General features: G+C 41.7%; 56 protein-coding genes and 2 tRNA genes (1 of these 58 running past the window's edge). 21 read left to right on the forward strand and 37 right to left on the reverse strand.

Annotated features, from left to right (window positions below):
* Positions 1–63: 63 nt before the first annotated feature.
* The 13 genes from ABWP91_RS07675 to gpt form a co-directional block, all read right to left on the reverse strand.
* Positions 64–156: transfer RNA gene (locus ABWP91_RS07675), tRNA-Ser, on the reverse strand.
* Between the two features lie 435 nt (positions 157–591).
* Entirely contained in the window at positions 592–777 is a 186-nt protein-coding gene (csrA, locus tag ABWP91_RS07680; protein ID WP_004264815.1) for a carbon storage regulator CsrA, read from the reverse strand.
* Between the two features lie 229 nt (positions 778–1,006).
* Positions 1,007–3,634 carry an alanine--tRNA ligase gene (gene alaS, locus ABWP91_RS07685; protein ID WP_353242773.1) on the reverse strand — a complete coding sequence of 876 codons (2,628 nt, stop codon included), beginning with the start codon at positions 3,632–3,634 and terminating at the stop codon, positions 1,007–1,009.
* Positions 3,635–3,960: 326 nt separating this feature from the next.
* Positions 3,961–5,028 (reverse strand): recombinase RecA, encoded by a 1,068-nt coding sequence (gene recA, locus ABWP91_RS07690; RefSeq protein ID WP_353242774.1) that lies wholly within the window; start codon positions 5,026–5,028, stop codon positions 3,961–3,963.
* Positions 5,029–5,132: 104 nt separating this feature from the next.
* Positions 5,133–5,636, reverse strand: a complete 504-nt coding sequence (pncC, locus tag ABWP91_RS07695) for a nicotinamide-nucleotide amidase (protein ID WP_353242775.1) — start codon at positions 5,634–5,636, stop codon at positions 5,133–5,135.
* A gap of 20 nt (positions 5,637–5,656) precedes the next feature.
* Positions 5,657–6,853 carry a lysophospholipid transporter LplT gene (lplT, locus tag ABWP91_RS07700; RefSeq protein WP_353242776.1) on the reverse strand — a complete coding sequence of 399 codons (1,197 nt, stop codon included), beginning with the start codon at positions 6,851–6,853 and terminating at the stop codon, positions 5,657–5,659.
* Between the two features lies 1 nt (position 6,854).
* Positions 6,855–9,002: a bifunctional acyl-ACP--phospholipid O-acyltransferase/long-chain-fatty-acid--ACP ligase gene (gene aas, locus ABWP91_RS07705; protein WP_353242777.1), complete on the reverse strand. Its 2,148-nt coding sequence runs from the start codon at positions 9,000–9,002 to the stop codon at positions 6,855–6,857.
* A 147-nt stretch (positions 9,003–9,149) separates the two neighbouring features.
* Positions 9,150–9,647 (reverse strand): shikimate kinase AroL, encoded by a 498-nt coding sequence (gene aroL / locus ABWP91_RS07710; protein WP_353242778.1) that lies wholly within the window; start codon positions 9,645–9,647, stop codon positions 9,150–9,152.
* A gap of 134 nt (positions 9,648–9,781) precedes the next feature.
* Complete coding sequence (gene proA, locus ABWP91_RS07715) at positions 9,782–11,035, reverse strand: glutamate-5-semialdehyde dehydrogenase (protein ID WP_353242779.1); 1,254 nt, start codon at positions 11,033–11,035, stop codon at positions 9,782–9,784.
* A gap of 2 nt (positions 11,036–11,037) precedes the next feature.
* A complete protein-coding gene (proB, locus tag ABWP91_RS07720; RefSeq protein WP_206084765.1) occupies positions 11,038–12,141 on the reverse strand; it encodes a glutamate 5-kinase in 1,104 nt (367 codons plus the stop codon).
* Positions 12,142–12,256: 115 nt separating this feature from the next.
* Positions 12,257–12,658 (reverse strand): sigma factor-binding protein Crl, encoded by a 402-nt coding sequence (gene crl / locus ABWP91_RS07725; RefSeq protein WP_353242780.1) that lies wholly within the window; start codon positions 12,656–12,658, stop codon positions 12,257–12,259.
* A 71-nt stretch (positions 12,659–12,729) separates the two neighbouring features.
* Positions 12,730–13,980, reverse strand: a complete 1,251-nt coding sequence (gene frsA, locus ABWP91_RS07730) for an esterase FrsA (RefSeq protein WP_353242781.1) — start codon at positions 13,978–13,980, stop codon at positions 12,730–12,732.
* A gap of 184 nt (positions 13,981–14,164) precedes the next feature.
* Positions 14,165–14,629: a xanthine phosphoribosyltransferase gene (gpt, locus tag ABWP91_RS07735; RefSeq protein WP_206084762.1), complete on the reverse strand. Its 465-nt coding sequence runs from the start codon at positions 14,627–14,629 to the stop codon at positions 14,165–14,167.
* A gap of 653 nt (positions 14,630–15,282) precedes the next feature.
* Between gpt and pepD the strand changes: the two genes are divergently transcribed.
* Positions 15,283–16,743, forward strand: a complete 1,461-nt coding sequence (gene pepD / locus ABWP91_RS07740) for a beta-Ala-His dipeptidase (protein WP_353242782.1) — start codon at positions 15,283–15,285, stop codon at positions 16,741–16,743.
* A gap of 45 nt (positions 16,744–16,788) precedes the next feature.
* On the opposite strand, the gene dinB is transcribed toward pepD, so the two are convergent.
* The gene (gene dinB / locus ABWP91_RS07745) at positions 16,789–17,844 is read right to left on the reverse strand and encodes a DNA polymerase IV (protein ID WP_353242783.1); all 1,056 of its coding nucleotides are present in this window, start codon (positions 17,842–17,844) and stop codon (positions 16,789–16,791) included.
* A 289-nt stretch (positions 17,845–18,133) separates the two neighbouring features.
* Here dinB and ABWP91_RS07750 point away from each other — a divergent pair, with 289 nt between their 5' ends.
* The gene (locus ABWP91_RS07750) at positions 18,134–19,078 is read left to right on the forward strand and encodes a glycerophosphodiester phosphodiesterase family protein (protein WP_353242784.1); all 945 of its coding nucleotides are present in this window, start codon (positions 18,134–18,136) and stop codon (positions 19,076–19,078) included.
* 165 nt (positions 19,079–19,243) lie between these two features.
* The gene (locus tag ABWP91_RS07755) at positions 19,244–19,558 is read left to right on the forward strand and encodes a hypothetical protein (RefSeq protein WP_353242785.1); all 315 of its coding nucleotides are present in this window, start codon (positions 19,244–19,246) and stop codon (positions 19,556–19,558) included.
* A gap of 156 nt (positions 19,559–19,714) precedes the next feature.
* Here the strand turns inward: ABWP91_RS07755 and nqrM are convergent, their stop codons facing one another.
* From nqrM to ABWP91_RS07795, 8 genes are all read right to left on the reverse strand, one after another.
* On the reverse strand, positions 19,715–19,942 hold the full coding sequence (nqrM, locus tag ABWP91_RS07760; RefSeq protein ID WP_353242786.1) for a (Na+)-NQR maturation NqrM: 228 nt from the start codon (positions 19,940–19,942) through the stop codon (positions 19,715–19,717).
* Between the two features lie 18 nt (positions 19,943–19,960).
* Positions 19,961–20,992, reverse strand: coding sequence for an FAD:protein FMN transferase (locus ABWP91_RS07765; protein ID WP_353242787.1), 1,032 nt, complete (start codon positions 20,990–20,992; stop codon positions 19,961–19,963).
* A gap of 242 nt (positions 20,993–21,234) precedes the next feature.
* The gene (gene nqrF / locus ABWP91_RS07770) at positions 21,235–22,461 is read right to left on the reverse strand and encodes an NADH:ubiquinone reductase (Na(+)-transporting) subunit F (protein ID WP_353242788.1); all 1,227 of its coding nucleotides are present in this window, start codon (positions 22,459–22,461) and stop codon (positions 21,235–21,237) included.
* Between the two features lie 15 nt (positions 22,462–22,476).
* Positions 22,477–23,073 carry an NADH:ubiquinone reductase (Na(+)-transporting) subunit E gene (gene nqrE / locus ABWP91_RS07775; RefSeq protein ID WP_353242789.1) on the reverse strand — a complete coding sequence of 199 codons (597 nt, stop codon included), beginning with the start codon at positions 23,071–23,073 and terminating at the stop codon, positions 22,477–22,479.
* 4 nt (positions 23,074–23,077) lie between these two features.
* Positions 23,078–23,707, reverse strand: coding sequence for an NADH:ubiquinone reductase (Na(+)-transporting) subunit D (locus ABWP91_RS07780; RefSeq protein WP_006657395.1), 630 nt, complete (start codon positions 23,705–23,707; stop codon positions 23,078–23,080).
* A complete protein-coding gene (locus tag ABWP91_RS07785) occupies positions 23,700–24,494 on the reverse strand; it encodes a Na(+)-translocating NADH-quinone reductase subunit C (protein WP_353242790.1) in 795 nt (264 codons plus the stop codon). Before ABWP91_RS07785 ends, ABWP91_RS07780 begins: the two co-directional genes overlap by 8 nt.
* The gene (locus ABWP91_RS07790) at positions 24,487–25,725 is read right to left on the reverse strand and encodes an NADH:ubiquinone reductase (Na(+)-transporting) subunit B (protein WP_353242791.1); all 1,239 of its coding nucleotides are present in this window, start codon (positions 25,723–25,725) and stop codon (positions 24,487–24,489) included. The genes ABWP91_RS07785 and ABWP91_RS07790 overlap by 8 nt, the downstream gene beginning before the upstream one ends.
* 4 nt (positions 25,726–25,729) lie before the next feature.
* Complete coding sequence (locus ABWP91_RS07795) at positions 25,730–27,073, reverse strand: Na(+)-translocating NADH-quinone reductase subunit A (RefSeq protein ID WP_353242792.1); 1,344 nt, start codon at positions 27,071–27,073, stop codon at positions 25,730–25,732.
* A gap of 415 nt (positions 27,074–27,488) precedes the next feature.
* Between ABWP91_RS07795 and ABWP91_RS07800 the strand changes: the two genes are divergently transcribed.
* Positions 27,489–28,226 carry a L,D-transpeptidase family protein gene (locus ABWP91_RS07800; protein ID WP_353242793.1) on the forward strand — a complete coding sequence of 246 codons (738 nt, stop codon included), beginning with the start codon at positions 27,489–27,491 and terminating at the stop codon, positions 28,224–28,226.
* Here ABWP91_RS07800 and ABWP91_RS07805 read toward each other — a convergent pair.
* Complete coding sequence (locus ABWP91_RS07805) at positions 28,197–28,964, reverse strand: class II glutamine amidotransferase (RefSeq protein ID WP_353242794.1); 768 nt, start codon at positions 28,962–28,964, stop codon at positions 28,197–28,199. The genes ABWP91_RS07800 and ABWP91_RS07805 overlap by 30 nt on opposite strands.
* 27 nt (positions 28,965–28,991) lie before the next feature.
* Positions 28,992–29,570: a D-sedoheptulose 7-phosphate isomerase gene (lpcA, locus tag ABWP91_RS07810; protein ID WP_273803273.1), complete on the reverse strand. Its 579-nt coding sequence runs from the start codon at positions 29,568–29,570 to the stop codon at positions 28,992–28,994.
* 392 nt (positions 29,571–29,962) lie between these two features.
* Here lpcA and fadE point away from each other — a divergent pair, with 392 nt between their 5' ends.
* Positions 29,963–32,428: an acyl-CoA dehydrogenase FadE gene (gene fadE / locus ABWP91_RS07815; protein ID WP_353242795.1), complete on the forward strand. Its 2,466-nt coding sequence runs from the start codon at positions 29,963–29,965 to the stop codon at positions 32,426–32,428.
* 110 nt (positions 32,429–32,538) lie between these two features.
* Here the strand turns inward: fadE and ABWP91_RS07820 are convergent, their stop codons facing one another.
* From ABWP91_RS07820 to lysA, 5 genes are all read right to left on the reverse strand, one after another.
* A complete protein-coding gene (locus ABWP91_RS07820) occupies positions 32,539–33,240 on the reverse strand; it encodes a hypothetical protein (RefSeq protein ID WP_353242796.1) in 702 nt (233 codons plus the stop codon).
* Positions 33,237–34,469 (reverse strand): SPM autocatalytic domain-containing protein, encoded by a 1,233-nt coding sequence (locus ABWP91_RS07825; RefSeq protein ID WP_353242797.1) that lies wholly within the window; start codon positions 34,467–34,469, stop codon positions 33,237–33,239. The genes ABWP91_RS07820 and ABWP91_RS07825 overlap by 4 nt, the downstream gene beginning before the upstream one ends.
* Positions 34,459–35,076: a hypothetical protein gene (locus ABWP91_RS07830; protein WP_353242798.1), complete on the reverse strand. Its 618-nt coding sequence runs from the start codon at positions 35,074–35,076 to the stop codon at positions 34,459–34,461. The genes ABWP91_RS07825 and ABWP91_RS07830 overlap by 11 nt, the downstream gene beginning before the upstream one ends.
* Before the next feature lie 272 nt (positions 35,077–35,348).
* On the reverse strand, positions 35,349–35,804 hold the full coding sequence (tnpA, locus tag ABWP91_RS07835) for an IS200/IS605 family transposase (protein WP_353242799.1): 456 nt from the start codon (positions 35,802–35,804) through the stop codon (positions 35,349–35,351).
* 206 nt (positions 35,805–36,010) lie between these two features.
* Positions 36,011–37,276: a diaminopimelate decarboxylase gene (lysA, locus tag ABWP91_RS07840; protein WP_353242800.1), complete on the reverse strand. Its 1,266-nt coding sequence runs from the start codon at positions 37,274–37,276 to the stop codon at positions 36,011–36,013.
* Between the two features lie 125 nt (positions 37,277–37,401).
* On the opposite strand from lysA, the gene ABWP91_RS07845 reads away from it, so the two are divergent.
* On the forward strand, positions 37,402–38,337 hold the full coding sequence (locus ABWP91_RS07845) for a LysR family transcriptional regulator (RefSeq protein WP_353242801.1): 936 nt from the start codon (positions 37,402–37,404) through the stop codon (positions 38,335–38,337).
* Here ABWP91_RS07845 and ABWP91_RS07850 read toward each other — a convergent pair.
* Positions 38,311–39,231 carry a LysR family transcriptional regulator gene (locus ABWP91_RS07850; RefSeq protein ID WP_353242802.1) on the reverse strand — a complete coding sequence of 307 codons (921 nt, stop codon included), beginning with the start codon at positions 39,229–39,231 and terminating at the stop codon, positions 38,311–38,313. The genes ABWP91_RS07845 and ABWP91_RS07850 overlap by 27 nt on opposite strands.
* A gap of 132 nt (positions 39,232–39,363) precedes the next feature.
* Here ABWP91_RS07850 and ABWP91_RS07855 point away from each other — a divergent pair, with 132 nt between their 5' ends.
* Together ABWP91_RS07855 and ABWP91_RS07860 are read left to right on the forward strand one after the other, a co-directional pair.
* Positions 39,364–40,236 carry an MBL fold metallo-hydrolase gene (locus ABWP91_RS07855; RefSeq protein WP_353242803.1) on the forward strand — a complete coding sequence of 291 codons (873 nt, stop codon included), beginning with the start codon at positions 39,364–39,366 and terminating at the stop codon, positions 40,234–40,236.
* Positions 40,237–40,375: 139 nt separating this feature from the next.
* On the forward strand, positions 40,376–41,020 hold the full coding sequence (locus ABWP91_RS07860) for a DsbA family protein (RefSeq protein WP_353242804.1): 645 nt from the start codon (positions 40,376–40,378) through the stop codon (positions 41,018–41,020).
* Positions 41,021–41,060: 40 nt separating this feature from the next.
* Here ABWP91_RS07860 and ABWP91_RS07865 read toward each other — a convergent pair whose 3' ends face one another.
* The gene (locus ABWP91_RS07865; protein ID WP_353242805.1) at positions 41,061–41,867 is read right to left on the reverse strand and encodes a prepilin peptidase; all 807 of its coding nucleotides are present in this window, start codon (positions 41,865–41,867) and stop codon (positions 41,061–41,063) included.
* 279 nt (positions 41,868–42,146) lie between these two features.
* Between ABWP91_RS07865 and rsmE the strand changes: the two genes are divergently transcribed.
* The 9 genes from rsmE to hemW all read left to right on the forward strand — a co-directional run bounded on the left by rsmE (position 42,147) and on the right by hemW (position 48,913).
* Positions 42,147–42,878 (forward strand): 16S rRNA (uracil(1498)-N(3))-methyltransferase, encoded by a 732-nt coding sequence (rsmE, locus tag ABWP91_RS07870; RefSeq protein ID WP_353242806.1) that lies wholly within the window; start codon positions 42,147–42,149, stop codon positions 42,876–42,878.
* 9 nt (positions 42,879–42,887) lie between these two features.
* On the forward strand, positions 42,888–43,835 hold the full coding sequence (gene gshB, locus ABWP91_RS07875) for a glutathione synthase (RefSeq protein WP_206084735.1): 948 nt from the start codon (positions 42,888–42,890) through the stop codon (positions 43,833–43,835).
* Between the two features lie 74 nt (positions 43,836–43,909).
* Positions 43,910–44,473, forward strand: coding sequence for a YqgE/AlgH family protein (locus tag ABWP91_RS07880; protein WP_219245916.1), 564 nt, complete (start codon positions 43,910–43,912; stop codon positions 44,471–44,473).
* Positions 44,473–44,892: a Holliday junction resolvase RuvX gene (ruvX, locus tag ABWP91_RS07885; RefSeq protein WP_353242807.1), complete on the forward strand. Its 420-nt coding sequence runs from the start codon at positions 44,473–44,475 to the stop codon at positions 44,890–44,892. The genes ABWP91_RS07880 and ruvX overlap by 1 nt, the downstream gene beginning before the upstream one ends.
* 147 nt (positions 44,893–45,039) lie before the next feature.
* Positions 45,040–45,732, forward strand: a complete 693-nt coding sequence (locus ABWP91_RS07890) for a YggS family pyridoxal phosphate-dependent enzyme (protein ID WP_353242808.1) — start codon at positions 45,040–45,042, stop codon at positions 45,730–45,732.
* Positions 45,733–45,746: 14 nt separating this feature from the next.
* Complete coding sequence (gene proC, locus ABWP91_RS07895; RefSeq protein ID WP_353242809.1) at positions 45,747–46,568, forward strand: pyrroline-5-carboxylate reductase; 822 nt, start codon at positions 45,747–45,749, stop codon at positions 46,566–46,568.
* An 18-nt stretch (positions 46,569–46,586) separates the two neighbouring features.
* Complete coding sequence (locus ABWP91_RS07900) at positions 46,587–47,171, forward strand: YggT family protein (RefSeq protein WP_219245913.1); 585 nt, start codon at positions 46,587–46,589, stop codon at positions 47,169–47,171.
* A gap of 16 nt (positions 47,172–47,187) precedes the next feature.
* Positions 47,188–47,781: an RdgB/HAM1 family non-canonical purine NTP pyrophosphatase gene (gene rdgB / locus ABWP91_RS07905; RefSeq protein ID WP_353242810.1), complete on the forward strand. Its 594-nt coding sequence runs from the start codon at positions 47,188–47,190 to the stop codon at positions 47,779–47,781.
* Entirely contained in the window at positions 47,774–48,913 is a 1,140-nt protein-coding gene (hemW, locus tag ABWP91_RS07910; RefSeq protein WP_353242811.1) for a radical SAM family heme chaperone HemW, read from the forward strand. The genes rdgB and hemW overlap by 8 nt, the downstream gene beginning before the upstream one ends.
* A 142-nt stretch (positions 48,914–49,055) precedes the next feature.
* On the opposite strand, the gene ABWP91_RS07915 is transcribed toward hemW, so the two are convergent.
* From ABWP91_RS07915 to trmB, 5 genes are all read right to left on the reverse strand, one after another.
* Positions 49,056–50,006 (reverse strand): ABC transporter substrate-binding protein, encoded by a 951-nt coding sequence (locus tag ABWP91_RS07915; RefSeq protein ID WP_353242812.1) that lies wholly within the window; start codon positions 50,004–50,006, stop codon positions 49,056–49,058.
* 205 nt (positions 50,007–50,211) lie between these two features.
* The gene (locus tag ABWP91_RS07920; RefSeq protein WP_353242813.1) at positions 50,212–50,943 is read right to left on the reverse strand and encodes a DUF2884 family protein; all 732 of its coding nucleotides are present in this window, start codon (positions 50,941–50,943) and stop codon (positions 50,212–50,214) included.
* A 27-nt stretch (positions 50,944–50,970) separates the two neighbouring features.
* Positions 50,971–51,897 carry a glutaminase B gene (gene glsB, locus ABWP91_RS07925; RefSeq protein WP_353242814.1) on the reverse strand — a complete coding sequence of 309 codons (927 nt, stop codon included), beginning with the start codon at positions 51,895–51,897 and terminating at the stop codon, positions 50,971–50,973.
* Positions 51,898–52,001: 104 nt separating this feature from the next.
* A complete protein-coding gene (locus tag ABWP91_RS07930; protein WP_219245907.1) occupies positions 52,002–52,331 on the reverse strand; it encodes a YggL family protein in 330 nt (109 codons plus the stop codon).
* A complete protein-coding gene (gene trmB, locus ABWP91_RS07935; protein ID WP_353242815.1) occupies positions 52,331–53,050 on the reverse strand; it encodes a tRNA (guanosine(46)-N7)-methyltransferase TrmB in 720 nt (239 codons plus the stop codon). Before trmB ends, ABWP91_RS07930 begins: the two co-directional genes overlap by 1 nt.
* A 294-nt stretch (positions 53,051–53,344) precedes the next feature.
* Between trmB and mutY the strand changes: the two genes are divergently transcribed.
* The 4 genes from mutY (at position 53,345) to ABWP91_RS07955 (ending at position 56,057) form a co-directional block, all read left to right on the forward strand.
* A complete protein-coding gene (mutY, locus tag ABWP91_RS07940) occupies positions 53,345–54,397 on the forward strand; it encodes an A/G-specific adenine glycosylase (RefSeq protein ID WP_353242816.1) in 1,053 nt (350 codons plus the stop codon).
* Positions 54,398–54,407: 10 nt separating this feature from the next.
* A complete protein-coding gene (locus ABWP91_RS07945) occupies positions 54,408–54,677 on the forward strand; it encodes an oxidative damage protection protein (RefSeq protein WP_006657365.1) in 270 nt (89 codons plus the stop codon).
* 54 nt (positions 54,678–54,731) lie between these two features.
* A complete protein-coding gene (mltC, locus tag ABWP91_RS07950; RefSeq protein WP_353242817.1) occupies positions 54,732–55,805 on the forward strand; it encodes a membrane-bound lytic murein transglycosylase MltC in 1,074 nt (357 codons plus the stop codon).
* Between the two features lie 176 nt (positions 55,806–55,981).
* Positions 55,982–56,057, forward strand: a tRNA-Phe gene (locus ABWP91_RS07955).
* A 108-nt stretch (positions 56,058–56,165) separates the two neighbouring features.
* Here ABWP91_RS07955 and ABWP91_RS07960 read toward each other — a convergent pair.
* On the reverse strand, positions 56,166–57,671 hold the 3' portion of the coding sequence (locus ABWP91_RS07960; RefSeq protein ID WP_353242818.1) for an extracellular solute-binding protein. Its footprint extends 705 nt past the window's final position; only the last 1,506 of its 2,211 coding nucleotides appear in the window; its start codon lies off the right edge, out of view; it ends in the stop codon at positions 56,166–56,168.

The raw sequence follows: 57,671 nt of genomic DNA on the forward strand, positions 1-57,671 counted from the left end.
TCCGACCGCTCGGTTCGTAGCCGAGTACTCTATCCAGCTGAGCTACGGATGCATAATCTAAAATGGCGGTGAGGGAGGGATTCGAACCCTCGATGCAGCTTTTGACCGCATACTCCCTTAGCAGGGGAGCGCCTTCAGCCTCTCGGCCACCTCACCATATTTTAGTTACACACGATTTGTTTTTTCAAACATCTCGTCTCTGTGTGGCGCACATATTACTTTCCTAGACTTAGAAGTCAAACAATTTTTCCAAACTTTTTGCATTCCGCAGTCTGTTTGCACATTTCACAAGCAAGATGATTAGTTTAACACCGAAAAAGAACTTTTTCAGCCCCTAAATAACTTACTTTATGAATAAAAAAGAGAGGGATAAAATTGGTTTTGAACCAAAAAATTATTAGCTCACTACCGTTATATGGCGTAATTATAGGCAAAATTTAAAGGAGGGTTGTAAACAAGGCGTCGTCTTACTCAACTAAATAAGTGAACGAAGCAAATAAAAAGTAGTTTATGGAACTAATAAATTTGAAATGATGGTAAGACAAGCGTCCATTCTTGCTGTGTGATCAATCATTGGACGCTTATTCATTATTATTGATTATCTGGTTGAGTCTTTTCGGCCTGGATCCGTTGATAAATTTCTTCACGGTGAACAGAAACTTCTTTTGGGGCGTTAACACCAATACGAACTTGGTTGCCTTTAACACCCAATACAGTAACTGTTACCTCATCGCCTATCATGAGTGTTTCACCAACTCGACGAGTCAGAATAAGCATTCTTTGCTCCTTGAAATATTAAAAGAGTCGGGTCTCTAGGTATCCCCGCTATTGTCCATCACACACCGTGAAAACGTAAAGCAATGACATTCACCTAAAGCATTGATGCCATCAAGGCAAGCATTCTAATTATTTACAAGCAAAATATAGCACTACAAGCAATACATTAACAATGCCGCAACAGATTTAAAGTTGCCTTATATTTCTACAAGGCAACTTTAGTAAGTACTTACAGTCGTGATTCAACCCACTCTTCAACACTGGCCATCGCTGCAGGTAATGCATTTACATCAGTACCACCTGCTTGTGCCATATCAGGGCGCCCACCACCTTTACCACCTACTTGCTGTGCAACATAAGAGATTAAGTCACCTGCTTTAATTTTAGCAGTCAAATCATTAGTCACACCAACGATCATACTGACTTTATCACCACTTGTTGTCGAAAGCACGATAATCGCTGATTTCAACTGGTTTTTCAGATCATCAACCATGGTTCTCAATAGCTTAGGATCAGTATCGCCCAATTGATTCACTAACAATTTGACGCCTTTCACATCTTTTGCTTTGCTGCTTAGTGAAGCACTTTCTTGAGAAGCTTGTTGATCTTTTAGTTGCAAAATCTCTTTTTCTAGCTGACGAGATTTATCCAATGCAGATTTCACTTTTTCAACAAGACTATTAATATCACCTTTTAATAGATGAGCGATTGCCGAAAGTTGTTCTGATTGATGATGAACACTTTCAATCGCCATTGCACCTGTCGTCGCTTCAATCCGGCGAACACCTGCCGCTGTTCCTGATTCACTCAAAATACGGAACAGACCGATATCACCAGTACGGCTCGCGTGAGTACCGCCACATAATTCAATTGAAAAATCGCCCATGCTCAGTACCCGAACACGTTCTTCATATTTTTCACCAAATAATGCCATAGCCCCTTTCGCTTTCGCCCCCTCTAAATCCATCAACTCAGTTTCAATTTCTGAGTTTTGACGAATTTGTGCATTGACGATGTCTTCAACTTGACGAAGTTGCTCTTGTGTCATGGCTTCAAAATGTGAGAAGTCAAAACGCAGGTACTTGTCATTAACAAGAGAGCCTTTCTGAGAAACGTGATCGCCCAGTACTTGGCGTAATGCCGCGTGTAATAAGTGCGTTGCTGAGTGATTCAAGCGAATAGCATTACGTCTTGCGCTATCAACCACGGCAGTAATACGGTGGTTAACTACTAATGAACCTGATTCGACTTTACCGATATGACCAATGGCTTGACCATACTTTTGTGTGTCTGTCACATTGAAACGCGCATTGTCATTATTTAAGAAACCAATGTCACCAACTTGACCACCTGATTCTGCGTAAAATGCAGTTTTATCAAGGATGACTAAACCTTCTTCGCCAACATTTAAGCTATCAACAGGTTGACCATCTTTATACAGTGCAGTGATAGTCGCTTGTTGTTCATCATATTGGTAACCAGAGAACTCACTACGCTTATCAACTTTGATTAATGAATTATAGTCAGCACCGAAACCGCTAGATTCTCTCGCACGACGACGCTGGTCTTCCATTGCGCGTTCAAAGCCTTCTTCATCAACTTTAATATTGCGCTCACGGCAAACGTCTGCGGTTAAGTCGATTGGGAAACCGTAAGTATCATAGAGACGGAATGCGGCCTCACCATCAAGGGTATCGTTTTTTAAAGATGCCAATTCTTCATCTAATAATTGTAAGCCACGCTCTAAAGTACGGGCAAACTGCTCTTCTTCTGTCTTAAGAACTTTTTCAACCATGGCTTGTTGACGTTGAAGTTCTTCCGCTGCTGAGCCCATTACGTTAATTAGTGGAGCCACTAATTTATAGAAGAATGTTTCTTTAGCACCAAGCATATAACCATGACGAACTGCACGACGAATAATACGACGCAGAACGTAACCACGGCCTTCGTTTGATGGAATAACGCCATCACTAACAAGGAAAGCACAAGAACGAATATGGTCAGCAATCACTCGTAGTGATTTATTTTCCAAATCAGTTGCACCTGTTGCTTTCGCTGCCGCTGCAATTAATTCACGGAAAATATCGATGTCATAGTTTGAATTGACGTGTTGCAATACCGCAGAGATACGCTCTAACCCCATTCCTGTATCTACAGAAGGTTTTGGCAGAGGTTCCATGGTGCCGTCTGATTGACGGTTAAACTGCATGAAGACGAGGTTCCAGATTTCAATGTAACGATCGCCATCTTCTTCAGGGCTGCCTGGAGGGCCACCCCAGATATGATCGCCATGATCATAGAAAATTTCAGTACAAGGACCACAAGGCCCTGTGTCACCCATCTGCCAGAAGTTATCTGATGCATAAGGTGCGCCTTTATTATCACCGATACGAATGATGCGCTCTGCTGGAACACCAATTTCTTTATTCCAGATATCATAAGCTTCATCGTCTGTTGCATAAACGGTGACCCACAATCTTTCTTTTGGTAGGTTAAACCATTCTTCGCTTGTCAGTAATTCCCACGCAAAGCGAATTGCATCGTGCTTAAAGTAGTCACCAAAGCTGAAATTACCTAACATTTCGAAAAATGTGTGGTGACGAGCCGTATAGCCTACGTTTTCTAAGTCGTTATGTTTACCACCTGCACGCACACAGCGCTGTGCAGTTGTCGCTCGGGAATATGCTCTCTTATCCAGACCAAGAAATACATCTTTGAACTGGTTCATCCCTGCGTTTGTGAACAATAGTGTCGGGTCATTGTTAGGCACTAGCGAACTGCTGGTGACCACCTGATGACCTTTTGTATGAAAAAAGTCGAGAAACGCTTGGCGGATCTCAGCGGTGCTTTTACTCATATTTATCCCGATATCAAGCTGGAAACAGAATTATGAATTGTTGAGATGGCGTGTAACATCACCTCTAATCAACTCTCCGATTAAAAAGTGACTGATAAGATAAAGTCTCTTTGTATAGAAGTAAAATTATAGCTACATCCATTCGTGGCTTTCATTGTAAAGCGTCTAGATATTTTCTGAAAGTATGTTTATACCTCTGGTCAGCGTATTTTTCCACAGAAAAACTGTTGAATAAACGATTATTACGATTGGGAAAAATAAAAAAGGCGCTACCCAATAAGAGCAGCGCCTATAATCTAATGACTAATCAACTGACTAGCTAATAATTAAAATTCTTCTGGTGTTTCTTCTTCATCAGAACCACTGATAAAGTCCGTTGCTGCGCTGCTAAATTCACCAGTATGGTTGAGTAACATTTCACGTAATTTTGTGTCAATTTCATGAGCAACTTCAGGATGTTCTTTTAAGTAAGTCGTTGAGTTAGCTTTACCCTGGCCAATTTTATCACCGTTATAGCTATACCAAGCGCCTGCTTTTTCAATTAGCTTGTGCTTAACACCCAAGTCAATTAACTCACCAAAGGTATTAATCCCTTCACCATAAAGAATTTGGAATTCTGCTTGTTTGAATGGTGCCGCAACTTTGTTTTTTACCACTTTAACGCGTGTTTCGCTACCAACGATTTCTTCACCGTTTTTCACTGCGCCAATACGACGGATATCTAAACGAACAGATGCGTAGAATTTCAGCGCATTACCACCCGTTGTAGTTTCTGGGTTACCAAACATCACACCAATTTTCATACGAATTTGGTTGATGAAGATCAGAAGCGTATTGGAGGTTTTTAAGTTACCCGCTAATTTACGCATTGCTTGGCTCATCATACGTGCAGCAAGACCCATGTGAGAATCACCAATCTCACCTTCAATTTCTGCTTTCGGGGTTAATGCAGCAACGGAGTCAACGATAATCACGTCAACAGCACCTGAGCGAGTCAGTGCATCACAGATTTCAAGCGCTTGCTCACCTGTGTCTGGCTGGGAACACAGTAAGTTATCGATATCAACACCAAGTTTTTTCGCATAAATAGGATCAAGTGCGTGCTCAGCATCGATAAACGCACAGGTTTTACCACTGCGTTGTGCCGCTGCGATGACTTGCAATGTTAGGGTGGTTTTACCTGAAGATTCTGGACCGTAGATTTCAACAATACGACCTAATGGCAGGCCACCAGCACCTAATGCAACGTCAAGCGATAAAGAACCTGTTGAGATGGTTTCAACATCCATTGAGCGGTCTTCACCAAGACGCATAATGGAACCTTTACCAAATTGCTTTTCAATTTGACCCAGTGCCGCAGCCAGTGCTTTTTGTTTGTTTTCATCAATAGCCATGTTTACTCCCTAAGTGCAATGGCCTTGCCACTGCGAATAAAACGATTGAATTCGATTTGTTGGAACTAAGTATACTGTATAATCATACAGTATCAAGGAAATTTTTAATTTAACAGACTCAAAAGTATTTCCAGTGCATAACCTGTTGATTGTAAACGCACTTGATTTCTATCACCTTGAAATACACGATGCCGAGTGGTGACTGACACTGTGCCATCAGCCTGTTTTTTGGCAAAACCAAACCATACTGTACCAACGGGTTTGTCTATACTACCGCCTCCAGGGCCTGCAATACCACTGACTGAAATCGCAAAATCGGCAGCAGCTTCTTTTAATGCCCCTGAGGCCATTTCCTCAACCACTTGTTCGCTAACCGCGCCAAATTGTTGTAAAGATGCATCTGTCACACCAATCATTTGGTGTTTGGCTTCGTTGCTGTAAGTGACAAAGCCACGCTGGAAGTAATCTGAGCTCCCAGAAATATCAGTCAGCACCTTTGCAATCCAACCACCAGTGCAGGACTCTGCGGTAGTGATTGTTTTACCTTGAGCTTGAAGCTTTTTCCCAATCTGAATACTTAATGTTTCGAGTTGCTTCTCATCTATCATTACGTAATCCACCATTTACATCATTTTTTACGAGCACGATCCCAAATCCATAAGCCGGCAATCGCGATCGTGAATACTGCACCAAAGCCAATGCCTGCATTCACTACAGATAAACCGCCCTTAATTGCCAATGAATACAAGCCTAGCATAATCAGCATCGCACTGTTTTCACCTAAATTTTGAACTGCAATAGCATTCCCCGCACCAACTGTTTCTTTACCTTTCTCTTGCAGTAAAGCATTTAGAGGAACAACAAATAATCCGCCAAACACCCCTAAAACAATTAAGATAAAGTAGGATGGAATAATATTAGTTTGCAAGGAAAGTAACACCACCATCACACCGATAATAACCCCAGCAGGAATACAGCGGTAAACGGTTTTCAAAGTAATAAATTTAGCCGCAAGCCCAGCCCCTGCAACAATCCCCACTGCAACCATGGCATTTAAGATGGTTGGGGTTGTGTTATCTTGTAAGCCTAAAGCCACAGGTACCCAAGCAACTAATAAAAAACGCAATGTGACCCCGGCCCCCCAAAACAAACTGGTTCCAACTAGGGAAAAACGGCTTTCCTGATTCGCCCATAAAATACGGCATGCTTGAAAGAAATCAGTGACCAGCAATTTGAGATTCCAACCTTTTCCGGGTCTTGCCGCCGCAAGGTGTGGAATAAAGAAGTTAGCAATAACAGCCAGTGCATATAAAATCGCACATGTCCCTAACGCTAATAACAGATTGATATCAGAGAGCATTCCGCCAACAACAGAGCCCACTAAGATTGCCGCAATCGTTGAAGCTTCCATCACACCATTGGCTTTAACAAGGTTATCTCCCCCTGTTAATTCGCCTAAGATACCATATTTAGCAGGTGAATAAGACGCTGCCCCAATCCCTACCAGTCCATAACAAAGGAAAGGGTTTAACCCAAAGCAAATCCCTAGCGCCCCAATAAATTTAAAAATATTGGAGAACAACATCACGCGACCTTTAGAGAATCTATCGGCTACCTGCCCAACAAAAGGGGCTAGAACGATATAAGTAAACACAAATACCATTTGCAGAATAGGATGGCTCCATTCAGGGTAAAACTCAGCTTTAAGTTGCGCTAATATGGCAAATAACAGGGCATTATCCGCAAATGCAGAGAGGAATTGAGACGCTAAAACGGCTTTCATTCCTCGGCTCATCAACGGTAAATTAGGTGTAGTTTCTTGCATATTAGGCATCCTTTAAGGCCATTTGTTTCAGTGTGACAAAGTCCGTTTTGCCGCTACCTAAAATAGGTAACTCTTTTACCAAGCGGATATCACGAGGAACTGCGAGTTCAGTTAATCCTCGGCTTTTCGCTGCTGCCGATAACGCGCTTCTATCCAACTCTTTATCGGTAGTGAACAAGACTAAGGCTTCACCTTTACTGCTATCGGGTTTTGTCACGACGCCATGATTCGCATTTGGTGACAACGTGGCGACCATCTGTTCAATGCTTTCAAGGGAAACCATTTCCCCGGCCAGTTTCGCAAAGCGTTTAACACGGCCTTTGATAGTGCAGAAGTTTTTATTATCTAACTCAACAATATCACCTGTGTCGTACCAGCCATCTTCTACCTCGCCCTGCGCATTTTCAGCACTTGGCGTTTCAAGTACACCCGGCGCTTCAACACGTAAATACCCTTTCATGATATTTGGGCCTTTAAGTTGCAGTTTTCCGCCTTTTTCGATACCAGAAATAGGGATAATACGCGCTTCCATCTCAGGTAAAATTTGCCCTACCGAGCCTTCTTTAGCCGCCATAGGAACGTTGATAGAGACAATGGGCGCACATTCGGTCACACCATAACCTTCAAGGATACGAATACCGAATTTTTCAAACCAAATTTTCTTCGTTTTATCCGAAAGTTTTTCCGCTCCTGCGACCACATAACGTAAACGGGCAAAATCATATTGATGAGCAAAACGAGCATAATTTCCTAAGAATGTTGATGTACCGAATAACACTGTACAGTTCTTGTCATATACAAGTTCCGGAATAATGCGGTAATGCAGTGGGCTTGGGTATAGAAAAACGCGGCTCCCTGAAAACAGAGGGATAAATAACCCGACCGTTAAACCAAAGGCATGAAATAGAGGCAACGAAGACATAAAACGGTCACGAGGCGTAAAGTCAGCAATCGTTTTAATTTGCTCAACGTTTGCCATCAAACTGGCATGGCTATGCACTACGCCTTTTGGTGTTCCCTCAGAGCCAGAGGTAAATAAGACAATAGCTTCATCCGATGCTTTTCGTGGAACAATGGCTTTACGTGGGTTAAATAAGTGTTTAACAATCCATAACTTATCTTGCAAAGTTACAGTATCTTTTAAATCTTCAAGGTAAATCCAGTTGGCTTCAGGCACCTGTTCTGGAATATGAGTGAGGTTACCTTTCTCGAGAAATTGCCGCGAAGTGAATACCACTTTCGCTGCTGAAGCTTTCAGTGCATTACTAATCCCATGACTACCCGCTGTGTAATTCAACATCGCAGGGACACGCCCTCTCATCAATGCCCCAAAAATCGCTGCCGCCGTCACCGTTGCATTAGGCAGTAAAAGGCCAACGCGTTCGTTTTCGTGGGTATAGCGTTCAATGATACGCCCTACCCCTAGCGTTTTTTTCAGTAATGTTTGGTATGAGTCTTCTTTAAATGCGATGTCTTCAATACATGGCGTACGGCGACCAAAACGCTGCACACTGTCGATAAACTCTTCAACCAGCGTCACTTGTGGTCGGCAAGCCATACGTGCAGATTTCATAATTTGATAAAGATGTTCGCCTGCTAGCGCACGACGCTCAACCGATTTTGGTGCTTCTGGCATCGGAATAATTTGCGCAGGCAAAATATGTAACGTAATTTTCGGGAACCATTTTAGCGGAATAATGCCTTTCAAGCGCCCAAAGTGGCTACGCTCAGCACCCTCAATACGAATAGGGACAACCTTTGCTTCAGATTTGGCAGCGACAAATGCCGCGCCTTCATAGATTTTCATCAACGAGGCGTGTACCGAAATTCGCCCCTCTGGGAAAATAACAATTGGGCGCCCTTTGTCTACCTCTTTAACAAGGTGTCGAATCCCCAATGGATTCGCAGGATCAAGCGGGACGATATCAGCATAAGGCTTAAGGCGCTTCACCATTTTAGGTGTTGCAAAAGTTGAGTAAACGGCAAATACAGGTTTTACAGGGAGAAAAAGTGCAATCAAAACGCCATCGAGAAAAGAGACGTGATTAGGGGTAATCAAGCATTTATCTTGATCAAACGCTTTCGCATCACCAACAACTTCAACACGAAATAAAAATGTAAGGATGGCTTTGATTATTTTCACCAACATAATGAATGCCTATATTATGATTATATTTTTGTATGTTACCAAAATAGTGTTATGCCGTAATAACACTTATCTTACTGAACAAGGTGCTCTCCACTAGGGGTATAATCCGAAAACACCCAATATAAAAAGCGGCTGTCTATAATGAGTTTAAGATAAATCATTGAGTTGCGCGATAATTTCGTCAATCGGTTGGGTCGCATCAATAATGTGGTGGGCAGTCGCACGGTAGATAGGCTCCCGTTGCTGCATAACCTCTTCAATTTCTTCCACTAAAGATTTACCCGTTAGGCTTGGGCGTTGGTCTGCTTGAGGCTCAGCAGCAAGGCGCTTAGCGAGAACGTCAGGCCTCGCATTTAAATAAATAACCGTTCCGTTATCTCGCATTACGTGTTGATTTTCCTCAGCAAGGATAATTCCTCCTCCTGTAGAAACAACCACATCATCTTGTACAATTGATTTTAAGATTTCACTTTCTAACTGGCGAAAATGATCCCAACCATGCTGCTCAACGATTTCTGCAATACTTTTCCCTGATTTTTCAAGTATTAATTTATCTGTATCAACAAATTGGTAGCCTTTAGATTCAGCAAATAATTTCCCAATTGTTGTTTTACCTGAACCTCTTGGACCGATAATGTAAAACATTAATTTCTATCCCATCATCATGAATGCTAATAAAATTTAGCCACTCATTTGCTTATAAACGTTGCCAGATACGGCAAACCATAAAAAAGAAAGCCACACTTCACTTGTGTGGCTTTATCATTATTTCTTCACTTCTATGGGCGATTTAAAAAATCACCATAACCAATCCATTTGTAGGTTGTTAACGCATCCAGCCCCATAGGGCCCCGTGAATGCAATTTTTGCGTACTCACGGCAACTTCAGCACCTAGGCCAAACTGCCCACCGTCCGTAAAGCGCGTACTCGCATTCACGTATACAGCCGCGGAATCAACACACTGTACAAAATAATCTGCTTGGCTAATCGACTCCGTCAAAATAGCATCCGAGTGTGCGGTGCCATAATGACGAATATGGTCGATAGCCGCATCCACATCAGCAACAATTTCCACATTTAAATCCAGAGATAGCCACTCATCAACTAAATTTTCGGGTTTAACATCAACCACTTTTGCAGGGCCTTGCTGTAAGAATGGCATCGCTTGCTCACTCGCGTGCAACGTGACTTGTTGCTCGGCCATTTTTTCGCTGAGTAATGGCAAAAATTGAGCGGCGATATTTTTGTGGACCAGCAATGTCTCCAGTGAATTACAAGCGCTTGGGCGCTGTACTTTTGCATTAATAATTACGTTGATGGCTTTGTCAAAATTGACAGACTCATCGACAAAAGTATGGCACACACCAATCCCACCAGTGATCACGGGAATGGTTGATTGTTCACGGCATAGCTTATGTAACCCTGCACCACCTCGCGGAATTAACATGTCTACGTATCGATCTAATTTCAGTAATTGAGCCACTAACTCGCGATCAGGGTTATTAATCGCTTGTACTGCTTCTGCTGGTAACCCACTATTTTTCAGGGCTTTTTGAATAACACTAACAACTGCCAGATTAGTATTGTGGGTTTCTTTGCCCCCACGCATAATCGCAGCATTACCGGTTTTTAGGCATAAAGAAGCCACATCGACAGTCACATTAGGGCGTGCTTCGTAGATAACACCAACCACACCCAATGGCACGCGTCGGCGCTGAAGATTTAAGCCGCTATCAAGTTTGCTACCATCAATGACTTGGCCTACAGGATCTGCAAGTTGACACACCTTACGCACATCATCAGCGATATTTTTTAAGCGTTCAGGCGTTAACAACAAGCGGTCTTGCAGCGATTCAGTCATGCCGCTTGCTCTTGCTTGCTCCATATCCTTTTCGTTTGCCGCCAGAATAATGGCACTTTCTTGCTCTAATAAATCCGCAATTTGCTGTAATGCTGCATTTTTTTGTTTGGTGCTTAGCTGAGCTAATTGCCATGATGCAGCCCTTGCTGCTTTACCCATTGTTTCTAACATAATTAACTCACTATCATATCATCGCGATGAACAGCCACAGAACCGTGTTCATAGCCAAGTATCTTGTTTATATCTTGAGAATGTTGACCTGCAATCATTCTGAGTGCATCACTGTTGTAATGAGTAACACCATGTGCAAGGTCTTTCCCTGCCATGTTGCGGATGCGGATCACTGCGCCGCGAGAGAAATCGCCCTCAATTTTCTTAATACCTTTTGGCAATAATGAGCTACCTTTTTCCATAATCGCCAATTGAGCACCGTCATCAATGTACACATCACCCGCAGCTGGCGCACCGAAAATCCAGCGCTTACGGTTTTCCATTGGGTTTTTCTGCCCGTAAAAACGAGTTCCCACAGGAATATTTTCGATGACCGCATTAATGACATCAGGTTTATTGCCTGCGGCAATCACCACATCAATACCCGCACGGCCTGCAACATCCGCAGCTTGTAGCTTAGTCGCCATTCCACCCGTTCCTAAGCCACTGACACTACCACCCGCCATTTCCCTGAGTTCATCATTGATACCATACACTTCGGGGATCAATTTTGCATCTGGGTTGCTGCGGGGATCTGCATCATACAAACCCTCAATATCTGTCAACAATAACAGTTTGTCTGCATCCCCGAGAATTGCGGCAAGTGCCGATAAGTTGTCATTATCGCCCACTTTTATTTCCGCAGTTGCAACCGCATCATTTTCATTGATGACAGGAATAATACCGTTATCAAGTAATGCTTGTAAGGTATCCCGCGCATTTAAAAAGCGCTCTCTGTCTTCTAAATCTGCACGAGTCAGCAACATTTGCCCGATATGGATACCATAAATGGAGAATAATCTTTCCCACAATTGAATCAAACGACTTTGACCGACCGCCGCGAGCAACTGTTTAGATGCAATGGTAGCCGGCAATTCGGGGTAATTTAGGTGCTCGCGACCCGCGGCAATTGCCCCAGATGTCACGATAATAATACGGTGCCCTTTTTCATATTGCTGCGCGCATTGCCTAACCAACTCAACAATATGAGCTTGGTTTAAACGGCGCGAGCCCCCTGTAAGTACACTGGTACCTAACTTAACAACCAGTGTCTGGCTATTTTTCATCATTTTTCTGCCATTAGGATTAATAAAACAAAAGTAGGTATCATTTTTATCAGGAGAAGCGCGTTATGCCAACAGGCATAACGCAAAATTCAACAAAAGTTGGTTTAAAACAAATTTATGCGCTTAATTCCAGTTTTAATTCTGACATTAGCGGTGAAGGGAAGAGGCTTAACTCAAGGTCAGATAATTGCTTAGTGAGCTTTTGATGAAAAGAGATTAAATTCTTTTCAACAGATTCCGTAGTTACACTGTCTTTTAGTGCTTTAACCTGCCAACTACCATGCCCATTGTACAGCCCTAGATGATAGGTAAATTCAAAGCCCGCATCTGTTGCAACTAGCTTTAACCACCATCCCCAAAATTCACGTTTTTCAGGCGCTATGTTGGCATTCACACACACAACCAAACTATCAAATATATAACAACCCTTTAAGCATTGTTTTTCTCTTAAATACGGACCTATCGCTGCAAATTTCTTTAAATATTTTCCATTTGTGTAATCAGTCGGTAAAGCCATGTTAAGGATCTCCTTCTTGGGAAGATCCCTTTTTAACAAATGGGAAAAAATAAGCAAGTTATTAAATTATTTTAAAGTATTTTTGTTTTTAACCAATTCGTTGTTTCACTTAACGCTTTTTCAAAATTGGCAAATACAGGATGGCTTGGTAACATAATAACATCCGCATCCATAGAAGAGCGTTTTATCAGGTCTGCTTCCGCTTTCGGGCTATAAATATCATCTTTTAAGCTGACCGCCAACATAGGCACCTTACTTCTTCGGCCTAAAAGCCCCTGATTTTTCAAAGAATAACAACTAAGCTCATGGCGCAACGCAGAGCCATCAACTTGATAAATGCCTAAACGGCTGGCGAACACATCCAAAACCATTCGAGGAATATCTCGTTGATATTTCTCTTCGTGCAATAAACTGTGCACAATTGGACCTATTACCGCGACCCCTTTGATTTTTTCAGGGCACATATAAGCTAATCTTAACGCTATGTTTGCACCAAAACGCATTCCTACGATGCCAAAACGCGTATGGTCAATCCATGCAATATCATCAATTTGGCGGACAATTTGCTCATGTAACGTAGTCGTTTCTTGGGTAAGCTTGTATTTGACCGAATAACCAATGGATGGCATATCCAGCGTAAGCATTGCAATACCCAATGGCTCAAGGTAATCACGAAAATAGCGACAAAAATCAATCTGTAAGCTATCTAACATACCGCAGATCATTACGGTAGGATAAGGCCCTTGCCCATGAGAAGGGATATGCAAAAAGCCACAAACTTCTTTGCCACCATCGACTTTGAAAGGAATTTTCTTTAAACGGTATTGGGAAAATTTTGCGGCGCTATCATAGGCTTTATTCGCAAGAAGAATCGCTTGATCCGCTAGCTCGTCACCTTTGATAAACGGATAGGCTGCAATGCTATATAAATTTGCCGCTCTTAACCAGGCATTGCCTGCATCAATGCCTTGTTCAAACTCTAAAGCTTTTTGTTGCCAGTGCATCGCTTGTTGAGACCATTCAAAACACCAGTTGCCTGAACGGTTACCGATAACTGTATCGAGTTGGCTCTCATTACTTCGTGGCGCATTCGAAACCGCAATACGGCTAAGCACATCTTCAATTTCTAATGCATCAATTCCACGCCAAATCCACATCAAGCGGTTAATCATGCGATACCAGCCTACATGGTGAGAACCACTCAGCACACTGTGCTCTATGATCTGAGGCAGTGTTTGGGCGGAATATGAAACCAGTGTTGATGTTTCAACCTGTCTGATTTTAGGCTTAAATAGTTTTTCGGATAAATTTTGCTGAGTCATCCCAATTACCTGTATACCGTCGCTGAATGGAACCAAAAAATAAGGGGAATGCACATAATGCACTCCCCAAATTATATCGTGTTTGACTCAAAAATTTTAGGTATTAATGTGTTCTAGTAATCAGTAAAATCTATAAGGCTTTATAATTACAGTGTTTTTACCTAACTTTAAGTAGCAAACAGATTTATTTATCTTGTTCACACAGAGGCTTAACAAAGACAACGCCCATATCCCAAGGCTGCTCAATCCAAGTATCTTGAGGGATATCAACCACATAATCATCAACTAATGGACGACCAGCTGGTTTTGCGAAGATAGTCACAAAGTGTGCTTTTGGATACATATCGCGGATCGCTTGTGCAGTACCGCCAGTATCGACTAAATCATCAATGACGATAAAGCCTTCACCATCGCCTTCAGCGCGCTTGATAACAGTTAATTCGCGTTGATTATCATGGTCATAGCTAGAAATACAAACGGTATCAACGTGACGAATACCCAGTTCACGTGCAAGAAGTGCACCTGGAACAAGTCCACCACGGCTAACCGCGATAATACCGGTCCATTGTTCTACTGGTAATAAACGTTGTGCGAGTTTACGGGCATGTATTTGCAACATATCCCACGTTACGACATATTTTTCGCTCATATAATTCGGGTCCCGACTGCTGAGTAAATCTGAAATGTGTCTTGCGGAAAAAAGGTTGCGCGAGATTATAGTGATTCGGCGCGCTAAAAACCAGTAAAAAGCATCATTCGCCATCAATTATTATCATTTACACTGTCCATTATTCAAAAGAAAGTGTTATCCTGAGTCTATAAAAGAGGCAGCCTTTAATTCGAAACTTCAGGCTGTTAGGTCACAATTACAGCAATGTTCCTTTTAAAAATCGAAGCTGAAACTCGCGTTGACTGTCAATCGGCCGCTGTCTAGATGATTCAGGGGTTTTCCCTAAAGTAACCTAGAGTATACATCAGTATGTGACGAAGGTTTGTGAGTGCGGCCAACAACGCTATAGCTTGAAATACTACGGATATTTTCCCTAAATAGTTCAAGTTATAGCTAGGCGGCAAATGAACAAATCCAAGGAGCATACATCAGTATGTGACGCAGGTTTGTGAGTGTAGCCAACAACGCTATAGCTTGAAATACTACGGATATTTTCCCTAAATAGTTCAAGTTATAGCTAGGCGGCAAATGAACAAATCCAAGGAGCATACATCAGTATGTGACGCAGGTTTGTGAGTGTAGCCAACAACGCTATAGCTTGAAATATAACGGGAAAATCACAGGAGATACACGTGTCTGAACTAACCAAATTATCCCCCCAACCACTGTGGGACATCTTCGCTACCATTTGCTCCATTCCACATCCTTCATATCATGAAGAAGCTTTAGCAGCACATATCGTTGATTGGTCAAAACAAAAAGGCTTCCACGTTGAACGTGATGAAGTTGGTAATATTTTGATCCGCAAACCTGCGACTGCGGGCTACGAAAACCGTAAAGCCGTAGTGTTGCAAGCCCACTTAGACATGGTTCCGCAAAAAAATAACGATACTGTGCATGACTTTAAAGTTGACCCAATTCGCCCGTATGTGAACGGCGAATGGGTGACTGCTGAAGGAACCACATTAGGCGCAGATAACGGTATTGGTTTAGCATCTGCACTGGCGGTTTTAGCTGATGACAGCGTTGAGCACGGTCCAATGGAAGTGCTGTTAACCATGACCGAAGAAGCGGGTATGGAAGGTGCGTTTGGCTTAAAAGCAGGCTGGTTACAAGCGGATATCTTAATCAACACCGACTCCGAAGAAGAAGGCGAAATCTACATGGGTTGCGCTGGTGGTGTTGATTTCACAACCACTTTTGACCTAACTCGCGAAGCATTGCCACAAGGTTATCAAACCTTTACCTTGACTTTGAAAGGCTTAAAAGGCGGCCACTCGGGTGGTGATGTTCATTTAGGTTTAGGTAATGCAAACAAACTGTTAGCGCGTTTTCTTGCAGGCCACGCAGAAGATCTCAGCCTAAAACTATTAGAGTTTAAAGGCGGTACAGTACGTAATGCTATCCCACGTGAAGCACACGCCATTATTTCTGTTCCAGCTGGTAAAGTCGCCGATCTGACGGCACTAAGAACACGCTACGAAAGCATTCTGAAAAATGAGTTAGCCGCTGTTGAACCTAACTTAGTGCTGTTGTTAGATGAAACACAAAGCGACTTAAAAGCACTGTCTGATGACTGCCAACAACGCTTTGTTTTCTTCTTAAATGCGGCACCAAATGGCGTTATCCGTATGAGTGATGTCGCAAAAGGTGTCGTGGAAACCTCACTAAATGAAGGTGTGGTACGTATGACGGAAGATAAAGCAGAGGTCATCTTCCTCGTTCGTTCACTCATCGATAGCGGTAAAAATTATGTCGTTAACATGCTGACTTCTGTCAGTAAATTAGCGAAAGCTCAATACCGTGCAGAAGGTAGCTACCCAGGTTGGCAGCCAGATGCAGACTCTGCTGTGATGCACTTGGTGAGCGAAACCTATAATAAGTTGTTTGGTAAGATCCCAAATGTGATGGTGATCCATGCGGGCCTTGAGTGCGGTTTGTTCAAGAAACCCTATCCAGATATGGACATGGTCTCCATTGGGCCAACCATTCGTGGCGCACACTCACCAGATGAACGTGTTCATATCGCCAGTGTTGGCGAGTATTGGAAACTGTTAACTGCGGTACTAAAAGCCATCCCAGTTAAAGGTTAATCCACTGATATTGAATAGAATGCTCATCCTTGTGGTGAGCATTTTTTAAAGTTCAAGCAATAACTGCCGCTCTAATTGCGGACTTTGTAGCATGACATGTAACCCCACTAACCTGACCCCTCGCTTTAACCGACGATTTTCCCAAACCTGCTGTGCGAGTTGTACCAAATCTTGTTTGTTTAGAATGGGATACACATGCTCCTGTGTTGTTTGTTGAAAGTCATCAAACTTGAATTTCACCCCTTGGCGGGCAATGCGTAGATCAGGTTTTACTTTAGCTAAACGTAGCTGTAATTCATCATACAGTTTATCTAACAACAAAAGACAATCGCTCCATTGATGGATATCTTCGGCTAAAGTCCGTTCAACCCCCACAGACTTTCTCAGCCTATCTGGGTTTACAGGGCGCTCATCAATAGCATGGCAACGTTCCCAAAGAGCTTGGCCAAATTTCCCCATACTCTTAATTAATGTAACCACATCAAATTGCTGCACATCCGCACAGGTATTCAGCCCCATATCCGCCAATTTTTGAGCCGTCACTTTGCCGACGCCAGGGATCTTTTTTAATGGTAACGTGAGAACGAATTGATCCATATTTTGTGGCGTGATCACAAACTGACCATTCGGTTTATTCATATCTGAGGCAATTTTCGCTAAAAACTTGATAGGCGCAATCCCCGCAGATGCCGTTAGCTGCAATTCATCAAAAATTTGCTGGCGAATAGCCTCTGCAATCAATGTGGCAGAGCCATGTAGCTGAGTACAATCCGTCACATCCAAATACGCTTCATCAAGGGAAAGAGGTTCGATTAAATCGGTATAGCGCGCAAAAATCTTACGAATATGAATAGAGGTTTCTTTATACAGAGCCATACGCCCTGAAACGACTTTTAGATGAGGGCAAAGTCTCAGAGCAATCGCAGTCGACATCGCACTGTGTACACCGTAGCGACGCGCTTCATAGTTAGCTGTGCTGATAACCCCCCGACGATCCGCACTTCCCCCAACAGCAATAGGCACATTACGTAGGCTTGGGTCATCGCGCATTTCTATCGCCGCATAAAAGCAGTCCATATCAATATGAATAATTTTACGCACGGGTTCACTCACAAAAAACCAATCAACTGATTAAATATACAGTATTTTTATTAGCCACGCAATTAAGAGGCCCAATAATGCTAAACTCTATTTAGCCCCGAGCTAACCCACTGTAAATAAAAATAATTCATTTTATTGTCATATTTAACTGCCACACTTTACGGGCAAAAAATGAATAAAGTTAGTCTTAAAAATAGCCCTAACTGATTACAGCTTAATAAAAAAGTAATACAACAGACTGGCTTATTTCCCTCACAACTCGTAAAAAATTATTTTATGGATAATACATATGGCAATGATATCTGCATTAAAATTTAACCCTTTCGCGATCATTGGGTTGCTACTTCTGATCACTCAAAACTCATTTGCATTCACAACTCAAATGGCTTCACCTCAAATTGTTGCACACCGCGCAGGTACAGCAGATGCGCCAGAAAATACGGTTTATGCAATTGATCTTGCAAAGAAAAATAAAGCGGATGCCATTTGGTTAACCGTACAGCTCAGCCAAGACAATCAATTAGTGCTATATCGCCCAAGTGATCTTGATTCTCTAACGGACAAAAAAGGCCCTGTTTCTGCCTATTCCGCAGAGCAACTTAGCCATATCAATGCTGCATACCAATTTAATCAAAAAAATAACCAACAATTACCCTCAGTAACCACCACAATTAGCACACTAGAAACCATATTAAAAAAGTATCCAGACACCACCTTTTATATTGACTTAAAATCCCCTGACGCCAACCCAAGTACTCAAGCCAAAGCAGCTCTAGCGGTACTGGAAAAAACAAAAGCATTCAATCAAGTACGCTTTTATTCTACCAATACCGATTTCTTAACCGCGTTGAATCAGCTCTCCCCAAAAATTCACACGTTTGAAAACCGTGATGAAACTCGGACTATTTTGGCAAATAGCGTTATGAACCATCAATGCTCAGTTCCAGACACAAAACCAACCAATAAAGCAAATAAACCAGCCACTCGTTGGTATGGTTTTGAGTTACATCGTAAAGTTGAAGTTGTTGAAAAATATACGCTAGGTGAAGCTCGCTCACCTGCAACACTCTCATGGGATAAGTCAGCAATAGAGTGTTTTAAACGTGATGGTGACGCCTACATCATTGTCTTTGGTGTAAATAACCAAAGTGATTACCAATTGGCGAAAGAGATTGGTGCTGATGCGGTAATGGTGGATTCGCCGAAGGCTTTTATTCCGGCAAAAGAGAAGTAAACGTCCTATTATCAATTACATTGATCAACCTATTAAAATAGGTTGATCAATGTTTTTTTATAATTTCTACCCATTCTTAACCATTAAGTTTCTGAACTCAACATTTATAGTACTTATCGCTATAAGGTACGATTGCGTATTATCATTAAATGAAAAGAGGAAAATATGATTGAAATAAAAGTCACATTTGAAAACTATTTTGGTGAGGATTTACTAGAAGTCATGCTATTTCGCAAAATGGCATCTCACACAATCTATGATATAAAAGATAAAGAAAAAAAAATTGATATTGCAACATTTTATGCAATTGAAGGAGAAGATGAAAACTGGCATGTTCAATTATTGACCGCATCAGGAGAATATTGGCGAAGCGCAAGTCTTATTGAATGCAGAACAAAGAAGGAGGATGGCTATAAGATCATTCTCGGTGTTAATGGTGAATCAAAACGAGTATATGCGGCATTCTCTAGTTCAAGCTAATGCTCAGCTGCACTTAAAAAATTATAAAAATCAAAGTCTAATAAAAAATTTAGTATTTTTAACTATAAAAATTATTATTCACAATAAAAAATGCACACGATTAATACAAAGCCCCTATCTACTATTAAGGGCTTTATATATCAAGAATATTTCTAGCTATAGAATTCTGTTTTTACTTAACATCTTTTGCCGAGCTTCATCACGAGCCATGCGCTTTTTACGTGCATCACAAGGTTCAGGGCACTCACACACCTTTTCAACGCCAATGCTGCTTAAGCCGCCACAGCTACCTTGGATACTCTTACGTTTAATAATATAGCCCAACGACATTCCCAAAAAAGCCAGTAAAAACAGTGCAAAAGTTGCAATAAATATGTTTAGCATACCTTTAGCCTCCCAACGTTACTGTTTCTTCGTTAAAAATGGTTCGAATGCCTTAGTATAGCGCTCTTCAAAACCTTTATCTGTCTTAACAATCATAAAAACAGGGACATTCATTTTTTCAGCAAGGGTAAAACCAGCTTCTGGCCCTAACACATTTAACCCTGTAGATAATCCATCGGCACTCATGCAATTTTCAGCGAGTACAGTGATAGAGACCAGATTATGGGTAATTGGACGCCCTGTTTTTGGGTCAATCGTGTGAGAAAAACGTACGCCGTCTTGCTCAAAATAATTACGATAATCCCCTGAAGTGGCAATTGAACGGTCACCAGGCTCAATAATTTCCTGTGCGGTTTGACTCACACCATCCGTTGATGGTTTCTCAATGGCAATGCGCCATGGTGCTTCTTTGCCATTTTTACCTTTCGTACGCACTTCGCCACCAATATCGACCATATAGTCATTGATGCCTTGTGACTCGAGATACTCGGCTACAACATCTACACCATAACCTTTAGCAATAGAAGACAGGTCAACATATAGCTCTGGTATGGTTTTAATCAGATTGTTATCTTGTACTGAAAGCTTTTCGATTCCTACCCATGCACGGCGTTTAGCAAGTTCTTCATCTGAAGGTGCTTTCGTCACGCGGCCTTCTGGGCCAAACCCCCATAAATTAACTAATGGACCAACCGTCACATCTAAAGAGCCATCTGTTAGTTTATTAATCTCAATCGCTTTTTTCACCACTTTCGCAGTTGCAGCTGACACAGGGAAAGGCGTATTCACTTCCTTGAATTGGTTAAAACGACTTAATTCAGAGTCTGGGCGATAGGTAGACATTTGGTCATTCACTTCTTCCAAACGCTTATCAATTTCGGCTTGAATCGCTTCAGGTTTTGGTTCTGAAGAGTCAGTGACATATTTAACAGAGTAATACGTCCCCATCGTCTGCCCTTGTAGATTTTGTTGCTCTGGCCCACCACACGCCGTCAGAAACAGCGCAGCAACAAACAGTAAGATTGGGGTATAAATTCTTTTGTTCAGCATTATTTTCTCCGCGTCAATCATGAGCGCGTATTGTTAGGTTCGCTCAGACTATTAACACACTTTACATCGTCACCCATGCAGAGAATGTTCAAGTCAAAATATCTCTTAAGCCATTAATAACCAATTAAATAATTAGCAACTAACAGTATTTATATAAATGATAAAGAGGGAAGTATTTTCCCTCTTTATTTAATTAATGCTCGTACTTTACTTGGTAAGTACGATAAATCCAATAAAATTACTTAACCACCGAAATCATCCAGCAAGATATTTTCATCTTCAACGCCCAAATCTTTCAGCATTTTAATCACTGCTGCATTCATCATTGGCGGTCCACACATATAGAACTCACAATCTTCAGGTGCAGGATGGTCTTTCAAATAATTTTCATACAGAACATTATGAATAAAGCCTGTGTAACCGTTCCAGTTATCTTCCGGCAATGGGTCGGAAAGTGCCACATTCCACGTAAAGTTTTCATGCTCTGCAGCCAGCTCGTCAAAGTCTTCTGTGTAAAACATTTCACGAACAGAACGCGCACCATACCAGAAACTGATTTTGCGTTTTGAGTCTAAACGGCGCAATTGGTCAAAAATATGCGAACGCATCGGTGCCATACCTGCACCACCACCAATGAAGACCATCTCCGCCTCCGTTTCTTTCGCAAAAAACTCACCAAACGGACCTGAAATTGTCACTTTATCACCCGCTTTCAGTGACCAAATATAAGATGACATAATTCCAGGTGGAACATCAGGATTGCGTGGTGGAGGCGTTGCAATACGCACGTTCAGCATAATAATACCGTGCTCTTCAGGGTAGTTAGCCATTGAATATGCACGCACCGTTGGTTCTTTAACCTCAGAGACATAACGGAACAAATTAAATTTATCCCAGTCTTCACGATATTCCTCAGGAACATCGAAATCTTCATATTTTACAACATGTTCTGGGCATTCAATCTGAATATAACCACCAGCACGGAAAGGAACAACTTCCCCTGCTGGAATTTTCAGTTTTAATTCCTTAATGAAAGTGGCTTTATTATCGTTAGAGATAACTTCACACTCCCATTTTTTCACGCCAAAAATTTCTTCTGGAAGCTCAATTTTAAGGTCTTGCTTCACATTCACTTGGCAGGCTAAACGACAGCCTTCTTTGGCTTCACGTTTATTTATGTGCGAAAGTTCGGTCGGTAAAATATCCCCACCGCCGTCTTTGATTTTCACACGGCACTGACCGCATGAGCCACCACCACCACAAGCCGATGAGACAAAAATACCTTGGCTAGATAACATGCCTAATAATTTGTCGCCCGCGGGGGCTTCAAAACTTTTATCAGGGTCGCCATTAACTTCAACTTTGATGTTCCCTGTATTGACCAACTTGGATTTGGCAAACAGGATTAAACCTGTCAGCACCAAGACAATCAGGGTAAACATCACTACACCTAGAATAATAATTTCCATGAATTCTTCTCGCCTTTATAGCTGCACACCGGAGAAGGACATAAAGCCCAATGCCATCAAGCCGGTCGTCACAAAGGTGATACCTAACCCTTTTAGACCTGCGGGGATATCTGAGTATTTCATCTTCTCGCGGATAGCAGCCATCAATACAATAGCAAGCATCCAGCCGATCCCTGAACCGAAGCCATAAACAACGGATTCGCTAAAGTTATAATCGCGCTGAGCCATGAAAGATACACCACCAAAAATTGCACAGTTAACGGTAATCAATGGCAAGAAGATACCTAACGCGTTATACAGTGATGGAAAATAGCGATCCAAAATCATTTCGAGGATCTGAACCAACGCCGCTATCACCCCGATAAAGGTAATAAAATTCAGGAAGGATAAATCCACCCCTTCGGCTATCGCCCCATCACGCAATACTAGGTTGTAGACCAAGTTATTGGCTGGAACAGAAATTCCGAGAACAACCGTGACGGCAATACCTAAACCAAACGCCGTTTTAACGTTCTTCGATACGGCAAGGAATGTACACATTCCCAAGAAGAAGGCTAATGCCATATTTTCAATAAAAATGGATTTAACAAATAGGCTTATATAGTGTTCCATTTGATTAATCCTTCTCTATTTGAGCGGGTTTCAAGGTACGTAACCCCCAAATCAGCATGCCAATAATAAAGAATGCGCTTGGTGCCAGTAAGAACAGTCCATTTGGCATATACCAGCCACCGTTTTGCAGTGACTCAAATACCGTGATGCCAAACAGTTTACCGGAGCCAAAAAGCTCACGCAGGAAACCAACTAAAACAAGGATCACACCATAACCAAGGCCATTCCCAATACCATCCATAAAGCTTTCAATTGGTGGCGCTTTCATGGCATAAGCCTCTGCACGCCCCATCACGATACAGTTAGTAATGATTAAGCCAACAAAGACAGAAAGCTGCTTTGATATCTCATAGGCATAAGCCCGCAGAATTTGGTCCACCACGATAACCAATGAGGCAATGATGGCCATTTGTACGATAATACGCACACTGCTTGGAATATAATTTCGAATCAATGAGATAAAAAAGTTAGAGAATGCAGTAACCAGTGTCACTGCAATGGTCATCACCAACGCGGTTTCTAACTTAGTCGTGACCGCCAACGCAGAACACACACCCAAAACCTGTAAAGCAATTGGGTTATTATCGAATAGCGGCCCAAGAAGGACGCGTTTTACTTCTTTTGAATCAGCCATTATTCAGCGCTCCTTCACGTACTTTTTTCAGGAACGGACCAAAGCCGTTGTCACCTAACCAGAAATCAAACATATGTTGAATACCGTTTGATGTCAGGGTCGCGCCCGAAAGACCATCAATACCGTAAGGGCTATCGGTTGCACCAGTACGCATGATTTTAATTGCTGGAATACCTTGTTCATTAAACAGTTTTTTGCCCCGCCATTGTGCTTTCCACTGCGGGTTATCCACTTCACCGCCCAGACCAGGTGTTTCGCCATGTGCGTAGTAAGTGATACCACGAGATGTCACACCATCAACATCAACGGCGATAAAGGCATACATCACTGACCACAACCCTGAACCATAAACAGGTAAAATGATTTGTGAAACTTTGCCTGCATCATCTTTTACCAAGTAGATTTCAGCGCTATTCGCACGGCGACGAATTTTCGCAATATCTTCTTGTGGTGAAAGCGCAATACTGGTTTCATCACTGCGCAGTTCATCATTTAGTACAAAACGCCCAGCACTATCTGATAACTCATTAGTTTTGAAATTTAAAAGTTTTGGCTCGATACGTTCTGCATAAACTTGTTGAACTTCATCTGCGCTCATTTTAGGCGTAGAAAGCCCTGCAACACTCAAAATATTACGCTGAGTATCTAACTGAATTTGTTCCTGTTGCTGTGGTTTTAAACCAACCGCAGCCCCAGCGACAATGATTGAACACACGAGACACAGAATAAACACAACAAGGAATGTTCTTCCAACGCCATCGTTATTAATTGTTTTTTCATTAGCCACGAGCTTTTCTCCGCTTAATATTTGCCTGAACGACCAGATAGTCAAACAGAGGAGCAAACAGGTTGGCGAACAGGATAGCCAGCATCATCCCTTCTGGATAAGCTGGGTTGACCACCCTGATAAGAACACACATTATGCCGATAAGAATACCGTAAGCCCATTTACCTTTATCCGTAAATGAAGCTGAAACAGGGTCTGTCGCCATAAAAATCATACCGAAAGCAAAACCACCTAACACCATATGCCACCACCATGGCATTGCAAACAGCGGGTTAGTATCTGAACCGATAAGATTAAACACATAAGACATTGCGATCATGCCCAGCATCACGCCAGCCACAATACGCCATGATGCAATGCGGAAGAACATAATTAGCGCACCACCGATAAACAGCATCAATGTTGATACTTCACCGATAGAACCAGGCATATTACCTAAAAATGCTTGCATCCATGTGATAGGTTCGCCGCTAACGGTATTCATCAGTGCGTGCTCACCACCCGTTGCCCACTGAGACAAAGGCGTTGCACCAGAGAAACCATCCGCCGCAGTCCAGACTAAATCGCCCGAAATTTGTGCTGGGTAAGCAAAGAATAAAAATGCACGACCGGCTAATGCTGGGTTTAAGAAGTTACGCCCTGTTCCACCAAAAATTTCTTTCGCGACAACCACACCAAAGGTAATCCCAAGTGCAGCCTGCCATAGTGGAATCGTTGGCGGAACAATCAATGCAAACAAGATGGAAGTAATAAAGAAGCCTTCGTTGATTTCATGACCGCGGATCATGGCAAACAAGACTTCCCAGAACCCACCGACTAAGAAAACAACGGCATAAATAGGAAGAAAATACACTGCACCAACCAGCATTTTACTTCCCCATCCTGCATCCATTGACAGTGATGCGCCTAAAAACTGCGCTAAGCTGTAATGCCAATCACTTGCAATAATTTGCTGTAATTCAGCACCACTATAGAGCTGATGTAATGCAGGGATCGCTTGATTTCCCACATTATACATCCCCCAGAACATCGCTGGGAAAACAGCGAGCCACACCAAGATCATCATACGTTTAAGATCGATAGTATCTCGAACGTGAGAACGCCCCTTAGTGACAGTACCCGGCGTGTAGAAAACCGTCGAAACAGCTTCATACAGCGCATAATATTTCGCTAACTTTCCACCGGGCTCAAAATGGTGCTCATATTTTTCAAATAAATGTTTCAGACCCATGGAATTACCCTTCTAGCTCTATCTTGGACAGCACATCACGCAGCACAGGACCGTATTCATACTTCGCTGGGCAGACGTAGGTACACAAACCTAAATCTTCTTCATCCAGCTCTAAACAGCCTAGCTCTTGTGATGTATCGGTATCCCCCGCAAGGAGATCGCGCAATAAATGCGTGATCATGATGTCCAGCGGCATAACACGCTCATAGTTACCAATCGGTACCATTGAACGCTCACCACCGTTCATCGTTGTCGTAAAGTTAAAGCGCTTATTTTTCAGGAAATGCCCGATCGTTGTACGGGTAATAGTGAATTTATTTACCCCTGGCATAATCCATCCAAATAATTCCTTTTCACGACCTTCTGCGAGAACAGAAACTTGGTTCTGAAAACGGCCAAGATAGTGATGAGTTTCATCACAGGTAACGCCCCAAAGCACAGACCCCGAAATAATACGGTTTTCACCTACTTTGAGCTGTCCTTGGGTCAATTCATATAAGTCAGCCCCAAGGCGGGTGCGTAGCAAACGTGGTTTTTCAACTTGTGGACCCGCTAGGGAAACCACACGGTCAGTGTATAAGTGACCCGTAACAAATAGCTTTCCAATAGCGATAACATCTTGGTAATTCAGGCTCCACACTTTTTTCTTGATACTCACGGGTTCTAAGAAATGAATGTGAGTACCAGCTAACCCCGCAGGGTGTGGCCCACCAAATTGGGTATAGGTAATTTGAGCTTGGCTGTTAACCTTCGGTAAATCTCCCTCTCCATGGCATACATGGATTTTACCTTCCGTTAAGCGGCTAAGAACCAATAAGCCATCATTAAATGCTTGCTCATTTTCGCGAATGATTCCAATAGGATCAGCAGCTAATGGGCTGGTATCCATTGCAGTCACAAAAATAGCAATCGGTGAAGAACCTGGTTGTGGAGAACGGCTAAATGGACGCGTTCTTAAAGAGGTCCACATTCCTGATTTAATTAGGTTATCTTCGACTTGTTCACGCGTTAATACGGGGAGCTCATCACGCGAATATGCAGCAAAAGTGACTTGTTCATCACCTTCGATTTCAATAACTACAGATTGCAATACACGACGCTCACCACGATGAATAGCAACAATTTTTCCGCAGGCAGGGCTCGTAAATACGACCCCTGGGTTCTTTTTGTCTTCAAAGAGAACCTGTCCTTTTATTACACTCTCACCTTCTTTAACCAGCATCGAAGGACGCATTCCGATATATTCCTCACCTAGCAGTGCTACGTGTTGAATTTTCGGGCCGTCTTCTATCACTTGGGCTGGCTCACCTGCGATGGGAAGGTTGAGGCCTTTTTTAATTTTAATCATAAGATCTGCACAAGTTTATCAGTTAAACCCTAAGCTAACGATTCAGCAATGAATGGTAGCGACTCAGTCATAAAAACTACTCAAGTCACCTTCGTGACTTGAGCGAGTATTCTCACAAAATTGTTACTAAATTCTTGTCTTCTGCCAGTCGTAATTTTATCAGTTTCAGCTCACGCTGTCCGTCTAGAGAAGTGACATAGTTCAAGCAAATTGCATTATTATTTAATTTTTTCCATTAACAATTCGGTATTAACGAGCATTAGACTCATGTTTATCGATGACTGTTTATTATTTAAACAATAAAGATTCATTTAAAAACTATTAACAACCTATATTAATTTTTAAACAGCTCGTCTAAAATGTGTAAAACATGTGTTATTTTTAATCAATATCACCTTCAATATTTGGCTTAAGCATGAAAACAAGTAAATTAATTTGTGCCGTATCCTCATTTGTACTTATGTATACATCGGTTACTCAGGCAGATAACGCTTCATTTTTGTTAAAGAATGAATCTCGCGCGAATCTTGACTCATCGATATTTATACAAATATTTAAACAAGAAGGTGTACTTGAGCTCTACCAAAAAACACCATCAGGCAAATATACCTTGTCGAAAACCTATCCAATTTGTAAGTTTTCTGGTGGGTTAGGGCCAAAGAAAATAGAGGGTGATCTTAAAAGTCCTGAAGGTTTCTACCAAATTACCGCAGAGCAGCTCAACCCGAATAGTCGGTATTACCGATCTATCAATATTGGTTTCCCTAATGAGTTTGATAAAGCCCAAGGATACAGCGGAAGTTACCTGATGATCCACGGCAGTTGTGTGTCAGTGGGCTGTTATGCGATGACCGATAAATACATGGGAGAAATCTACCAAACGGTAGAAACTGCGTTGCTAAATGGCCAGCCAACAATAAGCGTAAATATCTACCCGTTTAAAATGACGAAAGAAAATATGCTACGCTATCAAAATTCAAGCCATTATACGTTTTGGAAGCAGCTACAGCCCGCCTATGAATATTTCAACCAAACAGGAAGACTTGCACACGTTTCTGTAAACTCAGGAAAATATGCTGTCATGGGTTTCCCGGATACCCCAACAAAACTGTTGGGGATGAAATCACAGTATGCGCTGACCAAGGTGGAATAACACAAAGTTGCCTGGCTCAATCTTTTGCCAGTCCTCATTCCCCGTCAAAGGTTGGGTTGCGATAACAGAAACAATATCTGTTGGCGTAGTGCACTGTGCAAAATCAATTTCAATATCTTGGTCGAGCAACTTTGCCATACCAAATGGCGCTTTACGCGTGATCCAATGTAATTTCGTTGAGCTAAATGCCATCAAGTATTGCCCATCAGACAGCAACATATTGAAGATACCTTTGCTACGCAGTTGCTCTGCTAAACTAGCAATAAAACGAAAAACACTTTTCCAGTTCGATGGTTTTCGTGGGTATTTTTCACTTAATTGCTGTAAAATCCAGCAAAATGCCCACTCACTATCGGTTTCCCCAATAGGCCAATAGCGTCCAATATCGAGGGAGCGGTATCCTTTAAGCTGCCCATTATGAGCATAAGTCCAATTACGCCCCCAAAGCTCTCTGGTAAAGGGGTGAGTATTCACTAACGACACATCCCCGCGATTGGCTTGGCGAATATGTGCCACAATGCTTTCAGACTTGATAGGGTACTCCTGCACAAAACGCGCAACTGGAGAGGTAAAGCTCGGTTGTGGATCTTTAAATGTGCGACACCCGAGACCTTCGTAGAAGGTAATTCCCCAGCCATCTTTGTGTGGTCCAGTTTGACCACCTCGAGAAATTAACCCACTCAAACTAAAGGTAATATCAGTTGGAACATTGGCACTCATGCCAAGTAACTCGCACATTTAAAAACTCCTACAACGGCTAAACTGCTACTTCACCATTTCTTTTTCAATTAATTGAATAAGGATATGGATAACTTTGATATGAATCTCTTGAATACGGTCTGCATAACCAAAATGAGGGACACGAATTTCAATATCCGCAGTACCTGCCATTTTGCCACCATCTTTTCCTGTTAATGTGATGACTTTCATACCTTTTTCACGAGCAGCAGCAATGGCTTTGATAATATTGCCTGAATTTCCTGAGGTCGAAATTCCTAATAACACATCACCTTTCATACCAACTGCTTCAATAAAACGAGAGAAAACAAACTCATAACCGAAGTCGTTACTGACACAAGATAAATGGCTAACATCTGAAATCGCAATAGCAGGGTATCCCGGACGGTTTTCACGATAACGGCCAGTGAGTTCCTCTGCAAAATGCATTGCATCACAGTGTGAGCCACCGTTACCACAAGATAGTACTTTACCTCCCGCTTTAAATGAATCTGCTAATAACACTGCAGCTTGCTGAATAGCTTCGATATTCGCTTCGTCACTCAAGAAATTCGATAAAGTCTCGGCTGCTTCAGTCAATTCACCACGGATCAGATCTTGGTACATGAGGTTTCCCCTTAATTAAGAATACGTTATTGAGAATATCGCTAACTCACATCCAAAATAATTCACGTTAAAACAGGCCACTTTGTGACACAAATTTAGATGGATATCAGTCATTAAGCTTTAATACTCAGATTGTTGCACAGGGGACGCTTTGTTTCTACTTTTGATTGTGCGGTCTTGAGCGCGTCGACAAAAATAACGTTTAGTTATACTTAATAACCTTATTTTCTTTAATGACGATTATTTTAATTTCAACTTTCCCAGCCATTATTTGGTGTTTTTGTGAACTGAGTTGTAATTAAGATGTAAATATATTGCTAATTCTTTATTACTAGGTATAGATTGAGATAACCAACAGGTCAGACCTCTTACAAGTCGACAGGAGCTTCACTATGATCCTTCTTAGCATTGTGTTATTTCTCGCCTTAATCGGCGTACTTTGTTATCACAGAACCTCCCTTGTACTCAGTACAGTACTGCTATTAGCCTATACTGCCGTCATGGGTGTGTTAAATATTTGGAGTTACTGGGTGTTACTGCCAGTGGCTCTAGTCTTATTTCCTTTTGTTTTCTCTCCTGTACGCCAATCCTTTTTCTCAGCGCGTGCCATGAAAATGTTCCAAAAAGTCATGCCACCGATGTCGAGAACTGAAAAAGAGGCTATCGACGCGGGAACAACCTGGTGGGAAGGTGACCTTTTCCGTGGTGCGCCAGACTGGAACAAACTGCATAACTACCCAAAACCACAGTTAACCGCTGAAGAACAAGCGTTTATTGATGGCCCAGTAGAAACTGTATGCGGTATGGTGAATGACTTTGAAGTTAGTCATGAACTTGCCGATTTAACACCTGAAGTCTGGCAATACCTACGTGATCACCGCTTCTTCGCTATGATTATCAAAAAAGAATATGGCGGGCTTGAATTTTCAGCTTACGCACAATCTCAAGTATTACAAAAACTGGCTGGCGTATCAGGCATTTTAGCTATTACCGTGGGTGTTCCAAATTCATTAGGTCCAGGTGAATTACTGCAACATTATGGCACTGATGAGCAAAAACAACGTTATTTACCGGGTCTAGCAACAGGTGAAGAAATTCCATGCTTTGCTTTAACCAGCCCTGAAGCAGGCTCCGATGCAGGTGCGATTCCCGATTCAGGCGTTGTCTGTATGGGTGAATGGCAAGGTGAGCAAGTATTAGGTATGCGCTTATCATGGAATAAACGCTACATTACCTTAGCACCGATAGCGACTGTACTTGGCCTTGCGTTTAAATTGTCAGATCCAGACAAATTATTAGGTGGTGAGAAAAACCTCGGCATCACCTGTGCATTAATTCCAACCAATACGCCGGGCGTTGAAATTGGTCACCGTCATTTCCCACTAAACATTCCATTTATGAATGGCCCGACTCGCGGAAAAGACATTTTTGTTCCTATCGATTACATCATCGGTGGGCCAAAAATGGCGGGGCAAGGCTGGAGAATGTTGGTGGAATGCCTATCCGTTGGTCGTGGTATCACCTTACCATCGAACTCAACAGGTAGCTTAAAAAGCATCGCTACCGCGACTGGCGCTTACTCTTATATTCGCCGCCAATTCAAATTACCGATTGGTAAAATGGAAGGTATCGAAGAACCCTTAGCACGCATCGCAGGTAATACTTACTTGATGGATGCCGCTGCAACCTTAATCACCTCGGGTATTATGTTAGGCGAAAAACCAGCTGTACTTTCGGCTATCGTTAAATACCACTGTACCCACCGCGGCCAGCGCGCCATCATCGATGCGATGGATATCACAGGTGGTAAAGGCATTTGCTTAGGGGACTCAAACTTTGTTGCCCGAGCTTACCAAGGTGCCCCGATCGCAATTACCGTTGAAGGTGCAAATATCCTCACACGCAGCATGATTATCTTTGGTCAAGGTGCAATCCGTTGCCATCCTTTCGTCTTAGAAGAGATGGCGGCAGCGCAAGATAACAACCTGCACAAATTTGATAAAGCCGTGTTTGGCCACATTGGTCATGTCATTAGTAACCAATTCCGCAGTTTCTGGTTAGGTTTAACTAACGGTCGCGGTAGCCATGCACCAACCAAAGATGAAACACGCCGCTATTATCAAATGTTAAATCGTCAAAGTGCCAACTTAGCCTTGTTATCCGATGTCGCAATGGGCGTATTAGGTGGTAGCTTAAAACGTCGCGAACGTATTTCAGCTCGCTTAGGGGATATCCTCAGCAACCTGTATCTTGCGTCTGCAACCTTGAAACGCTATGAAGATGAAGGTCGCCAAAAAGCAGATTTACCACTGGTAAAATGGGCTGTTGAAGATTGTTTATATCAGTCTGAAAAAGCAATTGACGACCTGCTGAAAAACTTCCCGAACAAAATGGTGGCAGCGATTATGCGAGTGACCTTGTTCCCTACAGGCCGCGCGATGTCCATGCCATCAGACAGACTTGACCATAAATTGGCACAGCTGTTAATGGAGCCATCAGAAACTCGTGACAGATTAGGTCGCGGACAATACTTAACACCAACGGAAAATAACCCTCATGGGTTAGTGAACCAAGCGTTATATGACATCGTTGCCGCTGAGCCTATTTTCGAGCGTATTTGCCGCCTGAAAGAACGTAAACTGAGCTTCACTCGTTTGGACAAACTAGCAGATCAAATGCTGCCTGAAAATATCATCACGCAGGAAGAAGCCGATATTCTACGTAAAGCAGAAGCAAGCCGCTTACGTACGATTAATGTTGATGAGTTTGAATTTGATGACTTAGGAGTGCTTCCGTCAAAAAAGTCTCCTGACGAACCGTCAAACGAAGACGCAAGTAAGAAAAAGAAAGCCGCTTAGTTTATAAATAAGCTGTAAAGCTCATGGAGCACCCCACTCCTTGAGCTTTTTCTTATTACTATTAATAGAACAAACTACACCGAAAACTTAACTTGAAAATATAAAACTGACTATTCCCTTTTTTCTAGCTCGCGCTCTCTATTTTTTGCATCCAATATATAAGGGCGTAACTTCATTTTATTATCCCAACCATTTAACTCAAACTGACATCTAGCCCCTCCTTCTTTTGCACAAATGGTTAAATACTCTTTTGCCTTGTCAATTTCATTAAACTCATAAAAATAGATTTTTGCTGCTGATACCAATGCTAATTCTCGATAATGACCTTGAGTTTCCTTCAACCTTTCCCAGTACGCTATTGACTGATTAAAATTAACATCCATGCCAATACCATATTGGTTAAAATAAGCGAGCTTATACAAACCTAGCTGGAAATTAGGATCAATATTCACTGTTTCATTTATATGTCCTAACGCTATCTTGCAATTTTCATCGGCGACTCGTTTAAAATTAACCAAACTCTTTTTAGAACAGACTGAATCATCAAAATACAATAAAAATAAAAGATAATGGCTTTTTGCATCACCTTTATTTGCTTTATATTGAAGTTCATAAAACTTCTTAACGCTTTGAATCGGCAGCATCGTTTGGAGATATTGTTTTTCTTGTTTAGATTTCACACTCCCAATAGAAAATGCTAGCATTCTATAAGAGGGATTTTTTACATCGCTATTTTGCAAAAACCTTTCATTAGATAAGTGCGATTCACACCCAATTAGGATAAAAACCAGTACAATCCATAACCTTTTCATATTAATCCATTAAATAGATTGTAGTTATTTGACATAAAAAACGAGGGTATATTTGTCATTGTAGATAATTTCATATTTAAACTTATGGAGGAATCTTTATTAAATGATGAAATAAGCTCAATAAGTTGATTCTCAGAATATGTGTTATATTTTTGTTTAAACCAAACATCAACAATACCTGATCTCCTACCATCAGACCAAATTACCTCTGATATCAATCTATGCTGATTATCATTTTCATCTACATAGTCAGATTTTAGATAATTCAAACTTATTGATGAAATGCCAGTCTCATTTAAATCTAATAGTTCTTCAGCTTGAGTTTTTCCATCACTATTTACATCCCTCCATAATTTTAAAAATTCCCAATTAAAATCATTTTTACTAATAACCCCATCATTATTAGTATCAAAATCCAGTAATCCATCAAAACCATTTAGTGCGAAAGCACCATCTTTTTTCAGATAATCCTCACCCAATAGCTCACTAGAATCATTAACTATGCCATCACTATTTTTATCCATCACTAATAATGCATCATTAGGATCTACCCATCCTGTTTGCATTAACTCACCATTAAATTTAAATAAAACGCCAAAATCATGCGATAGTGTTTTCACACCATCATTATTTAGATCAATAATTAAAGGTGTTTTATAATCCTTTGCTATTTCTTTTATTTTTTTTAAGTTCATCTTAGGCGTCCCAGCCAATTTAATACTTTTAATACCTGACTCCTCAAGAAAATCATTCACAAAATCAATACAATTATTTGAAAGTAGATTATAGTTTTCATTATCAATTTTATTATTTTTAATTGAATTATATGTTCTAAACAAATTATTCATGTCATTGGAGAAAAACTCCCCTTGACCTGCAATTGTCAATGATGATGCTTCTGGATAATTATTATGATCGTCGAACGAAATGTTATCTGTATTTGTCAAAAAACTACTACCCGAACTAAAGCCTATGGAAACATTTTCAAATGTATTACTTTCAGGGTTTATACCGTTAAGCCCAATGAATACATGGCCAAAAGAAGACTCACCTATATTTGTATTATCACCAACAACATCAATATATTGACTTTTTGGTGGAGAAATAAATATTGTAAAACTAGGCCCTCCATAATCAGTAAAACCATTACCATCTAGTTCATATAACCACGTATCACCTTCATTAACCGTCTGTAAATAATGCGTTGGTGTATATGTTTCACTTCCCATACAATCCCCTATTCTTTCGTTTATTGTTCATATAACTGTCAAGGTCATCACGATATTTTTGGCATTTTTCACTGCCATTTTCTGCGCCACTATTTGCATAGTAACGTGCTTTATTGAGATCCTTGATATTTCTATCATCATCAAAAAGTGTTATTTCGACTAAATAATCACAAACCAATACCGCGTTTCTTCCCCCTTTTTTTACTATTCTGTCTAAAATACCCATTGCCTTGTTATCATTTTTTTCTAAAACAATGCCGTTGTAATACAGTTTACTCATTTCATACAAGGCTAGATTATTATTAGGATTGCTATTGACTGAATCAATTAAATAAGCAACAGCCTTTGCACAAATAAAATCAGGCTTTATATTTCCAAAAGAAAAATAATTACAATTTGAATCTTTATAGAACAATTTAAACATTAATAAATTGCTATCTGAGTCACCTGACTTTGCTTTATCTTTTAATAAATAAAAATCCTTTTCATTTATAGGAGGAGGGATTAGAGCATTATAATCTGAATCATATGATAAATATTTACTATCGTAACCAAAGTTCAACATCCTATACGAAGGTTTTAAAACATCGACTTTAGATGGTTTCAAATGACAACCAGATAATAAAAAAAAAGAAAAAAAGAGTATTAGCCTCATATTTAAATTATTCCAAAAATATCAATTGATCAGTAGTGGCTCCCTTATATTCACACGCGAAAAAATATTGTAAATCACCCAAAAGAGTAGTTTTTGCTTTCTTCAAAATCATAACCACCCGCATAGCGGGTGGTTTGCTCTAGCCCTATAAGGGCTTGTTACCGACTGCGCCTAAATGACGCTGCTTTCTCTTCGTTCAAGCTAAGTGTCTTTGTTACTTTGGCCTACCCCTTGAAGGGGGCTAAATGCTCTTTCGTACTTAGTTTATCCGAGATTAAATCCGACTTTTCTTGCTCTTTGATATACTTCTGAATTGTCGCTTCATTTAGCCCTACCGTACTTACGTAGTAACCTTCCGACCAAAACTTTCTGTTGCCAAATTTATATTTTAAATTCGCATGCCTATCAAAGATCATCAACGAACTTTTACCCTTCAAATATCCCATAAAACTTGAAACACTTAACTTTGGAGGAATATTGACTAACATGTGAACATGATCTGGCATCAAATGGCCTTCGATTATTTCAACACCTTTATACTTACAAAGGTCTCTTAAAATCTCACCCACACTTGAACGAATATTATTAAAAATCACTTTCCGTCTGAATTTCGGCGAAAAGACGATATGGTATTTACACAGCCACTTTGTATGCGCTGAGCTTTGTGCTTTAATGCCCATAAACACCTTTCCTTATTTAGGTTACGAATATTAGCTTGAACATCTATATCGTAACGGAAAGGTGTTTTTCTTGGTATAACCCTTTGACTCCACCCGCAAAGCAGGTGGTTTTATGTTTAAGACGCTAACGCGACTTAAACTGGCTAAAGCCATAATAAAAAAAACCAGCGACTTAATCGCTGGTTTTCTCATCACATTAGCAGTTTTTAAAGTGATAGCTCTAACGCTAATAATTCTTCAATTGTTTGGCGACGGCGAATTAATTGCGGTTTACCCTTAACAAACATCACCTCTGGCAATAATGGGCGGCTATTATAGTTTGAAGACATAGATGCGCCGTAGGCGCCTGTGTCGTGGAAAACCAAATAATCCCCTACTTTGACCTCAGGTAACGCACGAGTCACCACAAGTCCGCCTTCAAGCTGGGTGAATACATCACCAGATTCACATAAAGGGCCTGCAATGATGGTGTCTTTTAGTTGTGACTCATTCGCAGCACTTCCGTCTGCCGGTAAAACAGAAATATGATGATAACTGCCGTACATCGCTGGGCGCATTAAATCATTAAAACCACTGTCGACTAGGACATAATGACGGCTGCCCATATCTTTCACAGCACGCACTTCCGCCAATAAAACGCCCGATTCTGCAACTAAATAGCGACCCGGTTCGATTTCAAGTTCAATTGCGTGTCCTAGATGTTGTGCTATGCGCTGGCGTGCGTTATCCCATAAACTATAATAATGTTGCACATCAATTAATTCATCGCCTTCACGGTAAGGTGTCGATAACCCACCCCCCGCTGAAATCGCATGAAGATCCACACCAGCAGTTGTGACTAGCGCCACCATTGAATCACAAACATCAGCAAGGTGTTGATAATCAACACCTGAACCAATATGCATATGAATGCCAATTAGCGATAAATTGTAATGGCGAATTTTTTCGAGTGCGGCAGGCAAATCTTCATGCCAAATACCGTGTTTACTGTTTTCACCACCCGTATTGGTTTTTTGGCTATGACCATGGCCAAAACCTGGGTTAATACGCAGCCAAACTGGGTGCCCCACTTTTTGCTGACCAATTTGGTCTAACATATCGATTGAGCCCGCATTGACAGGTATATCCAGCTCCGTCACTTTAGCCAATGTGGCTCTATCCAGCACGTCCGCAGTAAACACGATTTCTGAATTTTCACGACCCGGCTTGAACCCCGCCACCAGCGCACGTTCGATTTCCCCTAAAGAAACTGAATCCACTTTTACGCCCTGCTCTCTCATTAAGCGCAAAATGTGAATATTTGAACTAGCTTTTTGTGCAAAGCGCACCGTATCAAAGACTTGTAATTGCTTAATACGCTCAATGATGACTGCACTGTCATATACCCAAACAGGGGTACCATATTGTGCAGGTAGCGCGCGTAAATGTTCAGGGGTTAAATACTGGCTTGAAGTGGTTGTGAATGAAGTCATTATGTTTCTCGTTTGCAAGTTTTTATTATATTAAAGTCCATTATTCAGAGAAAAGATGGGAAAAAAAATATCTATTTTGCTAAAGTCTATTCATATTTGATATAGCTTTGATTTTGAGGTAAGAAATGCAAGCCATTTCGTGGCGACATATTGAGATATTTCGTGCAGTGATGACTGCCCCTAACTTGACGGAAGCCGCGGCATTGCTAAATACTTCACAGCCGACCATCAGCCGTGAACTGGCACGCCTTGAGCATTTACTGCAATTTAAACTTTTTGATCGCGTCAAAGGGCGCTTGCAACCCACTGCCCAAGGGCTGCGATTTTTAGAAGAAGTTGAACGTTCTTATTATGGATTAGAGCGCATCAAAAATTCAGCAGAAACAATACGCCGTTTTGAACATGCTCAAATTTCTGTCACCTGCTTACCTGCTTTTGCCCAATCCCTTTTACCGTCAGTCTGCCAAGCTTTCATGGAAAGCTACCCCGATGTCAGTATCACCGTGATCCCTCAGGAATCCCCTGTCCTTGAAGAGTGGCTTTCTGCCCAACGCTATGATTTTGGTTTAACAGAACATTTGCAAATGCCACCGGGTACTGAGCAGCAAACCCTTGGAAGTTTAAATGAAGTGTGTGTGTTACCTACGGGGCATCCTCTCACTCAAAAAAAGGTATTAACTCCCAGCGATTTTCAGCACCAACGGTTTATCAGTTTGTCCTTAACTGACAGTTATCGCCAATTAATTGATTCAACATTTGCAGAGCAGCAAATTGACCGAAAAATGGTGATGGAGACGCATTCTGCCTCGTCTATTTGTGCGATGGCACTGAAAGGCATCGGAATTTCCATTGTTAACCCACTAACAGCATTGGATTTTCACCTGCAATCTTCAGGTAAGCTGGCTCTGCGCCCTTTAAGTTTTTCAATCCCATTTACAGTCAGTTTAATTAGGCCGATTCACCGCCCATCATCACAACTTACTGATATCTTTACACAATACTTGAAGAAACAATTTAACCAGATTGAACAGCATTTAGCGTTGGCCCTGTTGCATCAGTGATAACCAGTGCGGTGAAGTACTAAACCAGTTAGCAAGGTAATCAATCACTGCACGTAGTGAGGTTGGCATTTTTTGTCGGCTGGTATACACAGCGTAAATACCTAATGGCATTGGTGTGTAACCAGGTAATAATTGAATTAATTCACCTGAGTCCAAATACTTTGCTACTGAATAATAAGGCTGCATAGAAATACCAGCCCCATTTAAGGTCGCTTCGGCGATAAAAACGGACTCATTGGCACTCAGCCTTCCATCCACTAACACTGTGTGTTGCTCCCCCTCTTTTTCAAACGCCCATAAACTACGTCCAAAGAAGTTATAGGTTAAGCAGTCCATTAATGCTAAATCTGCTGGTTTTGTCGGTCGATTTTTTCCTTCCAAAAAACGGGGGGATGCACAAATCACGGAATAACAGGTTGAAAGTGGCTTCGCAATCAGGCTTGGCTCTAGCTGGTTCGTAATACGGATTGCTAAATCAATTCTTTCCTCAATAAGGTTCACTGATTTATTCGAGATTTGCATATCAATCGCCATATTGGGGTACTGTTGCATAAACTCGGTTATTGCAATGGAAAGCGCGCTTTGGGCAATAGATTGTGAGCAACTAATACGTACCAGCCCTGATAACGCTTGATTATCATGCTCTTGTTGCACAGGCACGGTTTGTGAAATCGCATTTAGCTGTAACGATTGTTGGTAAACCCCCTCACCCGCCGAGGTTAAACTAAGCCGCCTTGTTGTACGGTTTAATAACCGAACACCTGCCCATTGTTCCATCTCAGATAAGTAGCGAGTAACCATCGCGCGAGACATATCTAGCTTATCTGCAGCACTACTTAGGCTGCCACTCTCTACAATAGTGATAAACACTTCAACCGCTTTTAATCTATCCATACCCCACCAATTCGCTCGATTTATGCAACAAACAAAGCCTAATTATGCTGTTTTTCCCACCATTATTACAATCTAATATACACACCAAGCCAAACAACGTTTACCTGCATCACTTAATTTTAGGATATAAAAATGAAACTCACCTTATTAGCAGCAACGACATTATTCGCCACAACTCTGAACATGGCACAGGCTGAAAAGCTCACATTAGATGTGTATAACCCAGGCCATAACAGTGTTTTCCCTGTTTCTTCTGAAATTATTAGCGGCCCAACTGAAGTGGTTTTAATTGACGCTCAGTTTCAAAACAACGACGCACAAAAATTAGTCGATAAAATCCAAAAGCTGAATAAAAAATTAACCACCATTTATATTAGCCATTCAGACCCTGATTATTATTTTGGGTTAGAAACACTGACAAAAGCCTTCCCTGAAGCAAAAGTGGTTGCAACTGCCGAAACAGTTCAAGCCATTAACGCAACTAAAGATGGCAAACTAGCTTATTGGGGGGGTGAATTAAAAAATGAAGCACCAAGCCATGTAATTGTCCCTGAGGTCATTAAAGGAAATAGCTTTACGGTTGATGGCGAAAAATTAGAGATTAAAGGCCTCGATGGCGCATCACCAGACAGAACTTATCTGTGGGTACCCTCTTTAAAAGCAGTTGTGGGCGGCGTATTAGTTTACGATAACCTCCATGTATGGGTGGCAGATACTCAAACTGAAGTTTCGCGCCAAAACTGGCAACAAGCTTTAGAAAGTATTAAAGCTCTTCAACCCGAAACTGTTGTACCAGGGCATTTTACTGGCAATTCTAAGTTTGATATTGGCACTGTTACATTTACTCAGCAATATTTAAGCGACTTTGAAACTGCTACAAAAGCAAGCAAAAACGCAGATGAGCTGATTAAAAAAGTAGAAATTCAATACCCTAACTTAGATGAAAAATCGAGCTTAGATCTGAGTGCCAAAGTAATTAAAGGCGAAATGCAGTGGCCTCAATAAACCAATAAACTGTCCCCTATTTCATTTGTTGTTGTTCTTTTTGTAACTTATCGATACACATTAAAAACGAAATGATCTAGGGGAGTGCATTACGATACAACCTTAAGCCTATTAAGAAATAATTCAGCGAGACATTATTATGAACGATATTACCCTGCATTATATTTATGACCCTTATTGTGGCTGGTGTTATGCGGCTGCACCATTAATTGAAGTTGCGGCAAAACACCCAAACATTCATATCGAAATGCATGGCGGTGGCATGTTAGCAGGTAGCTCCCGACTACATTTAGATGATAATTTTCGCCAACACATTATCCAATCTGATAAACGCATAGCATCAATGACAGGGCAAGTTTTTGGTGATGAATACCTCAAAATGTTGCATAAACCTAATTTCATTATGGACTCAGCAATACCGCAAACCGCGATATTGGCAGCAACAAAGCAAGGGAAAGGCCTAGAAATGCTAAAAGCGATTCAAAAAGCCCACTATATTTCAGGCCGCCACATTAATGATACCGCCGTCCTATTAGATTTAGCGCAGACCATCGGACTAGATGTTGATCATTATACTTCCGATTATGCACTATGTGAGCAAGGTGAAACTATGCATCACATTCAAGGGAGTAAAACATTATTAGCGCAATCGGGTGCATCTGGCTTCCCTACATTGCTGATTCAGCAACAAGAACAGTGGCTACGGGTTCCGCTACAAAATTACCTTGGCGCACCTGAAAAATGGCAACAATTCTTAGATACCATGGTGAATGCTGCTAAATAACCAAATGAGCGAATAACTTGGCTGTGTAATGCATTTATAACTAAATAAGTGATAAATACAGCCAAATACTCGTACTCGTCAAAATAGCAGGACCAAAAGGAATCGTTGGGCTTCCCATATTGATACTGTCCCCTATAATCAAATACGATTTTCCATCAGCAACATTGAATTTAGGTAATACCCAATAGCTTATGCTGTAATGCAATAGCCCTAGCGCAGCGGCTAGACCTAAAAAATACGGTAAGTTCATCACGCTAAGCCACGCTGCGCACGCAGCAATCAATTTAAAGTCCCCCCTCCCCATCTGTGGTTGTTTTTTGATTTTTTCCATCACAGTGGTCAATGCAAGGATAGCAATATAAGCTACTACAACAGCATAAATGGCCGAAACAACATTCCCTGTTGGTGAACTTATTTGATATAACAAGCCCACAACCAAAAATGGAAACGTTAATACATTCGGTAAATACCCTGTTTTATAATCAATAATAAATAACAAAACGGTGAAATTTACAAATACGAATAAAAATAAAGTAATAAGAAAATGGCTAACAGGGTAGAAAATCACAAATCCTAATATTGAATAAATGAATAGCAATGAAAAATAACCAACTTCCATTGGTGGTAATTTGAAATGTTTTTCAGGAATGTAACGCAATAACTTACGACTCAATATTACCGATAATGCTACCAAGATTAAAACTAAATAAATTTCCTTATTTACCATAACATTAGATAACTTAACATAAAGGCAGCTCCACTCAGCCTTCAATTTAAATAAAAGAATCATTATTTCATTAAATATGAAAACAAATTTTTCTAAAACAGAACACCATAAGTCGAGCATATTAACTCCTTATTCCATTATGGAGAGAGAAATAAATATACTGCGGAAAATGCTCAACCTAAACACTTTAATTCCGTTCAATATAATCAGTTTATTCGATCCTAAATTTTTTCTTTTGATTTATCAGCCATGTCTAATTTAGCAACGATGGCACAGACGTACTATAAATACCCTTTTTTTCGTTATAAACTAGGCTACAGAGCTTGAGTTTTTTGATTCAATCCCCATATTCACCAAAGTTATCATTTTAATTAATCAAGTCTGTACTAAGGAAACGTCATGCGCATTCCACGCATTTATCACCCTGAGCCAATACAAACCAATACAACCATTCCGCTTGGTGATGATGCCGCAAACCATGTGGGCAGAGTTCTTCGCATGACGGCAGGCCAAAAACTTGAGCTTTTTGATGGTAGCAACCAAACTTTTAATGCAGAGATTACTGAAGCCTCAAAAAAACACGTTCTGGTCTATATTGAAAGTGGCAATCTTGATGACAGAGAATCCCCCCTCGACTTGCATTTAGGTCAAGTCATGTCCCGTGGGGAAAAAATGGAATTCACTATTCAAAAATCTGTTGAATTGGGCGTGAATACTATTACTCCTTTAATTTCAGAACGTTGTGGTGTTCGTTTAGACGGCGAGCGACTTGAAAAAAAATTACTGCAATGGCAAAAAATTGCGATTGCAGCTTGTGAGCAATGCGGTCGAAACCGTATCCCCGAAATTCGTCCTGTACAAAGCCTTGAAGCTTGGTGTGCGGAGGATGATGGTGCATTTAAAGTCAATCTTCACCCAAGAGCGACAGAAAGCATCAACACCCTACCGACTGAATTGAAAAAAGTAAGACTGCTGATTGGCCCAGAAGGTGGGCTTTCAGCGGATGAAATTGCCATGACAGCGAATTATCAATTTACCGATATCCTGTTAGGCCCTAGAGTACTTAGAACAGAAACGACTGCGCTAACCGCTATCACTGCACTGCAAGTGCGCTTAGGTGATCTGGGTTAAGGAGAAAAAATGATCAAGCTCGGTATAGTGATGGATCCTATTTCATCCATCAAAATCAAGAAAGACACCAGTTTTGCAATGATGTTGGAAGCTCAGCGTCGTGGTTATGAAATCCATTATATGGAAATGAATGACCTTTATTTGCACCAAGGTGAAGCTCGCGCACAAACTAAAATTGTCACGGTCGAAGAAAACCCAGCAAAATGGTACGAATTCCATGGGGAGCAAGATATTGCCCTCGGTTCCCTTGATGCCATTTTAATGCGTAAAGATCCACCGTTCGATACCGAATTTATTTATGCAACGTATATCTTAGAACGCGCTGAACAAGCGGGCTCATTGATTGTGAATAAACCGCAAAGCCTGCGTGACTGTAATGAAAAATTATTTACCGCTTGGTTCCCTGAATTAACGCCAGACACGTTAGTGACTCGTAGCCCGCAAAAATTAAGAGAATTCCATCAAAAACATGGGGATGTGATTTTTAAACCCCTTGATGGGATGGGCGGTGCATCGATTTTCCGTTTGAAACAAGATGACCCTAACGTAGGCGTGATCATCGAAACACTGACAGAACATAGCTCCCGTTATTGTATGGCACAAAACTTTTTGCCAGCTATTAAAGAAGGGGACAAACGCGTGCTCGTCGTTGATGGTGAACCTGTGCCATATTGCTTAGCGCGCATCCCTGCGCAAGGCGAAACACGGGGTAACTTAGCGGCCGGTGGCCGTGGTGAAGCACGTCCTTTAACAGAAAGTGATTGGGCGATTGCACGTGCCGTTGCGCCAACATTGAAAGAAAAAGGTTTAGTTTTCGTTGGGTTAGATATTATTGGTGACCGCCTGACTGAAATTAACGTCACCAGTCCAACCTGTGCACGTGAAATCGAAGCGGCTTTTGATATTTCTATCACGGGTATGTTGATGGATGCCATTGAGCGTCGCTTGAAAAAATAAATCATAAAATGGCTAAAAGGGCTATTTCAGCCTTTTTAGCCACTGAATTAAGTAAAAATGAATGGAGTTTAAGTTTGAATCTACAAAACCATTTTCTTATCGCTATGCCATCTCTTACAGATCCCTATTTTGAGCAATCTGTGGTGTATGTGTGTGAGCACAACGAAAAAGGCGCAATGGGTTTAGTCATTAATAAACCCATTGATGATTTTTCAGTCGATACTATGTTGAAAAAGCTCGAAATTACGATTTCGGATAAAGTGAATAAACGAAATTTGCAACGCCCTGTCATTGCAGGTGGCCCTGTTGCAGAAGAACACGGTTTTATCTTACATACACCAATTGGTGGCTTTTTATCGAGCCTGCATCTTAATGATGAGGTGATGGTGACCACTTCAAAAGATATTTTAGAAACCCTTGGTAGCGATCAATCACCGGAAAACTCTTTAGTAACACTAGGTTACTCCAGCTGGGAGCCAGGGCAATTAGAACGGGAAATCATGGAAAATAGCTGGTTGACGGTTGAAGCCACCCCTAAACTCATTTTTGATACACCTATTAATGAACGCTGGGCTGCCGCCGCAAACTTACTTGGCGTAAATATTCATACAATTTCCATGCAAGCGGGGCATGCATAATGTCAGGAAGAACACTATTAGCCTTTGATTTCGGGACAAAAAGCATCGGCGTTGCCATTGGACAAGAAATCACTGGCACAGCACGCCCATTAACGTCTCTCAAAGCGAGTGATGGCCGCCCTGATTGGCAACAAATTGAAAAGTTACTTAAAGAATGGCTTCCTCAGTTGGTTATTGTCGGCCTTCCCCTTAATATGGATGGCACGGAGCAACTGGTCACCAGCCAAGCGCGTAATTTTGCTAATCGTATTCATGGCCGTTTTGGTGTCAAAGTCGAGTTGCATGATGAACGCCTTTCCACTGTTGAAGCAAAAGCAGGTTTATTTGAACAAGGTGGCTACCGCGCGTTAAGCAAAGGAAAAGTGGATTCAGCCTCCGCGGTGGTGATCCTTGAAAGCTGGTTTGAGCAACATCATTAATTTTGCCCAATTTTACGGTTATTTTTCACGGAAACCTCATGCAGAGGTGCCGTTCTAACGCGATTTGCTTTACACTATGGTCAACAGTCGCTATTCATGCGCGCCATGAATAAAATAGTTTTGAATTAAACCATAATGAATAAACACATGACCATTCAAAATAATATCTCTGATGTTACCGCACGTATTCAAACTGCTGCCGAAGAATGTCATCGTTCACCCCAAGACATTACGCTGCTGGCTGTCAGTAAAACCAAGCCTTGCGAGGCTATTTTAGAGGCCATTGAAGCAGGCCAGCGCCAATTTGGTGAAAATTATGTCCAAGAAGGCGTTGAAAAAATCCAATGTTTTGCGGATAGAACTGACCTTATTTGGCATTTTATCGGCCCATTGCAATCAAATAAAAGCCGTTTAGTGGCTGAACATTTTGATTGGTTCCACACGCTCGACAGAGCCAAAATTGCTCAGCGCCTGAATGACCAACGCCCTAGCGATAAAGCGCCGTTAAATGTTCTTATCCAAATTAATATTAGCGATGAAAACAGCAAATCTGGCATAACGTTAAACGACGTTGCGGAGCTTGCCGCCCAAGTTGTGGCGATGCCAAACCTTGTATTGCGTGGTTTAATGACAATCCCAGCCCCTGAAACGGACTATAACCGGCAATGCGAAGCATTTCGCCAAATGGGCAATGCATTTAAACAATTACAAGCAATTTACCCAACTGTCGATACCCTATCGATGGGAATGACTGACGATATGCGTGCGGCCATTCACTGCGGTTCAACCCTTGTGCGTATAGGAACCGCGATTTTTGGCGCACGCCAATATCATCAATAATAAAGGAGAACAGAATGCAACACCGTAAAATTGCTTTCATCGGTGCTGGAAATATGGCTCATGCTATCATCGCAGGGCTAGTTGGCCACGGTTACCCCGCCTCGATGATCACCGTTTGTTCTCCAACACCAGTGCGCCGCGATAAAATAGCGGCACAATATGGCGTTATTAGCAGTGATGATAACCTTGCCGCCGTTAAACACGCTGATGTCATTGTATTAGCCGTAAAACCACAAATGATGAAAGAGGTTTGCGAGCCACTGCAAAACGCCACTGATTTTGATAACAAACTGGTGTTAACCATTGCAGCTGGTATTCCTGCTGAGCGCTATAACGATTACTTTGCTCATCAACTGAATTTAGTGCGTATCATGCCAAATACCCCTTCCTTAGTGGGTAAAGGCGTGAGCGGACTATTTGCTCAAACCAAAGTGACTGAGGAAGATAAACAATTTGCGCAGGAATTAATGCAAAGTGTCGGTTCGACAATTTGGTGCCCAAAAGAGCAAGAAATCAATAATATCATTGCAATTACTGGCAGTTCCCCTGCTTATTTCTTCCTGTTTATGGAAGCGATGCAACAGAAGGCGGAACAACTTGGCTATGATGCAGAACAAGCGCGTGAATTAGTGTTGAATGCCATTGAAGGTTCCGTTGAACTGGCGAAATCCCAGCACGACACAGCTTTTTCAACCTTACGTGAACAAGTCACCTCTAAAGGCGGTACCACCGCGATGGCTTTAGAGCAATTTTACAATGGAAACCTTCCGCAAACTGTTGCTAACGCGATGCAAAGCGCCATCAACAGAGCAGAAGAAATGGAAAAACTTTTTTAATTAATCGCGGAACTCACCATGCAGACTTTAGTATTTGTCGTTACTACCTTGATCCAGCTCTATATTTTTGTGTTGTTGCTCCGCGTTTGGATGCAGTGCGTTCGTGCGGATTTCTATAACCCATTTTCCAAGTTTGTCGTTAAAGCTACGCAGCCTATCGTGGCTCCTCTGCGCCGCGTGATCCCTGCGATTCGTTCTATCGATACCGCATCGGTTGTTGTTGCCTTTGTTTTAGCTATTGCAGCGATTATTTTTGGCATGTGGGCAACTAACTTACTGCCTATCTTAGGCGTGACGATTCTCCCTATGGGGATCATTTTACTTCTGACATACGCAGGTAAATTAATTTTCTGGATGATATTGATCCGCGCAATTTTGAGCTGGGTAAGCCAAGGCCGTAATCCCGTTGATTATTTATTATACCAATTAACTGAACCGCTAATGGCGCCAATTCGCCGTATTATCCCAGCAATGGGCGGGTTAGATTTCTCCGCAATGATTGTGATGTTTATCCTAATCGCCCTGAATTATTTGCGTGTAGATATTTCCCTGATGATTGACCCATCATTGACTGCGATGATGTATTCCATTGGTATTATGTAAAAACGAGTTTTAAACGATGCAAAAAGTTGTTTTAGCTACCGGTAACCCGGGTAAAGTGAATGAATTAGCCGACTTACTTCGCGATTTCGGTATGGATATCGTTGCACAAACGTCATTAGGTGTTGAATCTGCGGAAGAAACAGGTTTGACCTTTATTGAAAATGCCATCCTGAAAGCTCGGCACGCAGCGGCACAAACGGGCTTGCCCGCTATTGCCGACGACTCAGGAATTTCGGTTAATGCCCTTGGTGGCGCGCCGGGGATCTACTCAGCCCGCTATGCTGGTGAAGAAGCAACTGATGAGCAAAACCTCGTTAAGCTATTGGATGCAATGAAAAATGTGCCTGATGACCAACGTCAGGCACAATTTAATTGCGTATTAGTTTATTTGCGCCACGCCGAAGACCCTACGCCATTAGTCTTTCATGGCCGTTGGCACGGTATCATCACCCGTGAGCGCAAAGGCCAAGGCGGTTTTGGTTACGACCCTATCTTTTACGTACCCGAGCTTGGCTGTACCTCCGCAGAGTTAAGCAAAGCAGAAAAGCAAGCCGTTTCCCATCGTGGTAAAGCCTTAGCAATGATGTTGGATGCCCTGAAGAATGCATAAGTTGCCACCACTGAGCTTGTATATCCATATTCCGTGGTGTGTGCAAAAGTGCCCATATTGCGATTTCAATTCGCATACTCTAAAAGGGGAGATCCCACAAAAAGAGTATGTGGAGCACTTATTAGCTGACTTAGATGTTGATGCAAAATTAATTGGCGACCGTCCCGTTAAAACCATTTTTATTGGGGGCGGAACACCAAGTTTGTTAACCGCTGAAGCCATGCAAGCATTGATGGATGGGGTTCGTGCTCGAGTTCAATTAGACCCGAACGCAGAAGTCACAATGGAAGCCAACCCTGGCACCGTAGAAGCTGACCGATTCGCAGGCTACCAAGCAGCAGGTATCAACCGTATTTCAATCGGTGTACAAAGCTTTGGTAACGATAAGCTGATCACTTTAGGGCGCATTCATGGCCCTGATGAAGCAAAACGTGCAGCAAAACTGACCACTAACCTCAACTTGCGTAGTTTCAACCTTGATTTAATGCATGGCTTACCCGCACAAACGCGTGATGAAGGCTTGTCAGATTTAAAACAAGCGATTGAACTTGCACCGCCACATTTGTCTTGGTATCAGCTGACCATCGAGCCCAACACGCAATTTGGCTCAAGGCCACCTACGCTACCTGATGACGATACCCTGTGGGATATTTACACAGAAGGCCACAAGTTACTGAGTGCAGCAGGCTATGTACAGTATGAAACCTCAGCCTATGCAAAGCCGGGGTATCAGTGTGAACATAACCTCAATTACTGGCGTTTTGGGGATTACCTCGGTATTGGCTGCGGTGCTCATGGTAAAATCACCTTTGAAGATGGGCGTATTTTACGTACGGTAAAAACCAAACACCCTCGGGGCTATATGGAAGGTCGATACATCCACCAGTCTTATGATGTCGAGTCCGAAGATAAACCATTTGAATATTTCATGAACCGCTTTCGGTTACTTGAAGCCATGCCCCGTCAAGAGTTTACCCAATACACCGGTTTGCCTGAATCAACCGTAAGGCCTGCCCTTGATGAAGCCTTAGCCAAGGGTTATATCACTGAAACCGATGATGAATGGCAAATTACAGAACATGGAAAATTATTCTTAAATTCGCTGTTGGAACTATTTTTAGGCGAAGAATAACAGAGCCAATCAGTGAAATGATGAAAGCCCGCGAGATAACACACTCAGCGGGCTTTTTATTAGAGATAAAAATCAAATCGACAAAAATAACAATAAGGGTATTTCATATTGCCGCCATCACAAAAATAGCGGCAGATATTCATTAAAGCGCGTTAGCAACGGCATTAACTTGTTCTGTTAAGCTGACAAAGCCACCACCAGATAAATACCACAGGTCAGATTGCAGGTAAGTAATCTTACCGTCTTTGTATGCTTTGGTTTCTTGGATATTGCTGTCTTCAAAGACCGTTTTTTCTAATTTACCTGCACCGATAGCTTCACTACGGTCAACAATTAAGATGACATCTGGGTTTGCTTGCGCAATGGCCTTGGTATCGACAACACGGCGTTTTGATTTATCCGCATTTTCATCAATTTGTAATTCTGCGCGCTGCGCTTTTACCACGTCATAAACTACAGCTTGGTTGTTTGGGATTAATTTGCCATCGTTGTGCATTAACACTAAGACTTTCTTCTTAGAATCTGCCGCTTTTTTCTGAGCGTCAGCGATGGTTTTATCTAACTGAACGATTTGTTCATCAACAGCTTTTTGGTTACCGTACAAATCACCAATCACCGCAAAATTTGCTTTGACTGATTCGATATAATGTTTGCTGTCAGACCCTAAATTAATCGTTGGGGCGATTTTGGATAATGCTTCGTATGACTTCCCTTGACGACCTGTGATAACGATTAAATCGGGTTTTAACTGTTCAATTTTAGCCAGGTCGGGTTGTTTCATACCACCTGCATTTTCCATTGATGCAGGAATGCTGCCTTTTACATAAGCAGGCGCATTTGCCGTTGGTAAAGCCACCACGTTATCGCCTAAACCGAGTTTTTGCATTGAGTCGTACACGCCAAAATCAAATAAAACCACTTTTTTGGGTTTTTTAACGACTTCTGTTTCACCGGATAAATGCTTAATTGTCACTTTTTCAGCGCCTTGCGCAGTGACAGCATTTGGTGTGAAAACAGTAGATTCAGCGCCAAGCGCTAAAGGAGCAGAGAATGACAATACAGAAACAAGTAAAGCAGGAATGAACTTTTTCATTTAAACGATCCCAATTAAGTCATTAAGCCAAACCCGCATTGTAAAGAGCGAGACTTATATGTCAATCAAATAAGAATCAATTTCATTTTCATTCCCATTAATGGAATTGAAATCACAATTATCAATCCACATAATAACGCCCATAAATAAAAAAACAGCCATGCAGTTAATACAGGGCTGTTTTTAAGAAATGTAGATAAAGGAATTATTTTGCTTTTATGGAATTCAATAAAGAAACGCGTTGTTGCTCAATGCCAGTGACTTTTGAACACACTTGAACGCCAAATAATTGGAAGCTTTTTTCTTGTTTTTTCCATTCGGTTTCAAGCTCTTGCTGTAAACCGCCGAGATTACCCAGCATGCCTTGCAGTGCTTGATTCGCATCACCACCTGATAACAGTTGCTTGCGCCCCATTTCGTTGATGCTGTCTTGTAAAATACCGCCCAAGCTTTCATTCACCAACTGCTTGCCTTTTGCTTCCGCATTTTTCATTGCTTCATGATGGAAAGCATAGCCATTCGGGCGGGTTTCAATAATTTGGTTTATTTGGCTATTCAAGTCTTTTTCTAACTTAGTCAAACGCTTACGCACATTACTGTCGCTGCCAATGACTTTAACAACCACTTTATCTACCGTTTCACGTGACGTTGCCAGTTTTTTCTCAGACTCTTGTTTTATCCAAGGTAAATCATTACGAATAGCGGATTGATAGCGGATCGCCTGCTGTTTTTGAGCCTCAGTCGCCGCAATATTTTTGCCATTTAAGGTGATATCACCATTAGGTGTAATCACTAAATCGCCACTGCGGCCAATCACTTGCACGCTTTCCGGTGTCATGAAAATGTCATCATTCGGTGTCACTGAGCAGTTATAATCCGCAGCTTGGCTTGCTGCACTCGCTAACAGTGAAAATGCAATTAATGTACGGCGTAACATAACTTCTCCTAAAAGGCGTTGAATTAATTAGAAAACAGAACGCCCAATGCGTTTTGATAATAGCTCTAAAGCAGCGCACCCAACCAAAGAGTTCCCTGCAGCATCAAGTTCAGGTGACCATACCGCCACAGTAAATTGGTTAGGGACAACGCAAACAATGCCGCCGCCAACACCTGATTTCCCAGGCATTCCAATACGAAATGCAAATTCACCAGAGCCATCGTACATCCCACATGTCATCATCAACGCATTGATTTGCCTTGATTGTAGTGGAGTGATAATGGGGTCTATGGAGCAAGATGACATTCCTTGCGATGTTAAATAGGAAAAACATCTCGCTAATTCAACACAGTTCATACTTAGAGAGCAATAATGAAAATAAGTTTCGAGCACTGTCAAAACATCGTTTTCAAAGTTGCCAAATGATTTCATTAGATAGGCGATTGCTGCATTACGGCTAGCGTGCTCCATTTCAGAACGTGCAACGGTAGTGTCGTAGCTAATGTCTGGCTCACAGGCTAACTTTCGGACAAACTCTAACATACGCTGTTTTGGCGCGCTTAAACGTGACTGCAACATATCGGCAATCACAATCGCACCAGCATTAATAAACGGGTTCCGTGGGATCCCTTTTTCCATTTCAATTTGAATTAATGAGTTAAACGGCAACCCTGACGGTTCTTTGCCAACACGGCTCCAGATTTCGTTTTCTTCATAGCGTGTCATCGCCAATGTCAGGCTCAACACTTTTGAAATGGATTGAATGGAAAAACGCTGATGGGCATCCCCTGCGGTAAAAACCTCGCCATCGAGGGTGGAAACAGCAATACCGAGATGATGGGAAGGCACACACCCTAAAGCAGGAATATAGTTGGCAACACAACCTTGGCCTATGAGTGGCCGAACTTGGTCTAGAATGTCGTTAAGTAGCTGGTTAGAAAACAGTGCGCTCAAAACTTTTACTCCAGAAAATAAAGGCACCCAAAACTTGGATGCCTCTTCAAACACTGAGAAACTCAGCCTATTTATTTAGCGTGATTTAATCAACCAAAAAGTGATTATTCCCACCAAACATCAAACAGTTCAGAAACAACAACGTCGTTCATCCCTTTTGATTTTAACCAGTTTTCAACGATTTGACGGTGTTCTTCGGTACATTTACCAATTTGCTGTAGGCAAACAATCCCTTCCCAGCTCAGGTAGCCGCTTGCTTCAAACGCTAAACCGTTTGGTTCGATAGCTTCTGCAATCAGTTGGTCAACGGTAGTGTCAACTTCTTCGATCGGTGTACCTTCTTTAAAACTCCATTTAACCGTAAAACCTAACTCTTGGAATTCATCCAAACGCATTTTTTTACGTAAACGACGACTACGTGGTTGTTTAGCCATTATTTGGTCCTCTCAAACATTAAATCCCATACACCGTGCCCTAACCGCTGGCCGCGCTTTTCAAATTTTGTTTCTGGTCTTGATTCTGGACGAGGAACATAATCACCTGTAGGTGATAAGTTTTTATACCCTTCGACACTCTTCATGACGTCAAGCATATGCTCTGCATACGGCTCCCAGTCGGTCGCCATATGGAAAACGCCACCAACTGCTAATTTGCTGCGAATTTTTTCAGCAAATGGCGCTTGAACGATACGGCGTTTATTGTGTTTTGCTTTATGCCATGGATCAGGGAAAAACAGCTGCACCATCGCAAGGCTCTCATTTGGCACCATGCAATCCAACACTTCAATAGCATCATGGCACATCACACGGACATTGCTGACGTTTTCTTCTTTTGCCGATGCTAAACATGCCCCCACACCCGGAGCATGAACTTCAATGCCCAAAAAGTTTTGCTGTGGATTTTGCGATGCCATGGTCACTAATGAAGCGCCCATACCAAACCCAATTTCCAATGTTACTGGGTTTGAGTTATTGAATACTTTGGCGAAATCGAAGGGTTCATTGATAAAATCAATCCCCATTTCAGCCCATTCTTTTTCTAATGCGTCTTCCTGACGTTTTGTCAGACGCCCTTGACGGCGGACAAAACTACGGACACGGCGCATAACCCGCCCATCTTCATTATATTCGGGGGAAATAACATTATTGATCATAATAAAGGTTCTAAAAAATAGTTGCCCAATTAAGTTAATGTGCCAACGATCAAGTTGTATAAGGCTAGTAAATAGCAATTATGTTTAAATTACCCTTGATGATTCAAGCTATTAGGTTAACAACCTAATCACAAGTGATAGGGTAAGAGTAGGAGTTTAGCAAAACTTCCACAAGGATGCAGTTGATAATTGGCTAACTTTACACTAAACCACACAATAAGCGGTTTACAGCCCACCGTGTCTATGTTGCAATCCTTAGCATTATTAAAAATATCGATAAAAATAAAGTGTTCAATGGAAGCTCAACAATTTTCACGTGCAGTGCTCGACTGGTATCACAAATATGGACGCAAAACGTTGCCATGGCAGCAGGAAAAATCCTCTTACCATGTATGGCTATCCGAGGTGATGCTGCAACAAACCCAAGTCAGTACCGTTATACCGTATTTTGAGAAATTTATTTCTCGCTTTGAAGATATTACCGCCCTCGCCAATGCGCCACTGGATGAAGTTCTACATTTATGGACAGGCCTTGGCTACTATGCCCGTGCACGTAATTTACACAAGGCTGCAAAAGTTGTTGCCGAGCAGTACGGTGGTAAATTTCCAACCACTTTTGATGAAGTGTTAGCTTTGCCGGGAGTTGGTCGCTCCACGGCGGGGGCTATTTTGTCGCTGTCCCAACAGCAGCATTACCCGATTTTAGACGGTAATGTAAAACGTGTATTAGCTCGTGCTTATGCCGTTGATGGCTGGCCGGGAAAAAAAGAGGTAGAAAACCGACTGTGGGAAATTAGCACTGATGTCACCCCCAATGATGGCGTAGAATTTTTTAACCAAGCAATGATGGATTTAGGTGCGATGGTTTGCACCCGCAGTAAACCGAAGTGCGAGCTTTGTCCGCTCAACTTTGGCTGCGTGGCTTATGCCAACCATTCATGGCAAAACTATCCGGGGAAAAAACCGAAGCAAAAAATCCCTGAAAAAACCGCTTGGTTTTTGATTATGCAGCATGAAGACAATATATGGTTAGAGCAACGTCCCCCTTCTGGTATTTGGGGTGGGTTATTTGCTTTTCCACAGTTTGAATCTTCAGAACAATTGACAGCGTGGTTGGCGGAATCAGGGCTCTCCCATGAAGCTCCTGAGCAGTTGATTGCCTTTCGCCACACGTTTAGCCATTTCCATTTAGATATTATCCCTGTAAAAGTTAAGATTCAGGCATTTAATTCTGCCATGGATGAAGGCAAAGGACTCTGGTATAACTTACACCTAGGCGCAACTATCGGCCTTGCCGCCCCAGTTGAAAGTTTATTAAAACAGCTCGCCTTACTACCTGATATTTGAGGAAATTTTAATGAGTAGAACGATTTTTTGTACATTCTTACAACGTGACGCAGATGGGCAAGATTTTCAACTTTACCCAGGTGAATTAGGGAAACGTATTTTTAATGAGATTTCTAAAGAAGCATGGAGCCAGTGGATGACTAAGCAAACCATGCTAATTAATGAAAAGAAACTCAATACAATGAACCCAGACGATCGTAAAATGTTAGAACAAGAAATGGTCAAATTCCTATTTGAAGGCCATGATATTCAAATTGACGGCTATACACCTGAAAAATAATCTGTCTGCCTACCTATTCTGTAGGTAGGCTTTTGCACCAATACTGTGAATCGTATGAAAAAACTATTTGCGCTGAGTTTATTGATCCCTCTAATTGTTTCGTGTTCCAGCAACCAAAAAACGGACTTTAACCCTGATTATGTCAAAGACACCAATGGCTTTGATATTTTAATGGGGCAGTTTGCCCATAATATCGAAAATATTTGGGGAATTAAGGAAGTCCTCATTGCGGGGCCAAAAGATTACGTAAAATATACGGACGAATACCGTACACGTAGTCATATTAATTTCGATGCAGGGACCATTACGGTTGAAACCATTTCAGCTGTAGAGCCATCGCAACACCTCAAAAAGGCCATTGTCACCACTTTATTGATGGGTGATGACCCCAATTCTATCGATCTCTATTCTGATATTAACGATATCCCCTACAGTAAAGAGCCTTTTTTATTTGGTCAGGTGTTAGATAACACCGGGGAAGCGATTCGTTGGGAGTGGCGAGCAACAAAGTTTGCAGATTATCTGATAGAAAACAAAATACAGCGCCGCCAATCTGGCATGAATATCGTTTGGTCAGTCACAATGCAATTAGTGCCTAACCATCTAGATAAACGCGCCCATAAATATTTGCCGTATATTAAAAAATCGTCAGCAAAATATGGTGTCGATGAATCGTTAATTTTAGCGATCATGCAAATTGAATCCAGTTTTAACCCCTATGCAGTCAGCCGTTCAGATGCGATGGGGCTAATGCAAATTATGCCGAACACCGCAGGGAAGGACGTTTTCCGCTCCCAAGGTAAGTCTGGCGTACCAAGCCGCAGCTACTTGTTCGACCCAGAAAAGAACATTGATACAGGTACTGCCTATTTAGCTATCTTACAAAACAGCTATTTAGGCGATATTCGTAATCAAACCTCTCGCCGTTATGCTGTTATTACCGCATACAATGGCGGTGCAGGCAGTGTTCTACGAGTATTCCATAGCGATAAAAAGCAAGCCGCTCAGCGCATAAACAATTTAGAACCGGGTGAAGTGTACGAAACCTTATCGACAAAACACCCTGCGGCTGAGTCACGCAACTATTTAATCAAAGTGAATAAAGCTCAGAAAAAATATCTGCGCTAGGGTTTATGTGCAAATGAAAACACCCGTTAAATGGCGGGTGTCCTTCATTATCCTGATTATTTTTAGGGGTTTTCGTTTAAAAAGTAGCTAAGGTGTTGAAAAAAAGCGCATACAGTCGAAAGTTTTTATAAAGCGCCTTGACTCAACTGATGGAATCAGGTTTAATACGTTCCGTTGCCCGGATAGCTCAGTCGGTAGAGCAGGGGATTGAAAATCCCCGTGTCCTTGGTTCGATTCCGAGTCCGGGCACCACTATTTAAAGAAACCAGCCTAAGGCTGGTTTTTTGCGTTTATAACACCTATCAAAATTAACAATGCGACTTTTGCCGCATTGCTCTTACCAATCAAACAACGCCTACCCTATCGTTCCCCTTGGGTATCCACTAATAAACGCTGATTAATATATTCAATAGTTTCCTCTATTGTCATTATCTTATTCACCACATTGGTAATTCCCTGACCAATAATCACTTCAGCTTGGCGCAAATTAAACAACTTGCCGTTCGGAATGGAAGATTCACGGATCCCACCATTAATTTCTTGATAAGCCAATGGCATCCACGGATAACGATGGCAAATTTCTTGGTTATGGCTGAAATCTTGGTGATTGCTGTTCCCACCTAATAAAATCAGGTGATCCATCACGATAGGCGAATAGAGCCAGCGATAAAACTGCTCCGCATAATGTGACTTTTGGCTGTAACGGGAAACCCCAAGCGCTCCGCCCCCAAGCTGTGGAAGCCCTCCAGGCACAGGCGCATAGCCAATTTTAGGAAAAATATCACTGTGAGCTACATCATTGAATAGGTTCATATAGGCAATCAACATGGCAAGCTCACCTTGCTCAAATTGCCTGACTGACTCGCTCCACCACTTTTCATGGATATTCTCAGTGACAGAAACTTGCTGTAGATAATCACTTAACACTTTACCTGCCAAAGGCATTTCTAATCGAGGAATATCCCCCTCCCCAATTAACCGCCCACCATCTGCGTAGTAGCGTAACAAATATTCACTGGCGATAAGACCTGCACTTCCTAGCGTTGTCGATGCGCCAATTGGACGGGAAAATTGCCCTTTCTCATGTAACTCTGTAAAAAACTGCGTAACTTGGTCGTATTCACGAAAATGAGCCGGCACAATCAATTCATTGCCTGTTTTCTCGTAATACATGCGTTTTAGAATCGGGTCTTCAAACAGGTCTTTTCGATAAAACAGCAGCTGAGCACTCGCATCAAACGGCATGGCATACGCAGTATCCCCCACTAAACTAAATTTCTGTTGAGTTGGAGCCGAAAAGTTACTTAATAAATCCGTCACTCCGTCCCCAATTTTATCGAGGGGTTGTAATATGCGCTCTGCAAACCAAGGAAAACAGGCCATATCAATACGCAATAAATCATAATAAGGATGTAGATGGAGCTGGCCTAATATTTGGTAAACTTCATCATACGGGTGTATGGCTAAATTCACCTTAATACCTGTTTGGCGATAAAAATGGGGCAAAAGTTTTTTAAGCGCGTTGGTTGAAGGACTTGGCAAAATAAGGAGGTTCAAGCTCGGTTCATCCGCATTCACGGTGCTCAATGCTGGCGTTGCAGTATACAGGTTGCCGCTTTGGTTACGGACATAAACGGTATTTTCACCCGCGACGCCACTTTTCTGCACATCTTCTTTCATTAATTCATCGACAACTTCCAGCCCCAATTGCGCATAGTTCATCGGAAAGCAATGCAACCCTTTTAATATTGGGGGAATATTACCACTTAAAGCGAAAATGGCAGGGCAATCACTGTTACTGCCAAAAAAGCTGGCTTGAGTTAAAAAACTCGCTTTTTCAATATCTTCAGCAACAAATAAGTCTGG

Origin of the sequence: Providencia sp. (assembly GCF_040396775.1) — a bacterium.
Lineage (GTDB): Bacteria > Pseudomonadota > Gammaproteobacteria > Enterobacterales > Enterobacteriaceae > Providencia.

Bases quoted from the DNA above. Each gene is read 5' to 3' on its own strand.
- csrA (WP_004264815.1), bottom strand. From the start codon at position 777: ATGCTTATTCTGACTCGTCGAGTTGGTGAAACACTCATGATAGGCGAT.
- alaS (WP_353242773.1), bottom strand. From the start codon at position 3,634: ATGAGTAAAAGCACCGCTGAGATCCGCCAAGCGTTTCTCGACTTTTTT.
- recA (WP_353242774.1), bottom strand. From the start codon at position 5,028: ATGGCTATTGATGAAAACAAACAAAAAGCACTGGCTGCGGCACTGGGT.
- pncC (WP_353242775.1), bottom strand. From the start codon at position 5,636: ATGATAGATGAGAAGCAACTCGAAACATTAAGTATTCAGATTGGGAAA.
- lplT (WP_353242776.1), bottom strand. From the start codon at position 6,853: ATGCAAGAAACTACACCTAATTTACCGTTGATGAGCCGAGGAATGAAA.
- aas (WP_353242777.1), bottom strand. From the start codon at position 9,002: ATGTTGGTGAAAATAATCAAAGCCATCCTTACATTTTTATTTCGTGTT.
- aroL (WP_353242778.1), bottom strand. From the start codon at position 9,647: ATGTTTTACATTATCGGTCCAAGAGGTTCAGGTAAAACAACAATTGGG.
- proA (WP_353242779.1), bottom strand. From the start codon at position 11,035: ATGTTAGAAACAATGGGTAAAGCAGCAAGGGCTGCATCATGGCAATTA.
- proB (WP_206084765.1), bottom strand. From the start codon at position 12,141: ATGAAAAATAGCCAGACACTGGTTGTTAAGTTAGGTACCAGTGTACTT.
- crl (WP_353242780.1), bottom strand. From the start codon at position 12,658: ATGGCTTTACCGACTGATTACACAAATGGAAAATATTTAAAGAAATTT.
- frsA (WP_353242781.1), bottom strand. From the start codon at position 13,980: ATGACTCAGCAAAATTTATCCGAAAAACTATTTAAGCCTAAAATCAGA.
- gpt (WP_206084762.1), bottom strand. From the start codon at position 14,629: ATGAGCGAAAAATATGTCGTAACGTGGGATATGTTGCAAATACATGCC.
- ABWP91_RS07750 (WP_353242784.1), top strand. From the start codon at position 18,134: ATGGCAATGATATCTGCATTAAAATTTAACCCTTTCGCGATCATTGGG.
- ABWP91_RS07755 (WP_353242785.1), top strand. From the start codon at position 19,244: ATGATTGAAATAAAAGTCACATTTGAAAACTATTTTGGTGAGGATTTA.
- nqrM (WP_353242786.1), bottom strand. From the start codon at position 19,942: ATGCTAAACATATTTATTGCAACTTTTGCACTGTTTTTACTGGCTTTT.
- ABWP91_RS07765 (WP_353242787.1), bottom strand. From the start codon at position 20,992: ATGCTGAACAAAAGAATTTATACCCCAATCTTACTGTTTGTTGCTGCG.
- nqrF (WP_353242788.1), bottom strand. From the start codon at position 22,461: ATGGAAATTATTATTCTAGGTGTAGTGATGTTTACCCTGATTGTCTTG.
- nqrE (WP_353242789.1), bottom strand. From the start codon at position 23,073: ATGGAACACTATATAAGCCTATTTGTTAAATCCATTTTTATTGAAAAT.
- ABWP91_RS07780 (WP_006657395.1), bottom strand. From the start codon at position 23,707: ATGGCTGATTCAAAAGAAGTAAAACGCGTCCTTCTTGGGCCGCTATTC.
- ABWP91_RS07790 (WP_353242791.1), bottom strand. From the start codon at position 25,725: ATGGGTCTGAAACATTTATTTGAAAAATATGAGCACCATTTTGAGCCC.
- ABWP91_RS07795 (WP_353242792.1), bottom strand. From the start codon at position 27,073: ATGATTAAAATTAAAAAAGGCCTCAACCTTCCCATCGCAGGTGAGCCA.
- ABWP91_RS07800 (WP_353242793.1), top strand. From the start codon at position 27,489: ATGAAAACAAGTAAATTAATTTGTGCCGTATCCTCATTTGTACTTATG.
- ABWP91_RS07805 (WP_353242794.1), bottom strand. From the start codon at position 28,964: ATGTGCGAGTTACTTGGCATGAGTGCCAATGTTCCAACTGATATTACC.
- lpcA (WP_273803273.1), bottom strand. From the start codon at position 29,570: ATGTACCAAGATCTGATCCGTGGTGAATTGACTGAAGCAGCCGAGACT.
- fadE (WP_353242795.1), top strand. From the start codon at position 29,963: ATGATCCTTCTTAGCATTGTGTTATTTCTCGCCTTAATCGGCGTACTT.
- ABWP91_RS07820 (WP_353242796.1), bottom strand. From the start codon at position 33,240: ATGAAAAGGTTATGGATTGTACTGGTTTTTATCCTAATTGGGTGTGAA.
- ABWP91_RS07825 (WP_353242797.1), bottom strand. From the start codon at position 34,469: ATGGGAAGTGAAACATATACACCAACGCATTATTTACAGACGGTTAAT.
- tnpA (WP_353242799.1), bottom strand. From the start codon at position 35,804: ATGGGCATTAAAGCACAAAGCTCAGCGCATACAAAGTGGCTGTGTAAA.
- lysA (WP_353242800.1), bottom strand. From the start codon at position 37,276: ATGACTTCATTCACAACCACTTCAAGCCAGTATTTAACCCCTGAACAT.
- ABWP91_RS07845 (WP_353242801.1), top strand. From the start codon at position 37,402: ATGCAAGCCATTTCGTGGCGACATATTGAGATATTTCGTGCAGTGATG.
- ABWP91_RS07850 (WP_353242802.1), bottom strand. From the start codon at position 39,231: ATGGATAGATTAAAAGCGGTTGAAGTGTTTATCACTATTGTAGAGAGT.
- ABWP91_RS07855 (WP_353242803.1), top strand. From the start codon at position 39,364: ATGAAACTCACCTTATTAGCAGCAACGACATTATTCGCCACAACTCTG.
- ABWP91_RS07860 (WP_353242804.1), top strand. From the start codon at position 40,376: ATGAACGATATTACCCTGCATTATATTTATGACCCTTATTGTGGCTGG.
- ABWP91_RS07865 (WP_353242805.1), bottom strand. From the start codon at position 41,867: ATGCTCGACTTATGGTGTTCTGTTTTAGAAAAATTTGTTTTCATATTT.
- rsmE (WP_353242806.1), top strand. From the start codon at position 42,147: ATGCGCATTCCACGCATTTATCACCCTGAGCCAATACAAACCAATACA.
- gshB (WP_206084735.1), top strand. From the start codon at position 42,888: ATGATCAAGCTCGGTATAGTGATGGATCCTATTTCATCCATCAAAATC.
- ruvX (WP_353242807.1), top strand. From the start codon at position 44,473: ATGTCAGGAAGAACACTATTAGCCTTTGATTTCGGGACAAAAAGCATC.
- ABWP91_RS07890 (WP_353242808.1), top strand. From the start codon at position 45,040: ATGACCATTCAAAATAATATCTCTGATGTTACCGCACGTATTCAAACT.
- proC (WP_353242809.1), top strand. From the start codon at position 45,747: ATGCAACACCGTAAAATTGCTTTCATCGGTGCTGGAAATATGGCTCAT.
- ABWP91_RS07900 (WP_219245913.1), top strand. From the start codon at position 46,587: ATGCAGACTTTAGTATTTGTCGTTACTACCTTGATCCAGCTCTATATT.
- rdgB (WP_353242810.1), top strand. From the start codon at position 47,188: ATGCAAAAAGTTGTTTTAGCTACCGGTAACCCGGGTAAAGTGAATGAA.
- hemW (WP_353242811.1), top strand. From the start codon at position 47,774: ATGCATAAGTTGCCACCACTGAGCTTGTATATCCATATTCCGTGGTGT.
- ABWP91_RS07915 (WP_353242812.1), bottom strand. From the start codon at position 50,006: ATGAAAAAGTTCATTCCTGCTTTACTTGTTTCTGTATTGTCATTCTCT.
- ABWP91_RS07920 (WP_353242813.1), bottom strand. From the start codon at position 50,943: ATGTTACGCCGTACATTAATTGCATTTTCACTGTTAGCGAGTGCAGCA.
- ABWP91_RS07930 (WP_219245907.1), bottom strand. From the start codon at position 52,331: ATGGCTAAACAACCACGTAGTCGTCGTTTACGTAAAAAAATGCGTTTG.
- trmB (WP_353242815.1), bottom strand. From the start codon at position 53,050: ATGATCAATAATGTTATTTCCCCCGAATATAATGAAGATGGGCGGGTT.
- mutY (WP_353242816.1), top strand. From the start codon at position 53,345: ATGGAAGCTCAACAATTTTCACGTGCAGTGCTCGACTGGTATCACAAA.
- ABWP91_RS07945 (WP_006657365.1), top strand. From the start codon at position 54,408: ATGAGTAGAACGATTTTTTGTACATTCTTACAACGTGACGCAGATGGG.
- mltC (WP_353242817.1), top strand. From the start codon at position 54,732: ATGAAAAAACTATTTGCGCTGAGTTTATTGATCCCTCTAATTGTTTCG.